This window comes from Paenibacillus sp. J14 (genome assembly GCF_000518465.1).
GTDB lineage: Bacteria > Bacillota > Bacilli > Paenibacillales > Paenibacillaceae > Fontibacillus > Fontibacillus barengoltzii.
This window is the reverse complement of the sequence record NZ_JADQ01000031.1, coordinates 1-54,119: the sequence shown is the minus strand read 5'-3', so window position 1 is coordinate 54,119 and position 54,119 is coordinate 1. Positions and strand designations below refer to the sequence as shown.

Annotated in this window: 57 protein-coding genes and 2 riboswitches; of the genes, 48 read left to right on the top strand and 9 right to left on the bottom strand. The window is 53.1% G+C overall.

The annotated features are described in order from the left end of the window. The 16 genes from M891_RS0113245 to M891_RS23900 all read left to right on the top strand — a co-directional run. A partial coding sequence (locus M891_RS0113245; RefSeq protein ID WP_036699385.1) for a group II intron maturase-specific domain-containing protein occupies positions 1-221 on the top strand: 221 nt, incomplete at its 5' end. 171 nt (positions 222-392) lie between these two features. Further along, complete coding sequence (tenA, locus tag M891_RS0113240; protein WP_028539180.1) at positions 393-1,079, top strand: thiaminase II; 687 nt, start codon at positions 393-395, stop codon at positions 1,077-1,079. A gap of 63 nt (positions 1,080-1,142) precedes the next feature. Next, positions 1,143-1,991, top strand: a complete 849-nt coding sequence (gene thiM, locus M891_RS0113235; protein ID WP_028539179.1) for a hydroxyethylthiazole kinase — start codon at positions 1,143-1,145, stop codon at positions 1,989-1,991. After that, the gene (gene thiD, locus M891_RS0113230) at positions 1,988-2,806 is read left to right on the top strand and encodes a bifunctional hydroxymethylpyrimidine kinase/phosphomethylpyrimidine kinase (protein WP_028539178.1); all 819 of its coding nucleotides are present in this window, start codon (positions 1,988-1,990) and stop codon (positions 2,804-2,806) included. Before thiM ends, thiD begins: the two co-directional genes overlap by 4 nt. Beyond that, positions 2,803-3,489 carry a thiamine phosphate synthase gene (gene thiE / locus M891_RS0113225; protein WP_028539177.1) on the top strand — a complete coding sequence of 229 codons (687 nt, stop codon included), beginning with the start codon at positions 2,803-2,805 and terminating at the stop codon, positions 3,487-3,489. The genes thiD and thiE overlap by 4 nt, the downstream gene beginning before the upstream one ends. A gap of 327 nt (positions 3,490-3,816) precedes the next feature. Continuing rightward, positions 3,817-4,410 (top strand): RNA polymerase sigma factor, encoded by a 594-nt coding sequence (locus M891_RS0113220; RefSeq protein WP_028539176.1) that lies wholly within the window; start codon positions 3,817-3,819, stop codon positions 4,408-4,410. Next, the gene (locus M891_RS0113215; RefSeq protein ID WP_028539175.1) at positions 4,407-5,009 is read left to right on the top strand and encodes an anti-sigma factor family protein; all 603 of its coding nucleotides are present in this window, start codon (positions 4,407-4,409) and stop codon (positions 5,007-5,009) included. The genes M891_RS0113220 and M891_RS0113215 overlap by 4 nt, the downstream gene beginning before the upstream one ends. Positions 5,010-5,079: 70 nt before the next feature. Next, a complete protein-coding gene (locus M891_RS0113210) occupies positions 5,080-5,679 on the top strand; it encodes a histidine phosphatase family protein (RefSeq protein WP_016311821.1) in 600 nt (199 codons plus the stop codon). A gap of 114 nt (positions 5,680-5,793) precedes the next feature. Then, complete coding sequence (locus M891_RS0113205; RefSeq protein WP_016311822.1) at positions 5,794-6,882, top strand: hypothetical protein; 1,089 nt, start codon at positions 5,794-5,796, stop codon at positions 6,880-6,882. A gap of 186 nt (positions 6,883-7,068) precedes the next feature. Next, the gene (locus M891_RS0113200) at positions 7,069-7,254 is read left to right on the top strand and encodes an IDEAL domain-containing protein (RefSeq protein ID WP_009226994.1); all 186 of its coding nucleotides are present in this window, start codon (positions 7,069-7,071) and stop codon (positions 7,252-7,254) included. Between the two features lie 132 nt (positions 7,255-7,386). After that, positions 7,387-7,809: a DUF2487 family protein gene (locus tag M891_RS0113195; protein ID WP_016311823.1), complete on the top strand. Its 423-nt coding sequence runs from the start codon at positions 7,387-7,389 to the stop codon at positions 7,807-7,809. A gap of 186 nt (positions 7,810-7,995) precedes the next feature. Continuing rightward, positions 7,996-8,538, top strand: a complete 543-nt coding sequence (locus M891_RS0113190) for a ubiquinol-cytochrome c reductase iron-sulfur subunit (protein WP_016311824.1) — start codon at positions 7,996-7,998, stop codon at positions 8,536-8,538. Between the two features lie 16 nt (positions 8,539-8,554). Continuing rightward, entirely contained in the window at positions 8,555-9,226 is a 672-nt protein-coding gene (qcrB, locus tag M891_RS0113185; RefSeq protein WP_016311825.1) for a menaquinol-cytochrome c reductase cytochrome b subunit, read from the top strand. 80 nt (positions 9,227-9,306) lie between these two features. Beyond that, positions 9,307-10,182 (top strand): menaquinol-cytochrome c reductase cytochrome b/c subunit, encoded by an 876-nt coding sequence (locus tag M891_RS0113180; RefSeq protein WP_028539174.1) that lies wholly within the window; start codon positions 9,307-9,309, stop codon positions 10,180-10,182. Positions 10,183-10,271: 89 nt separating this feature from the next. Continuing rightward, entirely contained in the window at positions 10,272-10,898 is a 627-nt protein-coding gene (locus M891_RS0113175) for a DUF1405 domain-containing protein (protein WP_028539173.1), read from the top strand. Positions 10,899-10,956: 58 nt separating this feature from the next. Beyond that, positions 10,957-11,880, top strand: coding sequence for a sporulation protein YpjB (locus M891_RS23900; RefSeq protein WP_051416985.1), 924 nt, complete (start codon positions 10,957-10,959; stop codon positions 11,878-11,880). Positions 11,881-11,958: 78 nt separating this feature from the next. On the opposite strand, the gene M891_RS0113165 is transcribed toward M891_RS23900, so the two are convergent. Next, positions 11,959-12,828, bottom strand: coding sequence for a YitT family protein (locus M891_RS0113165; protein ID WP_016311829.1), 870 nt, complete (start codon positions 12,826-12,828; stop codon positions 11,959-11,961). A gap of 209 nt (positions 12,829-13,037) precedes the next feature. On the opposite strand from M891_RS0113165, the gene M891_RS0113160 reads away from it, so the two are divergent. The 22 genes from M891_RS0113160 to M891_RS0113055 all read left to right on the top strand — a co-directional run bounded on the left by M891_RS0113160 (position 13,038) and on the right by M891_RS0113055 (position 35,377). Then, on the top strand, positions 13,038-13,346 hold the full coding sequence (locus M891_RS0113160) for a nucleotide pyrophosphohydrolase (protein ID WP_036700413.1): 309 nt from the start codon (positions 13,038-13,040) through the stop codon (positions 13,344-13,346). Between the two features lie 56 nt (positions 13,347-13,402). Continuing rightward, the gene (locus M891_RS0113155) at positions 13,403-13,933 is read left to right on the top strand and encodes a tetratricopeptide repeat protein (RefSeq protein ID WP_028539171.1); all 531 of its coding nucleotides are present in this window, start codon (positions 13,403-13,405) and stop codon (positions 13,931-13,933) included. A gap of 21 nt (positions 13,934-13,954) precedes the next feature. Next, the gene (gene dapB / locus M891_RS0113150; protein WP_028539170.1) at positions 13,955-14,761 is read left to right on the top strand and encodes a 4-hydroxy-tetrahydrodipicolinate reductase; all 807 of its coding nucleotides are present in this window, start codon (positions 13,955-13,957) and stop codon (positions 14,759-14,761) included. A 14-nt stretch (positions 14,762-14,775) separates the two neighbouring features. Then, positions 14,776-15,198, top strand: a complete 423-nt coding sequence (gene mgsA, locus M891_RS0113145) for a methylglyoxal synthase (RefSeq protein ID WP_028539169.1) — start codon at positions 14,776-14,778, stop codon at positions 15,196-15,198. After that, on the top strand, positions 15,195-15,908 hold the full coding sequence (gene bshB1, locus M891_RS0113140) for a bacillithiol biosynthesis deacetylase BshB1 (protein WP_028539168.1): 714 nt from the start codon (positions 15,195-15,197) through the stop codon (positions 15,906-15,908). Before mgsA ends, bshB1 begins: the two co-directional genes overlap by 4 nt. A gap of 39 nt (positions 15,909-15,947) precedes the next feature. Next, positions 15,948-17,108, top strand: coding sequence for an N-acetyl-alpha-D-glucosaminyl L-malate synthase BshA (gene bshA / locus M891_RS0113135; protein WP_028539167.1), 1,161 nt, complete (start codon positions 15,948-15,950; stop codon positions 17,106-17,108). Between the two features lie 88 nt (positions 17,109-17,196). Then, entirely contained in the window at positions 17,197-18,615 is a 1,419-nt protein-coding gene (locus tag M891_RS0113130) for a CCA tRNA nucleotidyltransferase (RefSeq protein ID WP_051416983.1), read from the top strand. Next, positions 18,590-19,573, top strand: coding sequence for a biotin--[acetyl-CoA-carboxylase] ligase (locus tag M891_RS0113125; RefSeq protein ID WP_028539165.1), 984 nt, complete (start codon positions 18,590-18,592; stop codon positions 19,571-19,573). The genes M891_RS0113130 and M891_RS0113125 overlap by 26 nt, the downstream gene beginning before the upstream one ends. Positions 19,574-19,882: 309 nt before the next feature. Then, positions 19,883-20,761: a 3-methyl-2-oxobutanoate hydroxymethyltransferase gene (gene panB, locus M891_RS0113120; RefSeq protein ID WP_028539164.1), complete on the top strand. Its 879-nt coding sequence runs from the start codon at positions 19,883-19,885 to the stop codon at positions 20,759-20,761. Continuing rightward, the gene (gene panC / locus M891_RS0113115) at positions 20,758-21,660 is read left to right on the top strand and encodes a pantoate--beta-alanine ligase (protein WP_028539163.1); all 903 of its coding nucleotides are present in this window, start codon (positions 20,758-20,760) and stop codon (positions 21,658-21,660) included. Before panB ends, panC begins: the two co-directional genes overlap by 4 nt. Then, on the top strand, positions 21,660-22,043 hold the full coding sequence (panD, locus tag M891_RS0113110) for an aspartate 1-decarboxylase (RefSeq protein WP_028539162.1): 384 nt from the start codon (positions 21,660-21,662) through the stop codon (positions 22,041-22,043). Before panC ends, panD begins: the two co-directional genes overlap by 1 nt. Positions 22,044-22,596: 553 nt before the next feature. Further along, the gene (locus M891_RS0113105; protein WP_307719247.1) at positions 22,597-23,229 is read left to right on the top strand and encodes a tetratricopeptide repeat protein; all 633 of its coding nucleotides are present in this window, start codon (positions 22,597-22,599) and stop codon (positions 23,227-23,229) included. Positions 23,230-23,425: 196 nt separating this feature from the next. Beyond that, entirely contained in the window at positions 23,426-26,281 is a 2,856-nt protein-coding gene (gene dinG / locus M891_RS0113100; protein ID WP_028539160.1) for an ATP-dependent DNA helicase DinG, read from the top strand. 41 nt (positions 26,282-26,322) lie between these two features. Continuing rightward, positions 26,323-26,967, top strand: coding sequence for a redox-sensing transcriptional repressor Rex (locus M891_RS0113095; protein ID WP_028539159.1), 645 nt, complete (start codon positions 26,323-26,325; stop codon positions 26,965-26,967). Continuing rightward, positions 26,964-28,262 (top strand): amidohydrolase, encoded by a 1,299-nt coding sequence (locus M891_RS0113090; protein ID WP_028539158.1) that lies wholly within the window; start codon positions 26,964-26,966, stop codon positions 28,260-28,262. The genes M891_RS0113095 and M891_RS0113090 overlap by 4 nt, the downstream gene beginning before the upstream one ends. Before the next feature lie 60 nt (positions 28,263-28,322). After that, positions 28,323-28,808: a cell wall elongation regulator TseB-like domain-containing protein gene (locus M891_RS0113085; protein ID WP_028539157.1), complete on the top strand. Its 486-nt coding sequence runs from the start codon at positions 28,323-28,325 to the stop codon at positions 28,806-28,808. Positions 28,809-29,062: 254 nt separating this feature from the next. Beyond that, positions 29,063-29,596 (top strand): hypothetical protein, encoded by a 534-nt coding sequence (locus M891_RS0113080; protein WP_028539156.1) that lies wholly within the window; start codon positions 29,063-29,065, stop codon positions 29,594-29,596. Next, a complete protein-coding gene (locus M891_RS0113075) occupies positions 29,589-31,091 on the top strand; it encodes an AAA family ATPase (RefSeq protein ID WP_028539155.1) in 1,503 nt (500 codons plus the stop codon). The genes M891_RS0113080 and M891_RS0113075 overlap by 8 nt, the downstream gene beginning before the upstream one ends. Positions 31,092-31,228: 137 nt before the next feature. Next, positions 31,229-32,101, top strand: coding sequence for a 3-hydroxyacyl-CoA dehydrogenase family protein (locus tag M891_RS0113070; protein WP_016311848.1), 873 nt, complete (start codon positions 31,229-31,231; stop codon positions 32,099-32,101). Beyond that, complete coding sequence (locus M891_RS0113065; RefSeq protein ID WP_028539154.1) at positions 32,098-33,303, top strand: acetate/propionate family kinase; 1,206 nt, start codon at positions 32,098-32,100, stop codon at positions 33,301-33,303. The genes M891_RS0113070 and M891_RS0113065 overlap by 4 nt, the downstream gene beginning before the upstream one ends. Before the next feature lie 63 nt (positions 33,304-33,366). Beyond that, the gene (gene asnS, locus M891_RS0113060) at positions 33,367-34,662 is read left to right on the top strand and encodes an asparagine--tRNA ligase (RefSeq protein ID WP_016311850.1); all 1,296 of its coding nucleotides are present in this window, start codon (positions 33,367-33,369) and stop codon (positions 34,660-34,662) included. 25 nt (positions 34,663-34,687) lie between these two features. After that, on the top strand, positions 34,688-35,377 hold the full coding sequence (locus tag M891_RS0113055) for a DnaD domain-containing protein (RefSeq protein WP_016311851.1): 690 nt from the start codon (positions 34,688-34,690) through the stop codon (positions 35,375-35,377). Positions 35,378-35,440: 63 nt separating this feature from the next. Here M891_RS0113055 and M891_RS0113050 read toward each other — a convergent pair whose 3' ends face one another. Next, positions 35,441-35,809 (bottom strand): DUF423 domain-containing protein, encoded by a 369-nt coding sequence (locus tag M891_RS0113050; protein ID WP_028539153.1) that lies wholly within the window; start codon positions 35,807-35,809, stop codon positions 35,441-35,443. Positions 35,810-35,940: 131 nt separating this feature from the next. Beyond that, positions 35,941-37,101 (bottom strand): asparaginase, encoded by a 1,161-nt coding sequence (locus tag M891_RS0113045; RefSeq protein WP_028539152.1) that lies wholly within the window; start codon positions 37,099-37,101, stop codon positions 35,941-35,943. Between the two features lie 429 nt (positions 37,102-37,530). Here M891_RS0113045 and M891_RS23895 point away from each other — a divergent pair, with 429 nt between their 5' ends. The 9 genes from M891_RS23895 to M891_RS0113000 all read left to right on the top strand — a co-directional run bounded on the left by M891_RS23895 (position 37,531) and on the right by M891_RS0113000 (position 45,725). Beyond that, positions 37,531-37,995 (top strand): RNA polymerase sigma factor, encoded by a 465-nt coding sequence (locus M891_RS23895; protein ID WP_232228340.1) that lies wholly within the window; start codon positions 37,531-37,533, stop codon positions 37,993-37,995. After that, positions 37,992-38,432, top strand: coding sequence for a hypothetical protein (locus M891_RS24670; protein ID WP_028539151.1), 441 nt, complete (start codon positions 37,992-37,994; stop codon positions 38,430-38,432). Before M891_RS23895 ends, M891_RS24670 begins: the two co-directional genes overlap by 4 nt. Before the next feature lie 58 nt (positions 38,433-38,490). Then, complete coding sequence (locus M891_RS0113030; protein ID WP_028539150.1) at positions 38,491-39,582, top strand: hypothetical protein; 1,092 nt, start codon at positions 38,491-38,493, stop codon at positions 39,580-39,582. A 116-nt stretch (positions 39,583-39,698) separates the two neighbouring features. Beyond that, positions 39,699-40,394, top strand: a complete 696-nt coding sequence (locus M891_RS0113025; protein WP_028539149.1) for a response regulator transcription factor — start codon at positions 39,699-39,701, stop codon at positions 40,392-40,394. 4 nt (positions 40,395-40,398) lie between these two features. After that, a complete protein-coding gene (locus M891_RS0113020) occupies positions 40,399-41,382 on the top strand; it encodes a sensor histidine kinase (RefSeq protein ID WP_028539148.1) in 984 nt (327 codons plus the stop codon). 108 nt (positions 41,383-41,490) lie between these two features. Continuing rightward, positions 41,491-42,261: an ABC transporter ATP-binding protein gene (locus tag M891_RS0113015; protein WP_028539147.1), complete on the top strand. Its 771-nt coding sequence runs from the start codon at positions 41,491-41,493 to the stop codon at positions 42,259-42,261. Further along, positions 42,236-44,209 (top strand): ABC transporter permease, encoded by a 1,974-nt coding sequence (locus M891_RS0113010; protein WP_028539146.1) that lies wholly within the window; start codon positions 42,236-42,238, stop codon positions 44,207-44,209. Before M891_RS0113015 ends, M891_RS0113010 begins: the two co-directional genes overlap by 26 nt. 16 nt (positions 44,210-44,225) lie before the next feature. After that, on the top strand, positions 44,226-44,861 hold the full coding sequence (locus M891_RS0113005; protein ID WP_028539145.1) for a DedA family protein: 636 nt from the start codon (positions 44,226-44,228) through the stop codon (positions 44,859-44,861). Positions 44,862-44,876: 15 nt separating this feature from the next. Next, positions 44,877-45,725: an undecaprenyl-diphosphate phosphatase gene (locus tag M891_RS0113000; RefSeq protein ID WP_028539144.1), complete on the top strand. Its 849-nt coding sequence runs from the start codon at positions 44,877-44,879 to the stop codon at positions 45,723-45,725. Between the two features lie 64 nt (positions 45,726-45,789). On the opposite strand, the gene gcvPB is transcribed toward M891_RS0113000, so the two are convergent. From gcvPB to gcvT, 3 genes are read right to left on the bottom strand one after another with little or no spacing between them, the layout of a single operon-like run. Continuing rightward, a complete protein-coding gene (gene gcvPB / locus M891_RS0112995; RefSeq protein ID WP_028539143.1) occupies positions 45,790-47,307 on the bottom strand; it encodes an aminomethyl-transferring glycine dehydrogenase subunit GcvPB in 1,518 nt (505 codons plus the stop codon). After that, on the bottom strand, positions 47,295-48,659 hold the full coding sequence (gene gcvPA, locus M891_RS0112990; protein ID WP_028539142.1) for an aminomethyl-transferring glycine dehydrogenase subunit GcvPA: 1,365 nt from the start codon (positions 48,657-48,659) through the stop codon (positions 47,295-47,297). Before gcvPA ends, gcvPB begins: the two co-directional genes overlap by 13 nt. A 19-nt stretch (positions 48,660-48,678) precedes the next feature. After that, on the bottom strand, positions 48,679-49,809 hold the full coding sequence (gcvT, locus tag M891_RS0112985) for a glycine cleavage system aminomethyltransferase GcvT (RefSeq protein ID WP_028539141.1): 1,131 nt from the start codon (positions 49,807-49,809) through the stop codon (positions 48,679-48,681). Between the two features lie 106 nt (positions 49,810-49,915). Next, positions 49,916-50,024, bottom strand: a riboswitch (glycine riboswitch). Between the two features lie 3 nt (positions 50,025-50,027). Then, a riboswitch (glycine riboswitch) is annotated at positions 50,028-50,126 on the bottom strand. 245 nt (positions 50,127-50,371) lie between these two features. Here gcvT and gcvH point away from each other — a divergent pair. Beyond that, complete coding sequence (gene gcvH, locus M891_RS0112980) at positions 50,372-50,767, top strand: glycine cleavage system protein GcvH (RefSeq protein ID WP_009225909.1); 396 nt, start codon at positions 50,372-50,374, stop codon at positions 50,765-50,767. Positions 50,768-50,870: 103 nt separating this feature from the next. Here the strand turns inward: gcvH and mtnB are convergent, their stop codons facing one another. The 3 genes from mtnB to M891_RS0112965 form a co-directional block, all read right to left on the bottom strand. Continuing rightward, positions 50,871-51,545: a methylthioribulose 1-phosphate dehydratase gene (mtnB, locus tag M891_RS0112975; protein WP_028539140.1), complete on the bottom strand. Its 675-nt coding sequence runs from the start codon at positions 51,543-51,545 to the stop codon at positions 50,871-50,873. 71 nt (positions 51,546-51,616) lie between these two features. Continuing rightward, positions 51,617-52,477, bottom strand: coding sequence for a pyrroline-5-carboxylate reductase (proC, locus tag M891_RS0112970; protein ID WP_028539139.1), 861 nt, complete (start codon positions 52,475-52,477; stop codon positions 51,617-51,619). Positions 52,478-52,529: 52 nt separating this feature from the next. Then, positions 52,530-53,777, bottom strand: a complete 1,248-nt coding sequence (locus M891_RS0112965) for a glutamate-5-semialdehyde dehydrogenase (protein ID WP_028539138.1) — start codon at positions 53,775-53,777, stop codon at positions 52,530-52,532. Positions 53,778-54,119 lie beyond the last annotated feature (342 nt).

The window sequence follows — 54,119 nt, the reverse complement described above, 5'->3', positions numbered from 1 at the left end:
GTTTCGAAGAGCACGTGGAGTACCTGAATCCAAAGATTCAAGGCTGGCGCAATTACTACTACACAGCTTACAGCCAGAGGAAGATGGCGAAGTTGGATTGGTATATCCGGCAGCGGTTTGCGAAGTGGTATGCTAAGAAACACAAACGCAGACGATGGTTGAGTTCGCTGCGCGAAGTGAAGTCTTTGTCTATTCAATATGGACTTAAAACGCTCTTGTAATCTGCATGCTCATGATGACGAACATCGGAAAGCCGTATGAGGGAAAACCTCACGTACGGTTTGATGAGGAGGGGCTGGGCCCCGCCCAGCCTTTCACTCTAGCTCTGGCAGCTCGGTTTGCTGTTGTCCTCTCAGAGGATTTCCTAGCCAAAATATGTGGAGGTGGAGAATTTGGGATTTTCTCAAGAGTTGCGTAGGCAGGCGGACGGAATTTATCAAGCGATATTTGATCATCCCTTTGTCAGAGGTATTGCGGAAGGCCGGTTACAGAAAGAACAACTCATTCATTACGTCAAGCAAGATTTTGAGTATCTGAATGCGTATATGCGAATTTACGGGATTGCGATTTCCAAGTGCCAGACCCGCGAGGAGATCGCGGTGTTTAACCAACAGATCGATTTTATTCTCAACAGCGAGATTCATCCGCATCACAATTTTTGCCGGGTGGCCGGGGTGAAATTTGAAGATTTGCAAGGCTTTCCGCTGGCCCCATCGGCGCATCATTATATCCGTCATATGCTGACAGTAGCTCATGAAGGAACTTTGGGGGAAATTTACGCCGTGCTTCTGCCTTGTCCGTGGACGTATCTGGAGATTGGTCAGAAGCTGCTTGAGGAAGTGCAGCCGACGCCGGAGCATCCGTACTATGAGTGGATCACCTTCTACGGTCAACGTGCAGGAGGTGTCACAGAGAAGTTCAAACAGGCGTTGGATCAATGGGCGGAAACCGCCAATCCGGCGGAGCGCCAACGCATGGTCGACCACTTTATGCAGAGCTGCCAGCTGGAATATCTCTTCTGGGACATGGCTTATCGGTTGGAAGATTGGCCGGTGGCGATGCCGGTGCTTCAGCCATAACTTCGCGCCAAGCTACTGATCCATCGATACAAGCCAAATGATCGAAAGAGAGGTTAAACCTACATGAGTGTACTGGAAAAAGAACTAGCCCAAGTGCTGCAAAAGGTGCAAAATACAAAACCGCTCGTTCATAACATCACAAACGTGGTCGTTACGAATTTTACGGCGAACGGCTTGTACGCGCTTGGCGCGTCGCCGGTCATGGCGTATGCGCCGGAGGAGGTGGCCGACATGGCCAAGATCGCCGGCGCGCTTGTCCTCAACATCGGCACGTTGTCGACGCCGCAGGTGGAGGCAATGATCCTTGCCGGCCAGTCGGCGAACGACCACGGCGTGCCGGTGCTGCTTGATCCGGTGGGCGCGGGAGCGACCGCCTTCCGGACGGAGGCGGCGCTGCGCATCCTGCGCGAGGTGAAGGTGGCGCTCGTGCGCGGCAACGCGGCGGAGATCGCCCATCTCGTTGGCGAAGCCCGCGAGATCAAGGGCGTCGACGCCGGCGACTCCGCGAGCGCCGAGGCGGCCGAGCTTGCCGTGCGGGCCGCGCGGGCGCTGAACACGGTCGTGGCGATCACCGGCCGTGAAGACGTCATCACCGACGGGCTGAAGTGCCGGATCGTGAGCGGCGGGGACGCGCTGCTCACACAAGTGACCGGCACGGGATGCCTGCTGACGTCGGTGCTGGGGGCTTTCGCCGCGGTGGAGCGCGATCTGCTGCTGGCCGGCACGGCCGGGCTGGCATTTTACGGCGCTGCCGCGTCCCGCGCTGCCGAGCGGACGGCTTCGGCCGGCCCGGGCAGCTTCCAGATCGCGTTCCTTGACGAGCTGGCAAAGCTGCACCCGCATTCGCTCAAAGGGCACGCGGCGGTGCGTGAATTTCAGGCGACCGGAGCCGGCGGGTGGTGGGTCGGATGAGCCAGATCGCCAGGGCCTTAACGATTGCCGGATCGGACAGCGGCGGCGGGGCTGGCATCCAGGCCGATCTGAAAACGTTCCAGGAGCTGGGCGTTTTCGGAATGTCGGCGATTACCGCTGTGACGGTTCAGAATACGCTCGGCGTCTCCAACGTCTACCCGTTGCCGCCGGAAGCCGCGGCAGAGCAAATCGAAGCGGTGGGCTCTGACCTTGGTGTAGATGCGCTAAAGACCGGTATGCTGTTCAGCGCCGAAATCATCGGAGCAGTGGCCGCGCAAATCCGCGCGTTCAGCTGGAACCGGGTCGTTGTTGACCCGGTGATGATCGCTAAAGGCGGCGCATCCTTGCTCCAGACGGAAGCGGTGCAGGCGTTACGCTCACAGCTGCTGCCGCTGGCGTACATCGTGACGCCGAACCTTCCCGAAGCGGAGGTGCTGTCCGGACTGTCTATCCGCAGCATGGAGGACCGCCGTAAGGCCGCAAAACGGATTTGTGCCTACGGCGTGCAACAGGTTGTCATTAAGGGCGGGCATGATGCCGATACCGGTGAGCAGGTTGTGGATTTATATTATGATGGCACCACCTTCACCGAAATGGTGGAGCGGCGAATCCCCACTGTGCATACGCACGGCACGGGCTGCACATTCTCGGCGGCATTAACGGCGGAGCTTGCCAAGGGAACGCCGACTTTAGACGCGGTGCGAATTGCGCGTGCTTTCATTCAAGCGGCGATTGAACATGAGCTTGGATTGGGGCAAGGGCACGGCCCGACCAACCATTTTGCCTATCGCCGGCTGCAAGGAGCGTCCCGATGAGCGGCGGAGTTGGAAGCGGGCGGATTGCGGCAGACCGGATGCGCCAGCTGCTGCGCACGTATCTGGTCCTCGGCAGCCCGAACTGCCGCGACCATCCGCTTCGCGTACTGGAGGCGGCGCTGGACGGCGGCGTGACGCTGGTGCAGTTCCGCGAGAAGGGACCGGGAGCGCTCACCGGGGAGCCGCTGCGGGCGCTAGCCGCCCAGCTGCTGGCCGCATGCCGCCGGAGGGGCGTGCCGTTCCTCGTCAACGATGACGTGGAACTGGCCCTTGCGATTCATGCCGACGGCGTGCATGTCGGTCAGGAGGACGAGGCGGCCGCGCGGGTTCGCGCCCGGATCGGCGACCGCATCCTCGGCGTCTCCGCGCACACGTTCGCCGAGGCGGAGGCCGCCGTGCGGCATGGCGCCGATTACCTCGGAATCGGGCCGATCTACCCCACGGCCTCGAAGGCGGATGCCAAGGCGCCGCAGGGGCCGGCGATTCTCCGCGAGCTGCGCGATCGCGGGATCACCTTGCCGCTGGTGGGCATCGGCGGCATCACGGTTGAAACGGCCCGCGACGTCATCCGCGCCGGGGCTGATGGTGTTGCCGTGATTTCCGCCATCACCCTAGCGGATGACGTTCGCCAAGCGGCGGCGCAGTTATATGCGCAAACAGATGCCGACACAAACACGATTTGAGCGTTTCAATCCCATACACAATACACAGACCACCCCCTTGCCTTCAGGCAAGGGGGTGGGAATTTGTGGACTATATGGTAAGTGGAATTCGAATTTCTTTGGCTTTTGTCATGGATAATACGTGAACGCATATTTTTTTAATTCCTACTCCTATGGTATAATATCCTCAATGTTTGGCTATGCTGTTAATTTGCTGTTTTGTTGATTTTATTTTTTTAGTATATGTTACATAGATCACCGCAACTTTTTCGCCCCTGTTCGGTAATTATTTAGGAAAGAATCGAACGGGAAGATGGCCTATGGAAGCGCGAGGAGGATCGCACCCAAATGACGGATTCCCAAATGATTCGCGAAATTAAGGAAGGTAACACGGAACTGTATTCGGAGCTGATGCGAAGGTATCAGCGGAAGATCCTAGCTTTCGTGTACCACATGTTAAAGAGCGCTCATTTAGAGCTGCTTGCTGAAGATTTATGCTCGGAAACGTTCTATAAAGCATTTCGCAGCTTGCATTCCTTTAGAGAGCTGGATGCTTCATTCTCAACCTGGTTGTACACGATTGCCCGTAACACCGTGCTCAGTGAGCTCCGCAAGCAACGAAACGGCAACGTCCCCCTGGAGGAAAGCGGGATTATCCCCGTAGCCCCCAGCGAGGTCGCTCCGGAGCAAGCAGTATTACGGAGCGAGAAAGTGGGCATGGTGAGAGAAGCGATCAACAATTTGCCGGAGAAGCAACGGTCAGCTTTGATCTTGCGTGAATACGATCAATTGGATTATCAGGAGATCGCTAACATACTGGGACAAAGCGTCAGTGCCGTGAAGTCGCTATTGTTCAGAGCGCGCAGCAGTGTAAAGAGTCAGCTTGAACCCTACTTTTATGAACCCATCTACGAGCATTACGAAGGGATGAAAAGCAGATGAATTGTAAAGAGGCCCAAGAATTGTTCGGATTGTTACGGGACCTGCCCGAACAACACCCACAGCGGATAATGCTGGAACAGCATCTTTTGGGCTGCGAGTCTTGCGCGGGCGAATACCAACAATGGGAAGAATGCCTGGACATGCTGCAGTACATACCGATCGAAGTGACAGAGGAGCAAGCGGAAGCGGTCAATCGGCGAGTGATGGATCGGATTTATGCCGAATCGCCTTGGTTGGCTCCTGATGTGAAGCGCGGCGTGACCCGTCGTATTCGGCGGCGGGTGGTTTTTTGGGCCGCCAGCTTCCTTGCGATTTTCGTGATTAGCTTCGGGTTCCTGCTGATGGATCATTTTACGACGGATCAGGAAAGCGCGGAACCGATGACCGGGATCCTCCCAACTGCTGTGGTGGTAGCGGGATCGGAGTCGGATACGTATGAGGAGTTCTCCATTGCCTTAACCAGCGTATCCCGGGGGATAGTCGAGCCTTTTGCGGTACCAATGAGTCCGGCCTATCCGCAATACTGGATGTATCTGTCCATGGGCGGTATGCTGCTGGCGCTCTTTTCCTGGAAAGGATTGCGCCGAACCAAAAGATAAACTTGGGTACTAACGCTTCTCCCGCTTTCGGAGCGGGCGGGGCGTTTTTACTATCTAAAGGGGGATGATTATGCTCGTTGGGTTAATTCGCCACGGACTCACTGATTGGAACGCTATCGGAAGAATTCAAGGTCAAAGCGATATTCCGTTAAACGATGAGGGACGGCGTCAAGCCAAGTTGCTCGGCAGAAGATTGAAGGAGGAGAACGAATACCGCTGGGATTTCGTCCTGACGAGCACGTTGTCTCGGGCGCGAGAGACCGGTTCAATCATTGCTGAAACGCTGGGGATTCCGCTTTACGATCCGGACCCGCGGTTGATGGAACGGTCGTTTGGTAAGGTCGAGGGGCTGACGTTAACGGAGAGGGAAGCCTTGTGGGGAAAAGAGTGGGATCGCCATGAACTCGGACAAGAGAAGGATGAGGAGATTCGTCAGCGGGCTTTGTCGTTTATGTCCGATTTGGCAGAGCGTTACCCGTCGAATAACATCCTGGTTGTGACCCACGGCGGCTTGTTGGCTCAGTTATACATTGCCTTGTATCAGGAGAGATGCCAGGAGCGCATCGGCAACTTATCACTCACCATCCTGGAGAAAAATGAGAAAGCCTGGGACCTGCGTCTATATAATTGCACGCGTCATTTGCAGGAAAGCGTCCAGGAACGAAAGTAAACCGGCCTAGGCCGGTTTCTTTTTTTGCTTAATTCATGGAATAATTTTGCTTTCAGGGAATAAACGCCGGAAAACCTTCCCATAATGGGATTAAAACGGCGAGGCGGTCAAACTATGAATCTTGCGGATATGCTCACTTATGCCGATATCGGACAACTTAGCAGAATAGCAGATCATTACCGCTGTGAATGCAGCGGGCACTCGAAGCATGAACTGATTCAATCCATCCTGCAGACGGTAGGGCGCCGGGATTTTATTGAGCGGTATATCGGCAGCATGAGTATGGAGGATTTGCGCTTCCTGAACACCCTGCTGTTTGATGGTCGTCGTCAGTTCAGTCTGGAGGAATTGGTTGCCTGTGCACAGGGCTCGCGCTTTACGGAAGATGCCAAGGAGCGGGAGAGTCCGCGGGAGATGATCACCCGTTTTCGCCAAAAGGGTTGGTTGTTTAACGGGACCACCCAGCAAACTCGCTATCTATTTGTGGTTCCGGAGGACTTGAAGCAGCGGTTCCGCGAAGCTCTGGAGCGCCGGTTTCTTGCCGAGGTGAAGGCGGCCGCCGCCGAACCGCCGATGTACCGGGAGGAGCCGGAGATGTTATCCGCCGACCTGTTGCTCTTCCTGCAATACGTGTCCAAGCATGACATTCCGCTAAATAGCGAAGGTGTTATGTATCGGAGAAATCAGTCGCAGATTATGGAATCGCTGCACGTCTCCGAGGGGCTGGTAGGCAGAGGGTGGCGTTTCGGGTATGGCCGCCGTTTTAAGGATTATCCCAATCGGTTTGCGCTGCTCTACGACTATGCCTATCATTCCCGTCTCATTCAAGAGAACAACCATCGATTGGAACTGACGGATACGGGAGTGGCCTACCTGACGGAGGAACGAAAGGAACCGATGATCCAGTTCGTTCGCTTTTGGTTAAGATTATATAAAGGACCAATTCCCAATTTGCTGTCCCTCGTCTACTGGATTGTCTGTTGTTCGAAAGAATGGGTGACGGTTTCCTCGCTCTTCGAACGAGTGGAGCCGCTGATCAAGCCGTTCTTCTACGACTCCCCAGCTTCGATCTTTGAAGAGCGGATCCTGCAGATGATGCTTCATCTCGGAATGGTGCGCTTCGGAGAAGACGAGCAGCGCGAACGATATGTGCAGGCTTCCCCGTTCGGAAAGCAAGCGGTTCAGCAAATCCATAAGGGTTAGACCTAGTTCCGCGAATGCCGCTAGGCACAGACATATTCATGAGAATGGGGGCAAACGTCCCATATCGGCGAAGATATCAGTGAATATCTTTAAGTATGAGCAGGTTGTTGAAGTGACAGAATCTACGAGATGTGTGACGGTATGGAGAACAATATTCAATGTAACGATGGTTTGGAGGTGCATCCTATGGATCAGATGAAGGTTACTTATGAAGCAATGCTTGGATTGGCGGCGGAAATGATATGGGACGAAGCGCTCCGGAAGCATCGCTCGGAACAGATCTACAACGAGATTGACACCGCCTTGGCGAATGGCGACGAGGTTGCCTTCCGGCTCCTGACGGATGAACTGAAAACACTGGAAGAACGCTAAAAGCAAACCGCCCTATCTGTTCACAGCAATACGAACGGATGGGACGGTTTTTTTGTGAAGGAGATGAAGGATGGATTTGTCAATGATCCCTGTTTATAATGGGAAGACATTGATCGAAGAAGGGGATGCAACATGAAATTTAGTGAAATTGAAGCTTCCGCTTGGGAAGAGCTTAGCCCATACCTGGATACCTGCTTGATTCCGGTCACAGGATTATCTGGACAAGAACGTCCGTATGAAGTCACCGAAAAGTTGGAAAGACTGAGAGATATCCTTGATTGGGTGGAAATCCCTTTCAAGGGAAGGGTCGTGACATACCCGTCGTATCAATACGAGACGCCGGATATGGCGCAGAACTTAAACGATTTGTGCCGAAATGTCAAGAGCAGCGGATTTAAGTACGCTGTGGTCATCTCAGCTGATTTTGAATGGGGAGATGCGGGGCTTCCAGAGGCGGATTTAATCGTGACGCCAGGCCGTTTTGCGGCGGATTCGAAGGAAGGAGCTGCGGCACGAGTGAAGGCGGCAGTCCAAGAAATGTGGCAAGCTCAATAGCGGTGGTGATTGTGACAAAATATCGACAATTTCAAGTGGGACAAGCTTTTTGCGGGTCAAAAAAATGTGTCAAATTCTTGACGCTCTTAAAACGCTAATATATTATTAATATGTCTTACGCGATGTTGTGATAATTATCATTGAAACGCACGGAAACAATTGCTTGACAAGGGGGGTTGAAGACATATGAGCAATCAGCATGACCAGCAGGAATCCTCGCACAAACCGCCTATTCGCAAAGAGATGTCCCGTCGGCAATTTCTTACATATACGCTAGGGGGCGCCACAGCATTCATGGTGGGTGGGGTGACGCTTCCTATGGTTCGTTTTGCGGTTGATCCGATTTTGCATAAGAAAGGCGAAGGGACCTTCGTTAAAGTTGTGGAAGTGAGCAAAATTACCAACGAACCACAGGAATTTTCGTTCGAGCTCAAGCAGCAAGACGGTTGGTACTTAAGCACAGCTTCCCTGACGGCTTGGATTCGCAAAGACGAAAGCGGCAAAATTTATGCGCTTTCACCGATTTGTAAACATTTGGGATGTACGGTTGGTTGGAATAACGACAAGAACTTCCCAGATGAATATCACTGCCCATGCCACGGTGCACATTACACCAAAGAAGGTAAGCAGCTGGCGGTCGCGTCGAAGCCGCTTGACGAGTACAAGGTTATGATCAAGGATGACTGGGTTTATCTGGGGGATATCATCCCGAACACCATCGTGAAATAAGGAGGCGTAGATACGGATGTTTAAGAATGTATACAACTGGATTGACGAACGTCTTGATATCACGCCGATTTGGCGCGATGTAGCCGATCACGAGGTTCCGGAGCACGTGAACCCTGCGCATCACTTCTCCGCGTTTGTGTATTGCTTCGGCGGCTTGACGTTCTTTATTACGGTAATCCAGATCTTATCGGGGATGTTCTTGACCATGTATTACGTTCCCGATATTATTAACGCTTATGCCAGTGTAGAATACTTGCAGACTCAGGTCGCCTTTGGCCAGATTGTCCGCGGGATGCACCACTGGGGAGCCAGCTTGGTTATCGTGATGATGTTTCTACATACGCTTCGCGTTTTCTTCACCGGTTCCTACAAGGCACCACGCGAAATGAACTGGGTAGTCGGTATGCTGATCTTCTTCGTCATGATCGGTCTTGGTTTGACGGGATATCTGCTGCCATGGGATAACAAAGCTTATTTCGCAACGAAGGTAACGTTGGAAATTGCCAACTCTGTACCGGTGTTGGGTCCGGTTATTAAGGAATTGCTGCAAGGCGGAACGATTGTAGGGGCGGAAACGTTAACTCGGTTCTTTGCCATTCACGTATTCTTCCTGCCTGCGGTATTGCTGATCCTCCTGGTAGGTCACTTTATCATGATCCGCAGACAAGGGATTTCCGGTCCGCTATAAGAAGCGTGGGACAAAGCTGATTTAAATGAATTGAAAGTAGTTTCGAATGACCTCTATAAGAGAAGGGGGGCAAAAAGGACATGGCTCATCATGACAATTCGAAGGAAAAGGTCGTATACGTCGGCGACTCCCGCGTTCGTAAGGGCAAGGGCTTTATTGCGCCTCCGGACTATACGGCGTATCCTGGTAAGTCGGAAGCGTTCATTCCTAACTTTTTGCTGAAGGAATGGATGGTTGGCGTTGTTGTACTCGTTGGATTCCTGGCGCTGACTATATCAGAACCGGCTCCGCTGGGCTTCCCGGCCAATCCGACGGCTTCGGTTATTCCGATGCCGGACTGGTACTTCCTGTTCCTGTATCAATATCTGAAATATCCATATGCCTCCGGCGATTACGTCGTTCTCGGTACAATGGGGATTCCGGCTGTGATGTTCGGCGGCTTGCTGCTCGCTCCATTTTTGGATCGCGGTAAGGAACGCCGCTTCTACAAGCGTCCGATCGCCTCGACGCTGATGTTTCTTTCGATTGCCGCGGTTGTTTACTTGACGAACTTCGCTTGGACGCATTATCAGAAAGAACTGCAAGCAACAGGTCAAGTACCGGAACATATTCAACGGGAAGAACAAGCCCGTGAGAATCGGGAGAAGGGCTTGCCTACGTCGAATGCGAACCGTCAGGAAGAAGTGGCGATCGTGGATAAGGACGATCCGGCCATGGATGCATACAAGAAAGCGACCTGCGTATCATGCCATGGGGCTGACCTGAAAGGCGGGGCTGGACCTTCGCTTCGCGGCGTTGGTGACAAGCATGATAAGGACGCAATCCTTTCGATTATTAAAGAAGGATACAATGGCAAGATGCCTGCAATGTACGATACTGCGATCAGCGCGGGCTTGACGGATCAAGACATCGACCACTTGGCTGAATGGCTTGCGAAACAAAAAGCAGAACAGTAAAATAAGTAATAATGAAAAACCTGATCGTCTTACGATCAGGTTTTTTTAAGCTATCGTACTATTATTGTAGAAAAAGAGGGAGATCGCGCTTGAAGATATCGGATCTATGGGGTACAAAGTTTCTATCCTCCCGCTTCATACTTTGGGCTTTGTTCGTATGTAATCTCTTGGGAACGATTTACGGCTATATATGGTACGATGCGCAGTTGCTGGACACCTGGCGGAATCATCCACATTGGCAAATCGTGTTCGTCCCCGACAGCCCAACCGCCAGCTTATTCTTCACGTTAAGCCTGTTGTTCCTGCTGTTCCCGTCGAAGTTAGCGAAATACTTCCGCCTCCGTACCTTGATCGAGGGGCTAGCGGTCGTGACGAGTGTGAAATACGGGGTATGGGCCGTAACGATGATTTTCGCCGGGGCCTATCAGGGGGGCGAGCTGGTGTGGCAGGACTGGATGCTGGTCGCCTCCCATTTGGCGATGGCCGTAGAGGCGTTGTTGTTCGTCCGATTGTACAAGTTTGGGACGTTTATGTTGCTTGGGGCCGGTGCTTGGACGCTGCTCAATGATACGGTGGATTATACCTACGAAGTTTATCCCTGGTTACCGGAGACGTTGTGGGATGACGTTCCTGCAGTGGCGGTCTTTACCGTAATCTTGACGGTAGCGAGCGTTGCTGCCGGCTGGCTTGCGCTGAAACAAGCCAAACGCGCTTGAGGCCGGGGTTCTAACGTAGGACAGCCTGCCATACCATGATGGTAGGGAGGGGATGTCCGTGAGAAGAACTTGGTTGAGAGGAGCAACAGCCGTACTGACTTTGCTTGCCGCGACGCTGCTATGGACTTCGGTGGTATTTGCAGAGCCTGTGAAGAACGGAACCGAGAGCAAGCCATCTACGTCCAAGGCAGGGACGCCGGCGATGTCCGAACAGGAACGCAGCGAGCGTCTCAAGCAGCTGGAATTGGCATCGGAACGGCTATATGAGCATATGCAGCAAGGGAGTGGCCAAGAAGCGCTGGCCGACATGGAGGCGTTAATCCAAGCGCTGGAGGGCGTATCCTTTAAGGGGTTAACCTCGGTAGAGGGTATCCATGCCTTGGCGGAAACGATTATGGACACCAAAGAGACGTTAGTTAGGGCGGATGCTCAGCCTGAAGCCTGGGCGCTATCCTCAGCCCGGCTGCGGCTGGCGGTCAATAGTTTGCTACATCCCGATAAGGCCTTATGGCAGCAATATTATAAAGTGATGTCCGATGATTTGCAGCAGATGAAACAGGCGCGTGCAGGCGGCAAACCTGCGGGGCTGCGCAAGGCGTTCCAGGCGCTGCAGGATCATTACGATGTCGTGCGTCCGGCTGCAGTGATTCGTCGTCCGGCCTCCGAGATCAACCGTTTTGAGTCGTGGCTATCGTATACTGAAGGACTAAGCGGTGCACAATCCTGGGATGAAAAGGCTCTGAAAGGAGCGATCGAGCAAGGAGAAGGCGAACTCAAAGCGCTGTTTGGCCGCCGGGGAGACGAGCCTGTATTCCTGCCGGTTACCGGCGTGGACAGTCCGTGGTATTGGAGTGCGTTGATTGGGCTGTGGATCGTGCTTGCCTTGACCTACACGGGAATTCGGAAGTATCGCGCGGATCAAGCGGTAACTGCAGTTCGAGCGCAGCGCCCGGCGGAAGAGATGAATCGGTACCGGCTTTAGGCAGGGATTTACGAAAAAAGCTTAAGAGGAAGGGAGAACCCTAAACCTCTTAAGCTTTTTTTTGATGGTAAGTGCGGTTTAATCTTCTTTAAATCCTTCGCCATGCACATCGTGGACGTCATTGATGATGATAAACGCCCGTGGATCTACCGATTTGGCGATGGATTGCAACCTCCGACTCTCCTGCCTGGAAACGACGCAGTAGGCCACATGCTTCGCTTGCTTCGAGTAGGCGCCAATGGCTGGAATCAACGTAACGCCGCGGTCCATCTCCTTCGTAATGATATCGGCGATCGCGGGTGCATGGTCGCTGATGATCGTAAACGCCTTGGCTGAATATGCGCCCTCTTGAATAAAATCGATCACTTTCGAGGAGATATAGACGGCTACAAGCGTGTACAAAATATTTTCCTTCCTAATATAGAAGAGCGATAACCCGATAATGATGATGTCCAGCGTCAGGATGACCTGTCCCATGCTGAACCCGTACTTGCGGCCCAGAATCCGGGCTACAATATCCGATCCTCCGGTGGTGCCGCCGAAGCGGAAGACGATGCCAAGCCCTGCCCCTAGCGTCACCCCTGCATATAACGAGACGAGGATATAGTCTGTCTGTGTCTCAAACGGTAATATCCAGCCATGATCGATCATCTGTTCAAACAGCCACAGGAAGAGCGTTAACGAGCCGATACCAACTCCAGTCCATAGAATGGAGCGTCCGCCGAGGATTTTCCAGCCGATCAGAAACAACGGGATATTCAGCAGGAGGTTGGAAAGCGAAGGCGAAATGCCAAACGCATAGTTCAGCAGCAGCGTCACACCGGTAACCCCGCCTTCCATCAGTTGGTTCGGTAGGATAAAATAAAGAAGGCCAAACGCATAAATCGCCGTACCCAGCATGATGGGTAGCAGTGTTTTTAGAAATCCGGTCAATTTGCTCAATGCCATGAAAAAACCTCACCTGTCTCTAGCGTTATTTATGTTATGTACTGTGCTGCGGGCAATTGGATAGATCTGCCTCTCCTAGTATACCTTTTTCTTCGCCGATTAAAAAAGGATTTGTTTTCGTCACCTACTTACGATAACATAGGGAAAAACGGGACATAAAGCGGAGGGATCGGCACTTGGATCGGAACAATGAGAAATCTCTCGCGGAAATGCAGCGCGAAGTAGACCGTTATATCTCGCAGTTTAAAGAAGGCTATTTCAGCCCGCTGACGATGCTCGCTCGCATGACGGAGGAAGTAGGCGAGCTGGCCCGCGAGGTGAACCATACCTTTGGCGAAAAGCCAAAGAAGAAAGATGAACCGGAAAATTCGATTGAGCTCGAATTGGGCGATATCCTGTTTATTACCATATGCTTTGCCAATTCCCTTGGGATTAATCTTACCGAGGCCCATGATAAGGTAATGCATAAATTTGCGACCCGCGATGCGGATCGTTGGACGAAAAAGGACACCGAATAGGGTCAATCTTCATATGCTGTTAGCATGATCATCCCTACAGTAAAGGGGGATAGCATATGAAGGCGGAGGATTATTTACAACGAGCTTACCGAAGCATCTACGAAAACGACTTTGCACAGGCAATGCACTGGTTCGAACGAGCGCTGGACGTCCAGCCGGATCACGCGGACATCCATTATCGCTACTCGATCACTTGTGCCCGGAGCGGGCAGCTGGATAAGGCGCTTCAACACGCGCGTCTGGCTGCAGCGCTGGAGCCTGAGCAGGACGAATATAAACCGCATTACGATCGTTTGCAGTCCATGGAACTGACGCAGATGGCCAGACGGCAGCTGGAGGCTGCCGGTGCCAAGCGGAAAGCGGCAGCTGAGCCAGCAGCCCGCATGTTAAAGCGTGCGGTCGAGCTGGACCCGTTGTCGTTGGATGCGCAGGTTTGGCTGGCAATCGCCTACGGCGAATTAGAGTGCTACGACCTTGCGCTGCAGGCGGTTCGGGACGCATCGGCCCTTCCTTTGGACGCTGGTGCAGCTGGTCAGCTTAAAGAGTTGGAGCAGCGGTTGAAGCAGCAAATGAAGCAATCATCATAGTAAAGAATGTGAGGAGATCGAATGTCGGAACCGATTAAAGTCGCCGTGGCGGGCGCCGCAGGCAGAATGGGCAGAGAAGTCGTCAAAATGGTGCTCCAGGACCCGGAGCTTCAACTGGTTGCTGCTGTGAATTTATCCAATGAAGGCATCGATGCCGGAACGCTGGTTGGCCTTCCGGCTTGCGGCGTGCCGATCACCACGAATTTAGAAGAAGCGCTGCGGGAGACGAGCCCGCGGGTGCTGGTTGATTTTACGACACCGCAGTACGCATATACGAACACCGAACTTGCGATTCGGTACGGCGTTTCGCCGGTTGTAGGGACGACCGGGTTTACGCCGGAACAGATCGAAGAACTGGACAAGCTGTGCCATGAGCAGGGAATCGGCGGATTGATTGCTCCAAACTTCTCCATCGGGGCGATCCTGATGATGCGTTTTGCAGCGCAGGCGGCGAAGTATTTTCCACATCTGGAGATCATCGAATACCATGGTGACCAGAAGCTGGATGCCCCTTCAGGGACAGCGGTGAAGACGGCGGAGCTGATCGCGCAGAACCGGAAGGAGCTTCGTCAGGGCAACCCGAACGAGGAAGAGACGATTGAAGGTGCACGCGGCGGTTATTATAACGGATTCCGGATACATAGCGTCCGGTTACCTGGTGTATTTGCACAGCAGGAAGTGGTGTTCGGCGGCTTTGGCCAGACGCTGAAGATTCGTCACGATTCGTATGAGCGTGCCGGTTATATGCCGGGCGTGAATTTGGCCATTAAGAAAGTTATTGACTGCAAGGGCATGATTTACGGGTTCGACCACTTCATGGATGAATAAAGGGGATAAGGCATATGTTAAACATCGCATTTATAGCTCATGACCGTAAAAAAGAAGATATCGTGAATTTCGTCATCGCCTACGAACATGTATTCAAAGGGAAAAAGCTTTATTCCACGGGAACAACTGGACAACGAATCATGGAAAATACTTCGCTTCAAATCCATCGGTTCCTATCGGGACCGCTTGGCGGCGATCAGCAAATCGGGGCGTTAATTGCTCAAAACGAGATGGATCTGGTCATCTTCCTGCGCGACCCATTGTTGGCACAGCCCCATGAGCCGGACATCACTGCACTTCTGCGCTTGTGCGACGTGCATGGAATACCCGTTGCAACGAATATGGCTACGGCAGAGATCTTGGTACGTGCCTTGGATCGCGGCGACTTCGGTTGGCGCGAACTGGTAGAACAAAATAAACCGGGGTTGACAAAATGAACGGTTTACTGGATATCTTAATCTTTGGGGCACATGCGGACGATGCCGAAATCGGCATGGCCGGAACCATTGCCAAGCATACTGCTGCAGGGTACCGCGTGGGCATCTGCGATTTGACCGAAGCGGAGCTGTCCTCTAACGGCAATCCCGTGCTGCGCAAGCAGGAAGCCGAGGCGGCGGCCGATGTGCTCGGATTAGCCGCACGCATCAATTTGGGACTGCCTGACCGCGGGTTAACCGGGTCGGCGGAGCAGCTCGCCGCGGTTACTGAGGTGATTCGGCAGTATGCGCCGCGAATGGTTTTTGCTCCATATTGGGATGATCGTCACCCCGATCATATCGATTGCAGCAAGCTGGTGGAGGCGGCGGTGTTCAACGCCAAGCTGCGTCGGTATATGCCGGACAAGCCGGCGGTGGCTGCGCCTGAGCTTTATTTTTATTTCATTAATGACTGGGTATCGCCGGATCTGATCGTCGATGTGAGCGCAAATTATGAGCAGAAGGAGCGGGCGCTCCGGTGTTACCGTTCTCAATTTGAAGCCGGTTCACCGGGGGAAGACGTTGCCTTAACTCCGCTGAATCAGGGATATGTGGAACGGGTCAAAGCCCGCGATTCCCTGATTGGTCAGCGTGCTCTAATTCCGTTCGCTGAAGGTTTTATGACGAAAACCGCATATCAAGTTAATCTATTTGGCTCCCATCGTTCATAAGCTGGAAGAGGGAACAAACATAAAGGAGGCCCCCACCATATGGAACCATTTTTGAAAATAGGCATCACTTGTTATCCATCCTTGGGCGGTTCGGGGGTTGTGGCCACCGAGCTTGGGAAGTTGCTGGCGGATAAGGGCCACGAAGTCCATTTTATTTCGCATAGCGTTCCTTTTCGCTTAGGGAGTTACCATAAAAATATTTTTTATCATGAAGTTGAAGTCAGCGATTACTACGTGTTCCGGTATCCGCCTTACGATTTGTCGTTAGCGACCAAAATGGCTACGGTAGCCAAAGAGCAAGGACTGGATGTTCTGCATGTTCACTACGCAGTGCCCCACGCGGTATGCGCGTTTCTCGCCAAACAAATGGTAGGTGACTCGCTTAAAGTCGTGACAACGCTGCATGGGACCGATATCACCGTCCTGGCACAGGATGAATCGCTGAAGGACTTGATTCGTCTGGCGATTAATGAAAGTGATGCAGTGACGTCGGTGTCCCGAGATTTGATGCGGGAAACTCGTGAGGTCCTCGATATTACGCGAGATATCGATTTGACGTATAACTTTGTGGATGAGCGGGTGTACTATCCGCGCGACGCCAAGAGCTGCCGGACGAATTTTGCTGCTCCCGACGAGAAAGTGCTGATGCATATCTCCAACTTTCGGCCGGTGAAGCGGGTGAGTGATGTGGTGGATATTTTCTATCAAGTTAGTCAGGAAGTACCGGCGAAGCTGTTGTTTGTGGGGGAAGGACCGGATCTGCCGAAGATCCAATGCAAAATCAAGGAGTTAGGCTTAGCCGACCGGGTGCATTTCCTCGGAAAACAGGACGATATCGCCCATGTCATCTCCATGGCGGACGTCTTGCTGCTGCCTTCGGAGAAAGAGAGCTTTGGGTTAGTCGCCCTTGAGGCAATGGCTTGCGGAGTGCCAACGATCGGTTCAATCGCCGGCGGGATTCCGGAGCTGGTGAAGCACGGGGAGACCGGCTACTTGGCGCCGATTGGCGATACGAAACAGATGGCGGCGCATTGCATTTCTCTGTTTAAGAATCCGGAGCTGGCCGTGCGGATGCGTGAAGCTTGTTTATCCCGGGCCAAACACGAGTTCAGCAGTGATAAAATGATGGCTGCGTACGAAGAAATTTATTACCGTGTGCTCAATGTTCCAATGCCAACGTTAAATCCGGCTTGCGGTTGAGGCGACCGTAAGTTTGATAAATGAGTTCATAGCATCGTAACGGCGCAGGGCTGGAGAGTCCTGCGCTTGCTGTGCCGTTTTTTTGTCTATGCTTGTAGTGATTGGAAAGGAGGTGTCCGCAATCGAAAAACAACACTGGAGTCAAGTGGACCCCCTCATGCTGGCTCAGGGGGAACGTGTGCTGCGTATTTTGCGAGATGGCGGGCACCAGGCTTTTTTTGTCGGGGGCTGTGTCCGTGACGAACTGATGGGACGCCCGGTCCACGACATGGATATTGCTACCTCAGCCAAGCCGGATGAGGTGGTTCGATTGTTTGAACGCACGATCCCGACGGGGATTCAACACGGCACGGTTACGGTGATGATGGAGGATCATGCGTTTGAGGTGACGACGTTCCGCAAGGAATCGGATTACGCTGATTACCGCCGTCCCACGTCCGTGGAGTTCGTTGATGCGGTGACGGAGGATTTGCGGCGGCGGGACTTCACGATGAATGCCATCGCCCGGGGGCTGGAAGGGGAGATGATTGATCCGTTTGGCGGACAGATGGATATTGAGCGGAGGCTGATCCGCTGCGTGGGTGATGCCGAAGAACGGTTTACGGAGGATGCGCTGCGCATGATGCGGGCGGTCCGGTTCGCTTCGACCTTCGGGTTCCGCCCGGTCTTGAGCTTGTGGAAGGCGCTCCTGGCAGGCCGGGACAAGCTCGGCTATATCGCGACGGAGCGCGTGCGTATGGAGCTTGAAAAAATCGTGCTGGGCCCAGACCCGTTGCGCGGGCTGGCCCTGCTGGAACGCAGCGGGCTGCTGCGGTACGCGAAGGCGGTGGCTGGCGCCGCTGAGGCAGCGAGCGGCGCTGCAGCCACGCCCGGCGCCGTCGCCGCGCTGGCGCGCCGCCTGCTGCACCGCGAGCCGCCGCGCCGGGCGCTGCTGGCGGCGTTGCCGCTGCTGGCGCCTGCGCCGCCGGCGCTGCGCTGGTCGCTGCTGCTTCAGGCGCTGGGCGCCCCGGGCGAGGCGGCTTCCCCGCTGCTCAAAAGCTGGACGTTCCCGAACCAGACCGCCCAAGAGGCGGCTGGGATCGTCCGCTTTGATGAAGCGTGGGAAGCCATCCTGGCCGAGGCGCCAGGCGAGCGCGAGCAGCGGCGCGGCTGGATCGGCCTGCAGGTCGCGTTTGGCCGCGAGACCGCCGCGTGGTGGCTGCACCGCCAGCAGGCGGTGGTGCAAGCGGCCATGGGCGACGATGCGAAGCGGCAGGCCGACCAGGCGATATTGGCACGGGCGGCGGCATGGCACCGCGAGGTGCAAGTACATACGCTGAAGGAGCTCGCCATCAGCGGCGGCGACGTGCTGCAAGCGGCCGGCCGCAAAGGCGGCCCTTGGCTTAGCGAACGGCTAAAGCAACTGTTGATCGCGGTTGCCGCAGGTGAGCTGCCCAACGACCGGGCAACGCTCCTGAAACATGTGGAAACGGTGGTGAAGAATGATGGAAGCAAACCGATTGCTTGACATGCTGTTGGAGCATCCGGGGCAATATATATCTGGCGAGGAGCTGAGCCGCCGGCTGTCGATCAGCCGGACGGCAGTATGGAAGCAAATCGCCAAGCTGCGTGAAGAAGGTTACGAATTTGAATCCGCTCCTCGCAGGGGGTACCGGTTGACTCGGCAGCCTGACAAGCTAAGCCATGCCGGCTTGCTGCATGCCCTCCAGGGTGCGCAGATGTTTGGCAAACGGCTGAAGCTGCTGGACAGCACGCCCTCCACGCAGGAAGAAGTCCGCAGGTTGGCGGAGGAAGGCGCGCCTCATGGTACGCTTGTGCTTGCCGAAGAGCAGACGGCAGGGCGCGGGCGCCAAGGGCGCCGCTGGTATTCACCGCCGGGCAAAGGCGTATGGATGAGCCTGCTGCTGCGTCCCGATCGCCAACCGCTGTCGATTGCACCGCAGTTGACTTTGCTGACCGCTGTAGCGGTTTGCCGCGCGATACGGAAAGTCACGGGTGTGGATGTCGGCATCAAATGGCCAAACGATATTTTAGCCCGCGGCCGGAAGCTGTGCGGCATTATCGTGGAGTCTGCGGCAGAGGATGAGCTGATCCGGTACGCCGTCGCCGGGATTGGCATTGATGTCAATCTGGCAGCCTCCGACATTCCGCCGGAGCTGGAAGCCATCGCGACCTCGTTATTGATCGAAAGCGGGCAGCGGATTGATCGGACAAGCTTGATCGGCGCAGTAGTCAAGGAGCTGGAGCAGCTTTATGCGCTATATATCCAGGAAGGGTTTGCGCCCATCGGCCACTTGTGGGAGGCGCTGTCTGTCACGTTGGGGCGGGAGATCATCGTGCATACGCCAAACGGGGTACTCCAAGGCATGGCAACCGGATTGGATTCGAGCGGCGCATTGCTCTTAATGGATCAGAATGGCCAACATTTCACGATTTTCTCTGGAGAAGTACAACTTGGCGGATGAAAAAATTAACGTAATTTGTTATACTGAGCACAGGAGGCGGTATCGGCATCGTCCTGAACTGCACTCCGGGTGCTTGTCGGAGGTATGAATGTGGTGAAAGTTCAAACCGTCGGCCGACGTTTTGAATGACCACAAATCAAGTTGCGTTGGATTCTGCTCTGAGCCGAAAGAGGACCGAGACAGAAGAACGAGGATGATAACTCACTCTTCTTTGGACTTCGGACCTTTTTAGTGCCAAACTAAAAGGTTTTTTTGTTGTGCGCGTTTTTGGAGGACTCGCACAAAGCCAAACCGAAGGAGATGGATCACATGGCAGGGAAACAAGCTTTAAACATTGTCAAAATGAAAAAAATGAAGCAAGACGGCATTCCGCTCGCGATGATTACCGCCTACGACTATCCGTCGGCTCAACTGGCTGAGGAAGCGGGGGCGGATTTGCTGCTGGTCGGTGACTCGCTGGGCAACGTTGTTCTGGGGTACGATTCGACGATCCCGGTCACATTGGACGATATGGTATATCATAGTCGTTCCGTTGCGCGCGGGGCGCAGCACACCTTCATCGTGGTGGATATGCCGTTTATGACATATCACGGAAGTATTGACGAAACGTTGCGCAACGTTCGCCGTTTAATGCAAGAGGGGCATGCCCACGCCGTCAAAATGGAAGGCGGCGCGGAGATCGCTCCTGCTGTTCAAGCCATCGTGCAAGCCGGGGTACCGGTGCTGGGACACATCGGATTGACGCCTCAATCCGTGAACCAGATTGGCGGTTACCGGGTGCAGGGCAAAGACGCGGCCGATGCCAAGCGGCTCATGGAGGATGCCAAGGCGTTGGAACGCGCCGGTGCCTTCGGGGTTGTGCTGGAGTTGGTCACGGAGGAAGTGGCAACGGCCATCTCCCGCGAATTGAGTATTCCGACCATCGGCATTGGCGCGGGACGCGGTTGTGACGGCCAAGTGCTCGTGTATCATGATGTGTTGAAATATACGGCAGATTACCGGGATAAACGGTTTGTCAAAACCTACGCCGATATCGGCGCACAGATCCGCCAGGGGATTTTAGAATATGTAACGGATGTCAAAAATCGCTCGTTCCCGGCAGAAGAGCATGTTTTCCGCGCGGACCAAGGCGTGCAGGAATCGCTGGGAACTTTGTATGGTAAAGGAAAGGTGGAAGTCCGGTCATGAAGACCTTTGAGAAGATTGTCCCGCTCCGTGAACAGTTGAAGGATGCGCGGTTCACAGCAGCGAAAGAAGGAAAGCAAATCAAAGTTGCGCTCGTGCCAACGATGGGATATTTGCACGAGGGGCATGCCAGCTTGCTGCGCAAAGCACGGGCGGAGAACGATCTGGTGGTGCTGAGCATCTTCGTGAACCCGATCCAGTTCGGGCCGAACGAGGATTTTGAGCGCTACCCCCGCGATCCGGAGAAAGACCTGGCCTTAGCCGAGCGTGAAGGTGTGGATTTCGTCTTTTTGCCCACTGTAGAAGAAATGTATCCTGAGCCAACCCGTACTCACATTAAGGTCGACGGTTTGACTGACGTGCTGTGCGGTGCTTCCCGGCCGGGCCATTTCGACGGGGTCACTACCGTTGTAGGCAAGTTGTTTCATATCGTGCAGCCGGACCGTGCTTATTTCGGGCAAAAAGATGCCCAACAGGTGGCGGTCATTACGCGGATGGTAGAGGATTTGAACTTTGATATCGAAGTGATTCCTTGTCCAATCGTGCGGGAAGCCGATGGTTTGGCACTTAGCTCCCGAAATGTATACTTGAGTCCGGAAGAACGGCAGGCAGCGCTTGTTTTATCCCGCAGTCTTGAGGATGCAAGGGCTAAGGCAGAGGGGCAAACTCCTGTTACCGCAGGGGAGCTGCGGGAGGAAATCCGCGAGAAGATCAGCGCTGAACCGCTGGCGAATATCGATTATGTGGAAGTTTCGGATTTTCCGGAATTGTTGCCTTTGGCAGAGGATGAACGTGTTGATGCAGCCGGCCGCCAAAAAGGGGTGTTTATCGCCGTTGCCGTCAAATTTGGAACAACGCGGTTGATCGACAACGTAATTTTAACGAAAAGGGTGAACCCGTAATGTATAGAACGATGATGAAATCGAAAATTCACCGCGCCACCGTGACGGAAGCGAACCTGAACTACGTGGGCAGCATTACTATAGATGAGGATCTGATGGAGGCTGCCGATCTGTTGGAGAACGAGCAGGTTCAAATCGTCAACAACAATAACGGCGCCCGACTGGAAACGTACGTGATTCCTGGACCTCGCGGCAGCGGCGTGATTTGCTTGAATGGTGCAGCAGCGCGACTGGTGCAACCTGGTGATAATGTCATCATTATTTCTTATGCTCTAATGTCACCGGAAGAAGTCCGCAGCCACAAGCCAACCGTCGTGTTCGTTGACGAAAACAACAAGCCGGTGGAAAAGGCGCATCAAGAACTCCACGCCATGATCCGCTAAATCGGTTGTTTAATAAGGCACCTTCGGCGTAACGAAGGAGCCATAGAAGGAGGGCTCGGCATTTTTGCCGGGCCCTTGGTGTGTTTAAATATGGTGTGTCCGCGTTACACTATACTGATGTCACCGAAATGTATATGATATTTCGAGTACGTTGGGCTGTGAGCAACAACAACCACCGCAATGTACTTGATTTTTCGCACATAATCTGACTGTAGTTCGCAATCCCTCGCCAATATACATGATTTTTCATATAGAATTAGGCGAAATGCCCGGGAAACGCCTAAATGTACATGAAATTTCGAGTACATTCCGCCCCAAAAGGGCAAAAACACTGCATTGTACATGAAATTTCGAGTACATTGGGGTGTAAGCCGCAACAACCGCTGAAATGTACTTGATTTTTCACATACAATTCCACATACAATTCCACATGACCCCCAGAGATCCATCCATCAAAAAGTGTAATTCCTCCCTGCCGGAATGAAATCGTCCCGCGAAACAAAAAATGTACGTAAGGCTCGGACTGATTTCATTTTCGTTAGGGGGGATGCGAATGATGTTTCAGCATGTGTTTGCGGAAATGAATGAGATGTTGGACGAAATCACGAGGAAATACCCCTTGGCTGGCCAAGCCCAGAAGCAGGAACTTGCGAAAAAGTGGAACCTGCTTCAGCATATGAGTGACGGCATTATCGAGGAATGGTTGAGCTTTGAGGAGAAAATGGGATATTTACGCCATGCGTTCCGAAGTCTGGAGTCCAGAGAAATTCCCGATCTTCCTGAATTGGATGACCCCGCCTTTGTGAAAGGTCAAGGATATTACAAGCTGCTGATGTTTCCCCAGGCTTCTGCCCAATTCGAGCAGGTGGTGAAGCAATTTACGGACAGCATGTTAGCCCGGACCTATCTGGGGATGTGCCATCTGCACCTCGAGCAATATGACAAAGCCGCCAAGCATTTCTGGATCGTGCTGGAAAAGGCTGCAAATAAGCGGCTGCGTTCTATTATCTACAACGCGCTGGGGTGTATTGAGGCGCACAAGGGCGTATTTGACAAGGCAAAAGAGTACTTCAAGTTGGCTCACCACCATGATCCGTCCTTACCCGAGCCGTTGGCCAATTTGGAGGCCTGTGCGAACAGTACAGGGAAACTCCATTACGGTCCCGAGTTGACGTCGTTATTGTAGATTTATCGCTCATTGACTTGGAAATTCACGCACTTATTACGGCATGTTTTGGAAGCGATGCGAACCCCCGCTTACGGCGGCGCATCGCTTGTTTTATTTTGTGATTTTTATTACAGATATGGTTTGTATTAATTTTCAAATTGGCTATCTTCTGTTATGCTGTAAAGAGACTGGAATGAAGGGACATCTAATTGCAATGAAATATGCTGTGCTTGATTTTGAAACGACGGGTAACCAGTCCTCTGATGAAATCATTCAAGTGGGACTTGCCATTATAGAGCCGGATCGATCAATTTCTCAGGTGTATCGTTCCTTCGTTAAGCCGGGCGTACCGATTCCTCCGTTTATTACGGGGTTAACGGGCATTACCGAAGAGGATGTGAAGGATGCGCCAGAGCTGGACGAAGTGATGGTGGAGATGGTTCCACTACTTAACGACGTCGTGTTGGTTGGGCACAATGTAGCGTTTGATTTTAACTACCTGCAGAGCGCCTTGGACAAGACGGGGTATTTGCCGTTTACAGGACGGATTCTGGATACGATGGATTTCCTGAAAATTCTGTTCCCTTCACTGACTTCCTACCAGCTAGGGATGGTGGCGGCGGAGTTTGAGGTGGAGCATGAGCGTCCGCACCAGGCGGACAGTGACGCATTGGCGACAGCGCTGATTTTCCTCAAATGCTTGGAGGAATGTGACCGATTGCCGCTATTGACTTTACAGCGTTTGGCAGATCTGTTTGCCGGTGAGGACAGCGATCTCGGGTGGTTTTTTGATGCCATGGTGCAGGAAAAAGAGCGGGAAGCTTTGCCAAGCGAAGACGGCTATGTCTACTACCGCCAATTCGCCTTGCAGGTGGAAGATTGGCTCGACATCGAAGCGCCAAGGGACAGCACGGAACGTAATCCGCTGGAGAACGTGACCTTCGAGCAGTTTATGGAGCAGGTCCGAGAACGGCTGCGGGAACGATTGCCGCAGTACGAGGAACGGGAAGCTCAGAACATGATGCTACACGAGGTCATGCGAGCTTTTGAGGAAGATAAGCACCTGCTCGTTGAGGCTGGAACTGGGACGGGCAAATCCTTGGGATATCTGCTGCCGGCCATTTACCACAGCGTCAAGAATGAAGAGAAGGTCATGGTGAGCACGCACACGATCAACCTGCAGGAACAGCTTAGAGAGCGCGATGTGCCGTTGTTGACGGAGGTCGTGCCTTTTCCGTTTCGTGCAGCCGTTTTTAAAGGTAGGCAGCATTATTTGTGCTTGCGCAAATTTGAACATAAAATAAATAGAAAAGACTTCTCTACACCTAAAGAAGATGTGATGACGGCCGCGCAAATGGTCGTATGGCTGACCCAAACAGAAAGCGGCGATGACGAAGAGCTGAATCTCGGCAATCGCGGCGGTGATTTTTGGGAGACAGTGGCCAGTGAGTCGGAATCCTGCTTGGGCCGCTCCTGTCCTTGGTTCCGCAAATGCTTCTATCATCGCGCAAAACACGAAGCCGGTGTCGCGGACGTGGTGATTACGAACCACTCCAAGCTGTTTACAGACATCCAGGCGGGGCATCAGCTGCTGCCGGGCTACGAGCGATTAGTAATCGATGAAGCGCATCATTTAGAGGATGTGGCCGGCAAGCATTTGGGGATTCATATGAAGTATTTTACGGTTGTGCATACGCTGACCCGGCTGTATAAAGACAGCAAGACGGGGCAATTGGCCAACCTCCGCAGCACGCTCGAAGCGTCAGCCGCAGAGAAATCCTCGGATTGGTGTTCGGTCATCGACGGAATCTTCCCTACGCTGGTGGATGTGAAGGAGAGCTGGGACAAGCTCAGCGAGTTGCTGTTCAGCTTAATGCCTGACCGCAGTGACGCCGCCCCTGGTGATCCTGGACAGTTCGTGTACCGGTTGCTGCCGAATCGCAAGCCCAAGGATTGGGAGACGTTGACCGCGCTAGAGAATCAAATTTATGTAGGTCTCGGCGACGTGCTTCGGAAAGGGGAGCGCCTTCTGTCCGAAATCCGAGAAGAGCAGGACGATTATGCAGCGGAGAGCTTGATCACCGATATTAGCGGGTTGTTTAAAGATTTAGCCGGAGAACGGGAAGCGCTTCGTTTCTTCATGAAGCTGGAGAGCGAGGACACCGTTTATTGGATGGAAGCGAACGGGAACTTCCGCAGCCGGTCGCTGCAAATGTATGCGGTGCCGATTGATGTCAGCGCTCAGTTGAAGCAATTTTTCTTCGATCGGAAGAAGAGCGTCGTCATGACGTCTGCGACTTTATCTGTTGATAAATCGTTCCAATATATGATTGAGCAGCTTGGTTTGACGGAGGCAGCGGAAGAGGATCGGTTGATCACCGCGATGCTGCCATCGCCGTTTAATTACCGTGATCAGGCGCTGCTGGTGATTCCGCGCGATTTTCCAAGTGTGAAAGGCAGCGTGGGGGATGATCATTTCATTAACACGCTGGTTCAATCGCTGGCGGATGCCGCGGTGGCGACACAGGGGCGCATGCTAGTGCTGTTTACATCGTACAAGATGCTCAGGCAGGTGTATGACCCGCTAAAAGGACGGCTTGCAGCGGAAGGCATCACGGTGATCGGGCAAGGGATGGACAGCGGCAGCCGCACCAAGCTGACCCGGCGCTTCCAAGGGAACAGCGCATCGGTGCTGCTCGGGACAAGCAGCTTCTGGGAAGGGGTGGATATCCCTGGCGAGGCGCTGACCAGTTTAGCAATTGTACGCTTGCCGTTCCAGCCGCCAAACCATCCGCTGGTGGAAGCGAAGAGCGAACGTCTGCAGCGGGAGAAGAAGAATCCATTCATGAAGCTGTCTGTCCCGCAGGCGGTCATTCGCTTTAAGCAAGGGTTCGGACGACTTGTCCGTTCGTCGCAGGATCGCGGCATCGTGATCGTTTATGATACCCGGATCCTGGAATCATATTATGGAAAATATTTCTTATACTCATTGCCAGGACCGAAGATGGAGCATATGCCATTAACTCAAATGGTGCCGCGTATCTCGGAATGGTTAAATCCCGAAGCCTAAGCCGCTTCATAGATCGTAATGGAGAATAGGGGGAACAATGCATGAAGTCAGAGAAAATTTCGGACGCTGTCGTCCGCAGACTGCCGGTTTACCTGCGTTTCTTAAATGAACTCAGCCGCCGTGAGGTGCCAACGGTGTCCTCCCAGGAGCTTGGACAGAAGCTGGACCTGAATCCGGCCCAAATCCGTAAGGATTTGGCTTATTTCGGCGATTTTGGCCGGAAGGGGATCGGTTACGATGTCGCTTATTTGATTGAGAAAATTCAACAAATTTTAAATCTGGATCAGCAGATTAACGTCGCGCTGGTAGGCGCCGGGAATCTGGGCCAGGCCCTTTCGAATTATAATGCGTATTTGAAGGATAATATGAAGATTGTTGCGGTGTTCGACGCTTCGCCGGCGAAAATTGGTAAGCAGATCAACAACATTACGATTCAGCCGATCGAAGAGCTGGCGGAAACTGTTCGGGCGAAAAATATCCGCATTGGCATCATCACCGTACCGGATACAGAAGCCCAACGGGTGGCGGACGAGCTGGTGGCCGCCGGAATCGGTGCGATTCTGAACTTCGCGCCAACGATTCTGAAGGTTCCGCCGGAAGTTCGGATTCATGCCGCTGATTTCACCACAGATTTGCTGAGCTTGGCTTACTACTTAGAAAACGGAAAGGAAACAAGCAACGTATGAGTTGGAAATGGTTAATTAAGAACGGGACGTTTGCCGTTTTAGATGCGGAACGTCCTGTGGTTCGCGGATATATGCTCGTTGAGGGCGATACGATCAGCTATATTGGGGAAGAGCGCCCGGAAGGCGTGGAAGGCGCCGAGACTTTGGACGGCAAAGGGTTGTTATTCTTGCCGGGCCTGATCAATACCCATGGCCATGCGGCGATGTCGCTGCTGCGCGGTTACGGAGATGACATGGTGCTGCAAACCTGGCTGCAGGAGAAAATGTGGCCAATGGAAGCCAAATTTACGGCAGCGGATGTGTATGCCGGTACGGCATTGTCCGTGTTGGAAATGCTCAAGGGCGGCACGACGACGTTCCTGGATATGTACGATCATATGGACGAAGTGGCCAAAGTCGTGGAGGAATCAGGCATTCGCGCCGTGCTGATGCGCGGGGCCATCGGTTTGTGCTCCCCGGAAGAGCAAGATCAGAAGCTCAAGGAAGCGATCGCGTTTGCGCAGAACTGGCACGGCAAGGCAGAAGGACGCATCACCACGATGATGTCACCGCATGCACCGTACACCTGCCCGCCGGCCTTCATCGAGAAATTTGTGCAAGCTGCCCATGATCTCGATTTGCCAATGCATACGCATATGTCGGAGACGCGCGCCGAGGTAGAGCAGAACGTGAACGATTACGGCGTCCGTCCGGTAGAGCATTTGTTGAAGCTGGGGATGTTCTCCCGCCCAACCCTGCTTGCCCATGCGGTGCATTTGACCGACGAGGAAATCGATATCTTGGCAGCCCACGGGGTTACAATTTCGCATAACCCGGGCAGTAACTTGAAGCTGGCTAGCGGTGTCGCCCGCGTACCTGAACTCTTGAAGAAAGGCGTAGTGGTATCGCTGGGGACCGACGGTCCGGCGAGCAACAATAACCTGGATATGCTGGAGGAGATTCGTTTGGCTGCGCTGATCCATAAAGGCGTATCCGGCGATCCAACGGCGGTTCCGGCACTGGAAGCCTTGAAGATGGGAACGGAATACGGTGCAAAATCGGTCTTCTTGCAAAATACAGGCAAGCTGGCTGCAGGCATGAAGGCAGATATTATCGCCTTGAACACGGAGCAAGCCCATTTCCTGCCGAGAACAGATTATATCTCCCATACCGTTTACTCCGCTGGGGCCAAGGACGTGGAGCATGTCTGGGTGAACGGCAAGCAGGTTGTCAAACACGGGGCTTGCTTGACGCTGGATGAGGAACGTATCCGCTACGAGGCGCAGGCGGCGTTTGAGGGACTGCTGGCACGATAATGAGCGGCGCGCGGTTTCCAGAAGGAGGCTGCTTGCATAGGAAGGGAAAGGAAGAGAAGCTTGAGGAAGCGAACGAAATGGATCCTGCTGTCCCTTGTGATCCTGTTGATCGTGCTCCTGGGTCTCCACCGGTTTTATCTATACATTCATGAGGATACGTGGGAAGCCGAAAGAGCCGCCATTCAGCAGGCAAAGCAAGAGACAGATCTCGTCCGGGGCGACAAAGTTTGGAAGTCGGTATGGGATGAAGTCATCTGGGTCGTACAAGGTGAAGATGCCTCCGGTCGTCAGATGATGGTCTGGCTGCGGGAAGGACATGATCCGGAGATACGCCTACTGGCTGATGGCAAGTCCGAGAGCCAAATGCGTGAGATTATCAAACAATCGTTGCCGGGGATCCGAGTGGTTCGGCTGCTGCCAGGCATTTACAATAATCAACTGGTGTGGCAGCTGTTCTATAAAGAGAAGGACCACCATTACTACCGGTTTTTCAGTTTCACGACCGGCGAAGCTTTGCCGGAAGTGTTCACCCTGCCGAATCGTTGACGGGGAGTCTACGAATGAATCATATCTAACGGTTTCGTTGTTTAGGCGAAGAGCCTGAATGGCGGAACCGTTTTTTATGTTTGGCTTGAGAAATTGTAGCATTTCGGGTTAGAACTACTAGACTTTATTTTTAAATATATTCACACATTCCTTCGAATTTATATATACGATGTGATATACTGTTACTTGTAGTTTTGATATACGTGAATATATACAATATAGTAGATTATTTATATAGATAAGGGGGACATCACGTGAAACTGCGTATTGGACCAATTGCTGCAAGCATTGCTATTTCCGCCCTTGTTTTATTTGGTGGATGGTTCTTATATCGGCAGTGGGCGATTGAGCGTCCGCTGGAGAATATTGTGAAGAGTGTAGATGGGGTTAATCATGTCGATATGAATGTGAAGGCGGATGAGCTGGAACTGAAGCTGAATTTGAAGCCCAGGACGGATTTGGGTGAATTGGTTCGGCACATCGAAAAGAACGGGGAGAAGCAAATCGGCAGCCGTACATTGAAGCTGAATATCGAGGATCATTCCTCGCCGGAGCTTGACCAGTTGTGGGAAAATGCGATGTTTACTGTCGCTCAGGCCATGGAAAATAAGCAATATACCCAAATTACGGCTGCGCTGAAACAGATGGAGCAGGAGAACAGCAAGCTGCAGGCTACGGCGGAAATGGATGAGAAAAACGTGTACATCACCTTAACAGACGGACAATACAGCAAATTTATTATTTTGCCGCGTACGCCGGAACGGATGGGGGTGTGGCCAAATGCGTAAATGGATCATTGAAGCTGCGCTTGGCTTTATACTTGTACTCATTGTCTTTTTGGCGGTCATTGGCGTGAACATCATTCCACTCGTTACAGCTATCGTGTTATTCGGTGCGGTATTTGCCATGCTCAAAATGCGCGGCGGCATTACGATTGGAGCCGCCCAAGAACGGAAACGCAAGAAGCGCGGACCCGCGAAGCTGACCTTTGAGCAGATTGGCGGTCAGGAGAGCGCCAAGCAGGAGCTTTGCGAAGCGCTGGATTTCATGGTGCGCCATGAGGAAATCAGCAAGTTTGGCATCCGGCCGATTAAAGGGATATTGCTGACCGGTCCTCCTGGAACCGGCAAAACTTTGCTTGCCAAAGCAGCGGCGCATTATACAAACGCGGTGTTTGTGGCCGCTTCCGGCAGTGAGTTTGTAGAAATGTATGTTGGCGTGGGGGCTAGCCGGATTCGTGATCTGTTTAAAGAAGCGAGAACCCGCGCGGCCAAGGAAAACAAGGAAAACGCGATTATTTTCATTGATGAAATCGAGGTCATCGGCGGTAAACGTGAAGGCGGACAGCAGCGGGAATACGATCAAACGCTCAACCAGTTGCTTACGGAAATGGACGGCATTTATACGTCCGACACGCCGCGGATTTTGCTGATTGCTGCAACCAACCGCAAGGAGATGCTGGACAGTGCGCTGCTGCGGCCGGGCCGTTTTGACCGACATATACAAGTGGATTTGCCGGACAAGAAGGGACGCCGCCATATCCTCGAACTGCATGCCGCGAATAAACCGCTGCGGGAGGACGTCGACTTGGACAAGATCGCCGAGGAATCGTTCGGCTTCTCCGGCGCTCAGCTGGAAAGCGTAATGAATGAAGCGGCAATCTATGCGATGCGGGATGGCGTGGATCAAATCACCCAGGAACATCTGTCAGTCGCGATCGATAAAGTGCTGATGGGTGAGCAGACCGATCGTCAGGCAGCAGAGGAAGAGAAACGTCGCGTTGCTATCCACGAATTGGGCCATGCGATTGCTGCAGAGGTTGTTGCTCCGGGCAGCGTCAGTCAGGTTGCTCTAAGTCCGCGCGGAAGAGCGCTGGGTTATGTCCGGCACAATCCGCAGGACGAGAAGTACTTGTATACGAAATCGTACCTGGAAGGTCAAATCATGATCGCCTTGGCAGGGGCTGCCGCAGAAGAAATTTATTATGGCGGTCGCAGCACCGGATCAAGTAACGATTTCGAGCAGGCGTTAAAAATCGTGCATACGATGATGACGTCGGGGTTAACTGAGCTGGGGATCGTGAATATGGATATGGTGACAACTGAGGTGCTGATGAACGAAAATACTCGAATTTTGGAGGGTCTTGCGGCCAGAACGAAGCAGTTATTGGAACAGCATTCGGCAGTATTTGACAAATCCCTAGAAATTTTGTTAAAAGAAGAACGCCTTTCCGGCGAGCAATTTCGTTGTCAATTTCGTGACAGCGTCCATTTACCGGCATAAATCATGGTGCCGGTTATTTTTTTTTACTTTTTCTTCGTGCTAAGATATTATTATATGTTGGGTGTTAAAAGATGTATGTTTCGACATCTGGAAAACCATATTATGTACAGATGATGAAAGGATGGAGCGAGAGGACCATGAATTACAAACGAATTGGTGTCATCGGCGGCGGCACAATGGGTCAAGGCATCAGTGAAATGCTGGCTGCTAAAGGACTGGACGTGTTGCTCGTGGAGGAGACAGCCGATAAATTGGATCATGCCTATAACATGATCGAGACGAGTCTGGATAAACAACTCGAGAAATGGGCGATTACGAAAGCGGAGAAGAAACTGATCTTATCCCGTATTCATAAAGTTACACACTTTGCCGAACTCGGTACCTGTGATATGGTGATCGAAACCATTTCGGAAGATTTGGATGCAAAAAAAGAGGTGTTCAAGCAACTGGACCAAGTTTGTCCAAGTAACATTATTCTAGCAAGTAATACCTCCACGCTGAGTTTGACCGAGATTGCCGGCGGAACGAAATATCCGGAGCGCGTCATCGGCATGCACTTTATTTATCCTGTTGCCAAAATCAACCTGGTAGAAATCATTCGCGGTCTGAAAACTTCGGATACGACGTTTGAAGAAACGAAGCGGTTCGTTGAAGAAGTCGTTGAGAAACGCGGCATCATGGTATATGAATCTCCGGGCTTTGTCACATCCCGGATTATTTGCGTTATGATCAATGAAGCGTTGCATGTTTTGGGCGAAGGCGTTGCTTCTGCGGAAGAAATCGATGAAGCGATGCGTATGGGTTACCAATTCCAATATGGACCGCTGGAGATGGCCGACCGCTTTGGTCTGGATTCGGTGCTGGCCGCTTTGGAACGGATGTTCCGCGAATTTGGCGAGCTGAAATACCGTCCTTCCTTCGTGCTCAAGAAAATGGTTCGCGCCGGCAATTTGGGTGTAAAAACGGGCGAAGGCTTCTTTAAATACGATAAGGACGGTGACCGGCTGTGAAAGTGTTAGTTATTAATGCAGGAAGCTCCTCTTTGAAATATCAGCTGTACGATATGACCGATGAAACCGTATTGGCTAAAGGTCTGGTTGAACGGATTGGCATGGATTCCTCGATCCTGACTCACAAACCGACGGGCAAAGAAGAAGTGACGGAAGTCAGCGAAATTCTGGAGCATACGACGGCGATCCGTAAAGTGCTTGAGAAATTGACCGACAAAGAGCATGGCGTTCTGTCCTCGGTTGACGAGATTCAAGCGGTAGGTCACCGCGTCGTGCATGGCGGCGAAACATTTAAAGGCTCCGCCCTCGTTACGCCGGAAGTGAAAGCTGAAATCCGCCGCTTGTTTGATCTGGCGCCGCTTCACAACCCGCCGGCAATCATGGGGATTAATGCGGCTGAAGCGAACATGCCAGGCGTTCCTAACGTAGTGGCTTTTGATACAGCCTTCCATCAAACAATGGAAGAGAAAGTGTATTTGTACCCGATTCCGAAGGTGCTGTATAAGAAGCATCGCATCCGCCGTTATGGCGCACACGGTACCTCGCACCAATATGTCAGCCGTGTAGCTGCGGAATTTTTGAACCGTCCGATTGAAGAGCTGAAGATCATCACTTGCCACATCGGGAATGGGGCCAGCTTGACCGCGGTGAAAGGTGGAGTATCGGTGGATACCTCCATGGGTCTGACGCCTTTGGAAGGCTTGATGATGGGTACGCGCAGCGGTGACTTGGATCCAACGGTCGTTACCTTTGTCATGAATAAGGAAGAGCTGTCCATCAGCGAAGTGAACTCGATGCTGAACAAGCACAGCGGTCTGCTAGCGATTTCCGGAAGCAGCAGCGACATGCGGGATATTACCGATGGTTGGGAAGCTGGCAAACCGAATGAAACGCTCGCTTTTGAAATGTATGAATATCGCCTGCGTAAATACATCGGTGCATATGCTGCGGCCATGAACGGGGTTGACGTCATCGTCTTTACGGCTGGCGTGGGCGAGAACTCGGCGATCGTCCGTGAGAAAACCTGTGAAAACCTCAGCTACTTGGGCGTCGAGCTGGACAAGGAACTGAACAAAGTTCGTTCTGGGGAACCGCGCCGGATCTCGACTCCGAACTCGAAGGTCGAAGTTTTGGTGATCCCGACCAACGAAGAGCTGATGATTGCTCGCGATACGTTGCAGATCGTGCAGGAATCGAAGTAAAATACGGCGAATTTAAACCTGTGGGTTTTTAAATATCGTTTTCGTTAGAGGAGAGATATAAGCATGGCGGTCAAAACTGTGATTCGTCAAGTGAATGAGCATGTCGGGGAACAGGTCGTCATCGGCAGTTGGCTCAATAACAAACGTTCCAGCGGTAAAATTCAATTTTTACAGCTTCGGGACGGGACCGGCTACATCCAAGCAGTTGTAGTGAAGAACGAGGTATCTGAGGAAACTTGGAACAAAGCCAAAAGCTTGACCCAAGAATCCTCGATGTACGTGACGGGCGTTATTCGCGAGGAGCCGCGAAGCAAGTCCGGTTATGAAATGACGGTTACCGACATCGAAATCATCCAATTGACCGAAAACTATCCGATTACGCCCAAAGAACACGGGGTTGATTTCTTGATGGACCATCGTCACCTGTGGCTTCGTTCCTCGAAGCAGCGGGCGATTATGGTCATTCGGGCTGAAATTATTCGCGCCGTGCAAGAGTTTTTCGATCAAAACGGGTTTACACTGGTGGATCCGCCAATCCTGACGCCAACCTCGGCGGAAGGAACGACGAACCTGTTCCATACGAAATATTTTGAGGAAGACGCTTATCTGACACAAAGCGGCCAGCTTTATATGGAAGCTGCTGCGATGGCGTTGGGGAAAGTGTACTCCTTCGGACCAACGTTCCGTGCTGAGAAATCCAAGACGCGCCGCCATTTGATCGAGTTCTGGATGATCGAGCCGGAAATGGCTTTCACCGATCATGAGGAAAGCTTGAAGGTGCAAGAGAATTTCATCACGCATGTGGTGCAATCGGTATTGAAAAATTGCCGGGCCGAGCTGGAAGCTGTAGGCCGCGACGTGTCCAAGCTGGAAGGCATCCAAGCGCCGTTCCCGCGGATCACGTATGATGAAGCGATTGAATACCTGCATACGCAAGGTTTTGATATTCCTTGGGGCGAAGACTTCGGAGCGCCGCACGAAACGGCGATTGCCGAACGTTACGACAAGCCGGTGTTTATCACCCATTATCCAGCGGGAATCAAGGCGTTCTATATGAAGCCGGATCCGAATCGTCCAGAGGTCGTACTCTGCGCCGATATGATTGCTCCGGAAGGCTACGGGGAAATTATCGGCGGTTCGCAACGGATTGACGATCCGGAACTGATGGAGGAACGCTTCAAGGAGCATAACCTGTCGCCGGAAACGTACCAATGGTACCTGGATCTGCGAAAATACGGCTCGGTTCCTCACTCCGGCTTCGGCCTCGGATTGGAACGGACTGTTGCTTGGATTTGCGGTCTGGATCACGTACGCGAGACGATTCCGTTCCCGCGGATGCTGTACCGGTTGTATCCATAAGGCTACTGAAAGGTGAGCTTAATCTATGGCCATGAATGAAGGCAACAACGCTTGGGCGAAGGGCATGGCTCTCGGAATGGAGGCGGGGATGGTGAACATCCCATACCCGCTGCTTGCCCATTACCGGAAGCTCCGTTTAAGCGATACAGAAGCGATGTTGCTGATCCAGTTACTGGCTTTCCAGCAAATTGAGCGTAACGATTTCCCGTCGATTGAGCAGCTGGAATCACGGATGGACATGGCACCCGGAACGCTTGCCCCGGTCATTCGCGGTTTATTGAAGGAAGGCTGGATCAGCATCGACGAGACGGTTGATGAAGCAACCGGCATCCATTCGGAGCATTATAATTTGCATGGTATGTACAAGCGGCTGGGCGAGTGGCTGGCTGCGCAGCCATCGGCCGCCTCCGGCCGCAAACCGGTAGATTCTGCTCCTGATGTTCGTGAGGAGCCGGAACGGAACTTATTTGTTATCTTCGAAAAAGAATTTGCCCGTCCGCTTTCGCCGATGGAATGCGAGACGATCTCCAGCTGGGTGGACCAAGACCGTTATCCAGAAGAGCTGATCCGATTGGCGCTGAAGGAAGCGGTATTTGCCGGAAAGGTCCATTTCCGGTACATTGACCGGATCTTGCTGGAATGGAGCCGCAACCGCGTGCGTACAGCGGAGGACGTCAAAGCTTATACGCAACGCTTCCGCAGCGGGATGCGATAAGTCAATAAAATAAAAAGAGTGCCTCTCAATGGAAGAGGCACTCTTTTTTGTGTAAGATCGTACTTAGCCTTGGATCACCGCAATCACAAAGATCACCCAACCCGCGAGGAAACTGACGCCGCCTAACGGCGTAATGGCGCCTAGCTTGCGGATGCCGGTCAAGCTCAAGGCATACAGGCTGCCGGAGAATAGAATGATACCGGCAAGCAGGAACCAGCCGGCGAGGACGATGAGCGATTCGCTCTCGAGTTGTGCTGAGGTAAGACCCAGCAGAAGGAGTCCGATTCCGTGGGCAATATGGTATTGGATGCCCGTTTGATACGTTTTTTGCCGATCTTCGGTTAAGCGGTCTTTGAGGGCGTGCGCGCCGAAGGCGCCGAGCCCAACCGCAAGAAACATCAGAATTCCACCCAGAGTAAGCAGTAAGGTCATGGTAGATAACACCTCCCTCCAAATCTTACCGATTCCCCTTAGGCTCGTCAATCCAAGTAAAAAAAGCAGCGCGTTCGTTAAGAACCGCGCTGCCAAATATTTGAATGGGGAGGTAGAGTTATTCAATTTCCTTACTTTGCCGGGAGCTCAATTTGGCCATACCCGACGGTCGTAAACCAGTTCTTCACGGTATCGAAGTCCTTCGAGAAGGACAAGCAGAGCAGCAAGAGAATGCGAGCATGGGCGGCGTTCAGGTTGTCACCGGCGATAATCCCTTCACCGCTGGAATAGTTGCTGCCTGATCCGGTCCGGGTCGTAGTGACGAACACAACGCCTTTCTCGATAGCGGCTTTACGCTCTTCGGTCATTGCCTTGGAGATCCCACCTGCTCCGGTGCCAGCCGTAACGATGCCTTTGGCTCCGTTGGCGACAAATCCGCTGATCGCACCAGCACCGGCATCTTGATAGGAGTAGGCGATTTCGACCTTCGCCAAGTCCTTTTTACTGATTTTGCTCAGATCAAACGGTGTTGCCCAATCTGCAGCCGATTTTAGAGCACGGAACGGTGCGCGGTAAACGCGGATCGTTTTTTCGTCGATATAACCAAGTGCTCCAATTTCCGGCGTTACGAACGTATCGGTCCGATAGGAGTTCGTTTTCGTAACCTCACGGGCGGCATGGAACTCGTCGTTCAGCATGACGACGGTGCCGAAATATTTCGTCTTTCCGCTCGCCGCCAACTTAATAGCGTTATAAAGGTTAGCTGGCGCATCCGTCCCGATGACCGTCCAAGGTCGCATGGAACCTGTAACAACGACCGGTTTGGGGCTGCGCACGGTCAAATCCAGGAAGTAGGCGATTTCTTCCATCGTATCCGTACCGGTTGTTACCACAACCCCGTCTTGGGTTTTGAGGGCTTCGTCAACTTTCAAGGAAAGATCGTATAATTGCTCAATCGTATAGGCGCTGGAGCCAGAGTTGCCGAATTGATATGTAGAGACATCGGCGATTTGGTCTTTATTGGGGAGGGAGGCTACGAGATCGGCAATTGGCAGCGAGCCGGCTCGATAGGTTTGGAAGCTCGTTTCATCCGTGGATTGCCCGGCAAGTGTGCCGCCGGTGGCGATGACCTGCACTTTCGGCAGTTTCTTGACAACTTCGGTCGCGGTAACGGTACCTGTCACCGTTTCGGCTGCAGAAGCTGGCGCGAGATATAAATTGGGGAGCAGTGCAGTCACGGCGAGGCCGGTAACTAATAAGGTCTTTAAACTTCGGGATGTCCACTTCTTCATTCCATCAACCTCCAAGATGTTATTAAGTTAACGTTATGTAATAAAAACTGCCACAACGGTTGTTAACTTGAGAGAAATTATAGTTTGATGTCATGTATATTGACAAACAGGTTAAATGGCGAATAAAGCGCTTAAACCTTTAGTTATCAAGCTCTAACGATTTGTAGAACGATTTTTAAGTCAGTTTTAAAATATTTAAATAGTTGAATTTAATGTAAACATTTATGACATAAACAATTTTTTGGGTAGTTTTGTAGCACTTTTGCGGGTTCAAACGTTTTTTCAATTAGTATGCAGGGGCAGGGCGGACAACCGTCGTCAATATGATGGGAGGAGGGGAGAGTTATTGATGAAAGATCGTTTGTTCTAAGATTTCAGAAGGGAGATCACAGCGTCTTTCCTTGGTTGATCCAGGAATATGGGACCTATGTGTATCGAGTAGCCTACTCGGTGCTGCATGATGCCAAGGAAGCGGAGGATGCTGCCCAGGAAACCTTCCTGCAAATCTATAAATCTCTCCCGGAGTATCGCTCTCAAGGTCTTAAAACCTGGTTGACCCGGATCGCCGTTAACAAGTCGATTGACATCAAGCGGAAGCGGGACCGGCGCAAGGAAGAGCATTGGGACCCGGCGGATCTGGACCTGCACGCAACGGATTCGGATGAAGGTAATCTGTTTGGTTTACTCCATGCTGAGCGGACTGTGGAGGTCCGTCGAAGAATTGCCGCGCTTCCGGCGGGGCATCGTCAGATCGTTACGAAATTTTATCTGGAAGGCAAAAGTCATGATCAAATCGCCGCAGAGTTAGGTGTAGCGGTGAAAACAATAGAATCGAAGCTATACCGGGCGAGGGCCTATATTCGTGAGCACTGGTCAAGGGAGGAATGGGGATGAGCCAACATAAGCCAGAGGATTTAGCGCTATGGCGCAGTTATATTAGCGGCGAACTGGATGCGAACACGGAGTCACGCTTGGAAGCCTTACTGCAAGGGGATGAGGCGGTCTTTGCTGGTTATGCGGCTGTACTATCCTCCGTGGAACGCGAGCTTCCGGGACCGATAGATGAGGCAGCCTATCGGCAATCGATCATAGAAAAGCTTCCGTGTGCAAGGGAGAGGAAGGCGCGCACCGGCAGCCGCAGAGCCTGGAGTCGTCATCCGTTGCTGCACTATGTGATTGCGGCAACTTTGACCGCATTGCTGCTGGGAAGCGGTGTTTTTGATCATATCGCGTTAAAAAGCAATCAACTGATCCAACGTCCGAACTCATCCTCTCTGAGCGAGCGGATGATGAAGGCAACAACCAGCTGGCTTGACAGCTGGCAACGATAACAAATTCATTTTCTATAGGAATGGTATGAAGCGATGATAGAGGAAAGGAAGAAAGCATATGCCGTATGAGCGAAATCGACTGTTAGCTTTACTGTTAAATTTTATCCCTGGTCTGGGACATCTCTATTGGGGCAAAAAAGGAAGAGGGATCACCTATCCGATCCTGTTTTTTGGCGGAATTTTGTTTGGATTGGTTGTAGCAATGGCTGCGGACAGCGGGGAGATGGCCATGTTCACCTTGGTCGCGTCCATTATTCTCTGGTTGATCTCGATGTTTGACCTGTTGATCACGATGCTTCGCGAATCGCCGGAGGAACGGGCTTACCGGGAGCATGTTCGTCAGATGACCGGCGAAGGAAGAGAGTCGGAGAAATTCTTTACCATCTTGCTGTCGTTTGTACCCGGTCTGGGTCATTTTCAACTTGGACTTATGCAGCGCGGGCTTTCGTTTTTGATCGCCTTTTTTGGCTTGATCACGATGATGTTTTTTGTATCTGGCCTTACACATGATTCCGTGTTTCTGCTGTTCCTTGGTCTGCTGCCGATCATTTGGCTGTACAGCATGTTCGATGCGGTGCAGCTCGTGCACCGGAAATTAGCGGGCGAGCCGTTGGTTGACCGAACCCCCTTTGACGACTGGGAAGCCGGAAGAATAGAAGGTCGGCGCAGCAAAGTGCTGGCGACATTGTTATCCGCATTTCCCGGGGCAGGTCAAATGTACCTCGGGTTGCAGAAACGCGGCCTGCAAATGATGGTCCTGTTCCTGGGCAGCTTCTATATCATTGATGTGTTTCGGTTATCGGTGTTTTTGTTCATCCTCCCGATCATCTGGTTTTATTGTTTCTTCGACGGCCTGCAGCAGACGAGCCGCTACGGAATTTTACCTATGGAGGATCAACCGCTGCTGGAAACCCGCGGTGAATACCAGCATTGGCTGGGCATTGCGTTGATTCTGCTAGGAATTTATTTCGTGGGGATGGAACTGATCATTCCAGTACTAGATGCTAATTTCCCCGAGCTTCATATCTACTATCGAATTGAAAAATACCTCCGTCCGACGATCGTCGCCGTCTTGCTGATCGGCGGGGGAATCAAGCTGCTTGCCCGGCCGAAACGGCGGGATGTGTTCTGGAGCGACGAGGAAATCTAACACATTGATGCGGTTAAGAGAGGTGACAGCTTCACGGCTAAGCCTCTCTATTTTATTTCTGGGGGGATTATTTGCTACAATGCAGGGAGTGGGATTGCTAGAAAAGGAGAAACACGATGTTCAAAATCTTTATTGTGGAAGATGACAAGCCGCTTGTGGAGCTGCTGGAGCAATATTTACAACGGTTTGGCTACGAAACGTTGGCGGCCTCGGACTTCAGCGAAGTGAAAACCGAGTTTGAGCGCTACGCTCCGCATCTTGTGCTGCTGGACGTCAACCTGCCGAAATACGACGGCTACTATTGGTGTCGCCAGATCCGCAACTTATCGACCTGTCCAATCGTGTTCTTGTCGGCGCGTGAAGGAAAGATGGATCAGGTGATGGCCTTGGAAAATGGAGCTGACGATTATATCACCAAACCGTTTGATTACGATATCGTGATTGCCAAAATCAAAAGCCAGCTGCGCCGCGCCTATGGAACTTATGCCGGGAGTGGAGATGACCGTACGGTAACGGTCGCCGGGCTGCGGTTGGACCGGGACCGCCTGTCCCTCAGCTTGCGGGATCAACGAATTGAGCTGAGCTTAACCGAGGTTAAAATTTTGGACGAGTTGATGAGTAAAATCGAGCAGGTGGTCAGCCGGGACCGACTGCTGGAGAAGATTTGGGATGACCAGGCGTTTGTCGACGACAATACGCTTAACGTTTACGTGACTCGGGTGCGAAAGAAGCTGTCCGCTCTCGGGATTGATAATGCGCTGCAAACTGTTCGAGGTCAAGGTTATCGGCTCGTGCCTCTTTGGGGGGAGTGAGCCCATGCGTTTATTTTGGCGGGATCAACGTCCGTATATTATCGTGTATTTGCTGCAACTCGCTGTATTGACTTTGGTGTACTGGCTTGACGGTTACCGCCATGCGGCGATCAGTGTATACGGGGCGCTCCTGAGCACGTGCATCTTGGCTATCTTTCTCATCGTCCGTTATTGGACCAACCGCTCGTTCTACCGCTTGCTGGAGCAGATGCCCGATTCGCTGCGCTCCTTTGCCGAAATGAAGCCGGGCTCGCCGCTGGCCGACTCCCTGCAGCGCTTCTTGAAGGCGCAATATCGTCTGTACTTGCAGGAAATCGGCGAGCAGCAGAGCAAGATCGAGGGGCATCGCCATTTTATCAATCAATGGGTGCATCAAATGAAAACGCCGTTGTCCGTCATCCATCTGATGGTGCAGCATGAAGATGACACTCAGTCTGTGGCAATTGCCGATGAGCTGGATCGGTTGCGCAAAGGATTGGAAATGGTGCTTTATACAGCTCGGTTGGATACGTTTGAGCATGATTTTGTGGCCGAAACACTCGATTTGGCGGTCTTGGTACGTTCCGTGACGTCAGCCCAGAAAAGATTGTTCATCCGGCGTAAGGTTTATCCCATGATCGAAATTCCTGAGGGACTTCAGGTTACTACGGATGAGAAATGGCTGTCATTCGTGGTGACGCAGCTGATCACTAATGCTGTAAAATATACCGTGAAGGAACGGGCGAATCTGTATTTCCACGGCTTTGTACGCGGACGTGAGACGGTGCTGGAGATTGAGGATGAAGGCATAGGGATTCCAGCCAGTGATCTGCCGCGGGTATTCGACGCTTATTTTACGGGAGACAACGGTCGGAGCTTTCCGGAATCCACCGGGATGGGGTTGTACTTAGCGAAGGAAATCTGTACGAAGCTAGGGCATCGTCTGGAGCTGGAATCGCAGTACGGTGCAGGGACGACCGTGCGGATTATCTTTCAACCGAACCCGTAAAGCTTACAAGGGAGTAAGGTAACTGTAAGGTTAAGCGATGGAGCGCAGGCTGACAGCTTTCCTATAATCGAGATAGATGGACTGAATAAGAAGGAGCGCTAGATCAGCATGGCGGTATTGGAAGTATCGGCGTTAACGAAAATCTATGAAGGGAAAATTGCGACCAAAGCCTTGGATGGTGTAAGTTTCCGAATCCAGGAAGGAGAGTTCGTTGGCATCATGGGGCCGTCCGGCAGCGGCAAAACAACGCTGCTTAACGTTATCGCCACCATCGACGAACCCACTTCGGGGACGGTTACTTTGCAGGGGCAGGACCCGCAACGGATGAATCGGGAGCAGACGGCGTTGTTCCGGAGGCGGGAGCTGGGGTTTATTTTTCAGCATTTCAACCTGCTGGACACGCTGACGGTGGAGGAGAACATCGTATTGCCCTTAACGTTGGATGGGGTTTCTGTCCCGGTCATGAAAGCCAAGGCGCTAGAGATGGCGCGGCGACTTGGGATCGAGGGAATCCTGTCCAAATATGCTTATGAACTGTCGGGCGGGCAAATGCAGCGGACAGCGATTGCCCGCGCGATGATCCATCAGCCTTCGCTGATCTTGGCCGATGAGCCGACAGGCAACCTGGACTCGAATGCTTCCCGAGATGTGATGGAGGCGTTCGCTGCCATGAATGAATCGCATCGGGCGACGATTCTGATGGTCACACATGATGCGCTGGCGGCGAGTTATTGCCATCGGGTCATTTTCATCAAAGATGGGAAGCTGTACAACGAAATGTATCGCGGGGACAATCGGCAGGCCTTCTTCCAGAAAATCATCGACATGATGTCGCTGCTGGGAGGGGACAGTCATGACCTTTCGTCAATTCGCCTATAACAATGTCCTGCGGAACAAACGAACGTACGCTGCTTATTTTCTGAGTAGCGCGTTTTCGGTAATGATCTTTTTCGTCTGCGCTTTGTTTCTGTTTCATCCCGGCCTTCAGCAAGAAGTGATGTATCGTTCAGCTGTGTTAGTGCTCTGGTCCGCCGAAGTGATCATGTACGTGTTTGTATTCTTCTTCGTGATTTACTCCGTGGGGTCTTTTCTACGCTCGCGCAAGCGCGAGTTTGGGATCTTGCTGCTGCACGGCATGACCGAGAAGCAATTGCGCAACCTCGTCTTCCTGGAGCATCTGTTGATTGGTGCAGGGGCGCTGGTGTGTGGAATTGGCGGGGGACTTCTGCTGGCCAAGCTGTTTCTGATGGCAGGCTCCAATCTGCTCGGTGTTCCACAGCTATCCTTTCATGTGCCTTGGCAAGGTTTGTTGCTGACATTAGGGGCGTTCTCGCTGTTGTTTCTGATCATTTCGCTTTGTACGACCATGCTGCTGGGTTCGCACCGGTTGATTGAGTTGTTCCAGGCCGAGATGAAGCCCGCCTCTCCGCCGCAGGCTTCCCTGATTTTATCGTTGCTGGGGGCAGGGTTGCTTGGTATCAGCTATGGGCTGGCGGCTACAGCTACGGCGTCCAACGTGCTGACCCGTATGCTGCCGGTGACAGCGATGACGATAGCGGGTACGTATTTCTTCTACACGCAGCTAAGTGTGTTTCTGATTCAACGGATCAAACGGCAACTCGATTATTATTGGAATAAAACAAACTTGATTACCGTATCCAGTCTCGCTTACCGAATGAAAGAGAATGCCCGGATGTTCTTTCTTGTGACGATCATTTCGACAGTCACGTTCTGCGCGGTAGGCGCCTTCGCCTCGGTCAATCGGCTCGCGGATCAATTTGAACAGGATTATCCGGTGGACATCGCCTATGTGGCCAAAGGAGATAGCGAAGCAGAGGATGAGCATCTGGAGGCGATTCGAAGTGAGCTTGGGTCACGCGGAATTGCGTACCGTACACTAAGCCTGCCTATCATTCTCGCGGAAGTGGTATCTTCAAGCTCTTCCAACACGCTGGATCGGCTGCCGCTGATCTCGTTCACGGATTATAAACGGTTGCTGGAGGCGGCGGGGATCGCAGTGTCCGAGAGTTCGCCGAAAGACGGAGAGGCGCTACTGCTGCTTGGTTCGGAGCGGGAGAGACCGCAACTCCTGCAGCGCAAGCCGGTCTCCTACACCTTTGCGGGTGCACCGGAGCTTACGGTCCACGAGATCGGCATTAGTCAGCATGTCGCCCTGCCCGAGAATCTAACACCTACGACTGGCGATGATCGGGAGGGTTCGTTTTCCGGGCTGGTGGTCAGCGATCCCTTGCTGGAGCGGCTTAAGGCGGCTTCGGCAGAGGAGGGCGAAGGGTTGGGGATGGACCGGTTTACCGGGTTTTACGTGGATGCTCTGGAATCTACCCGCGGCCTGGCGGCGGAGCTGACCGACAACGGGAGAGTCAGCTACGAGTCGGACCGGCCTTACGCCATGACCGTCAGCGGCACCTTGGCGGAAGTGCAGCGCACAACGTACCGAGCCTTGCTGTTTTTCGCTTTACTGGTGGGCACTGTCTTTTTTATCGCAGCGGGGAGCTTTCTGTATTTTCGGTTGTACAGTGATTTGGCATATGATCGGCGGCAGTATGGGGCGTTGTCGAAGCTGGGCCTCACGGATAAAGAACTTGCGCGAATCATTACTCGCCAGGTTGGGGTGTTGTTCTTCGTGCCGATCGCGCTGGCCATCGTCCATAGCCTGTTTGCGTTTAAGGCCATGCAAAGCTTGTTTAACTTTTCGGTCGCTTGGCAAACCGTGTTGATCTTGGCTAGCTTTTTGCTGGTGCAAGTCGTTTACTTCTTCTTTATTCAGGCCCGTTACTTACGCAACGTCAAAAAAGCGATTCGCTAAATACGGGAGGTACAACGTGGAGAACTGGATTACAGACTTTATGGAGAGGTTTGGCTATTTTGGCGTCTTCCTGCTGATTGCCTTGGAAAACGTATTTCCCCCGATTCCGTCGGAAGTAATCTTAACCTTTGGTGGCTTTATGACCACCTATACGAGCTTAACACCGTCAGGGGTGATCGTCTTCTCGACGCTTGGTTCGGTGTTTGGCGCCGTGATCTTGTATGGGATCGGGTATTTGGTGAACGTTGACCGATTGGAAGGGTGGATCGATCGTTACGGTCGGTTCCTGCGCCTGAAAAAAGAAGATGTCCGCCGCGCGGATGCCTGGTTTGATCGATATGGCTATTGGACGGTACTGTTCTGCCGGATGGTTCCGCTGATTCGCAGCTTGATCTCGATTCCGGCCGGCATGTCGAAAATGAAATTTGGCCTGTTCCTGCTGTTTACCACGATCGGGACGCTGATTTGGAACGTGGCGCTCGTCTTGCTTGGAGCGGCGGTAGGAGGTTCCTGGGCAGAGATCGTCGCCTTTATGGACGTGTATTCTAACATCGCCTATGCTATGATCGCTTTAGGAGTATTGTTGGTGGGCTTCCTCTGGCTGCGTCGGAGAAAGAAGGAGCTTCGCGACAACATCAAAACAGAGAGATAAGGAGAAACCTACGAAATGAACTTGTTGGAACTCATGAAAGCTATTATTCTTGGCCTGGTGGAGGGACTTACGGAGTTTGCGCCGGTGTCCTCCACGGGACATATGATCATTGTGGATGATATGTGGCTGAAAACCGAGGAGCTGCTCGGTTCAAAGTATGTGGCGAACACGTTTAAAGTCGTGATCCAACTCGGCTCGATTTTGGCGGTCTTGGTCGTGTTCCGCAACCGATTTATCGATTTGCTGGGGCTGTCGCGCTGGATGCCGAAGGCCAAAGGGGAAGCGGCCAGACAGAGCGGACCGCGGTTGAAGCTGATGCAGGTGATCGTAGGGTTGATTCCTGCCGGGATTCTTGGTGTGTTATTTGAGGATTTTATTGATGAGCATCTATTCTCCACCGCAACCGTGTTAATTGGCCTGGTGATCGGAGCGCTGCTGATGATCGCTGCCGACCGGTTTGCGCCCAAGCGCGCAAGTGTGGATACTGTTGACCAAATTACGTACAAGCAGGCGCTCGGCATTGGGTTGTTCCAATGTCTGTCGATCTGGCCGGGCTTCTCCCGTTCGGGTTCGACGATTTCCGGCGGGGTGCTGCTAGGTTTGAGCCACCGGGCCGCGGCTGACTTCACCTTTATCATGGCCGTTCCGATCATGGCTGGGGCCAGCTTGATCTCCCTGATGAAGAACCTGGAATATTTCACGATCGATGCACTGCCGTTCTTTATTGTTGGATTTATCAGTGCTTTCGTGTTTGCATTGTTGGCGATCCGATTCTTCTTGAAGCTAATCGACCGCATCAAGCTGGTGCCGTTTGCGGTATATCGCATTTTGCTGGCGCTTGTGATCTGGGTGGTTTATTTCTAATTTATTGATGGAACAAAGAAGAGATGCTGCTATTTAAGCAGCATCTCTTTTTGCTTGCATGATCTTAGCCGCAAGCGCAGTTCAATACTGGCTTCCGGGCGGCGCCAGTTTCGTCCAGACGCGTCACCGGAGTGGTGTACGGAGCGTTCCGTAACATTTCCGGATTCGTTTCGGCTTCCTTGGCGATGGCGATCATCACGTCAATAAAGCCGTCCAGCGTTTCCTTACTTTCGGTTTCCGTCGGTTCAATCATGATACATTCCTCTACGTTCAGCGGGAAGTAGATGGTTGGCGGATGATAACCGAAATCGAGCAGCCGCTTGGCGACGTCCAGCGTGCGGATGCCGTACTTCGCCAGCCCGCTGCCGGACATGACGAATTCGTGCTTGCATGGTTGATCCGGGTACGGCAACTCGTAATAAGGCGCCAAGCGTTTCATCATATAGTTGGCGTTTAACACGGCATTTTCCGAGACTTGGCGGAGTCCATCAGGGCCTAAGCTGCGGATATAAGCATATGCGCGAACCAGGATGCCAAAGTTACCGTAAAAAGCTTTCACTCGGCCGATCGAGCTGGCCGATCCACTCTCAGCGCCGCCAGCGGCCTCTTCGGAGCGAGCACCGCGGATGGCGTACCGCCCGGATTCGTCCTTTACGATTCGGGGTTCAGGCAGAAACGGTATGAGCCGCTCCTTGACGCCAACTGGACCGGCGCCCGGACCACCGCCGCCATGCGGGGTGCTCATCGTTTTGTGCAGGTTGAGATGCACGACGTCAAAGCCCATATCGCCAGGGCGGGCGATCCCCATGATGGCGTTGGAGTTCGCGCCGTCATAATACAGCAATCCGCCGGCTCCGTGCACGATGTCGGCGATCTCCAGGATCTGTTCCTCGAACAAGCCCAGCGTGTTCGGGTTGGTGAGCATCAGCGCCGCCGTGTCCTCGCCAACGGCGGCGCGCAGCGCGTCCAGGTCCACCATGCCGCGCTTGGTGGACGGAATGGTCACCGTCTCGAAGCCGGCGACCGAGGCGCTGGCTGGGTTCGTGCCGTGCGAAGAGTCCGGCACGATCACCTTGGTGCGTTTCTCGCCGCGGCTTTCGTGGTAAGCGCGGATCATCATCAGGCCGGTCCATTCCCCGTGGGCTCCGGCCGCCGGTTGCAGTGTCACGGCATCCATGCCGGTGAGTCCGGCTAAATCCTGCTGCAGGCGGTACATCAGTTCAAGTGCCCCTTGAACACTTTCCTCCGGTTGATAAGGATGGATTTTCGACAGACCTGGGTAACGTGCAACATCTTCATTGACCTTCGGGTTGTACTTCATCGTACAGGAGCCCAGCGGATAGAAGCCGTTGTCTACCCCGAAATTCCGGCGGGACAACGCGGTATAATGCCGAATCACGTCCACTTCATAAACTTCGGGAAAAGCGAGGCCTTCGCTCCGCAGCATGCTCTGGGGGATGAGCTCTTCCTTCGGGGTGGTTGGAACGTCGCATTCCGGCAGAGAATAGCCAATCCGCCCAGGGCGGCTGCGCTCAAATATCAACAATTCATCAGATCTCGTCGTCTCTTTTATTTCGAGCATATTGATTCCTCCAGTATGCGGGCGAATTGGTCAATTTCCGTTTTGCTGCGCTTCTCCGTCACGGCGACCAGCAGATGGCCGGCGAGTTCAGGATAGCTGCGTCCTAGATCGTACCCGCCGATAAATCCGGCGGCAAGCAGATCCCGCTGCAGTTTGGTCAGATCAGTCCCCTCCGGCAACTGAAGCACAAACTCGTTGAAGAACGGTGACTCAAAAGCGGCGCTTACGCCAGGGATAGCAGTGAACACCTGTTTGGCATAATGGCTTTTCTGCAAATTCAGCTCTGCCACTTCAGCCATGCCTTGCTTACCCATCACGGATAAGTAAACGGAGGCAGCCAAAGCAAGCAACGCTTGGTTGGAGCAGATGTTGGAGGTCGCTTTCTCGCGGCGAATATGCTGCTCACGAGCTTGCAGGGTCAGGACGAACCCGCGCTTGCCGTTGCGATCGGTGGTCTGCCCAACGATCCGGCCAGGGATCCTGCGCATATACGTTTCCGATACAGCGAAGAAGCCGCAGGTTGGACCGCCAAAGGAGGGAGCCAGCCCCAGAGGCTGGGCGTCACCAACGACGATATCGGCACCAAGCTTCCCTGGCGCTTCCAGCAGGCCCAGAGCGAGCGGATTACTGCTGACGATCAGCAAGCTCCCTTGGGCATGAGCTAGTTCGCCAATGGCTCGAAGATCTTCCAGGGAGCCAAAGAAATTCGGGTTTTGGATCAAGACAGCTGCGGTGTCCTTAGTGATGGCCGCAGTAAGTGCCTCGCGATCGGTCACACCTTGTTCCCAACCCACCTCAACGATCTCCAGATTCAAGCCGTGGGCGTAAGTGGCGAGCACCTCGCGTGCTTCCGGATGGACGGTGCGGGAGACGACCAGCTGTTTGCGTCTGGTAGCCGCTGCGGCTAGGTTGCCAGCTTCCGCTAAAGCGGTGGCTCCGTCGTACATGCTCGCATTAGCGACCTTAAGGCCAGTCAGTTCGCAGATGTACGATTGGAATTCAAATATCGCCTGCAGTTCGCCTTGACTGATTTCCGGTTGATACGGTGTGTACGCGGTATAAAATTCCGATCGGGATACGACGTGCTGAATGACGGAAGGGATGTGATGATCATAAATTCCGGCACCTAGAAAGCTGGTATACCGATCGGTGTCGGCGTTGCGCCCGGCCAGTTCGGATAAGTGCCGGGTCAGCGCGTATTCGTCAAGGCGGGGAGATACCGGGAGTTCCCCTTGATAGCGAAGGTTCTCCGGGATGTCCTTGAACAGTTCCTGGACGGAGCTTACGCCGATCGTTTGCAGCATCTCCGCTTGATCTTGTTCGGTTAATGGTAAATAGCGATGTTTAAGCATCTGATTTCCTGTTCTCCTTTCACTGCTTGGCGGCAGGGTTTCGGCGATAGAACGGCAACGGGACGACCTTGGCCTGCAGCCGCTTGCCACGGATGTCGACCTCTACGATCGTGTCCGGGGCGGCATAACGGGTGGCAAGGATCGCCATTCCGAGATTTCTTTTCAGCGTAGGCGATTGCGTACCTGTCGTCACTTCTCCGATCGGTTCCTCTGAGCCTTCGGCAAATACCGGGTAATGGGTGCGCGGAATCCCGCGGTCGATCATCTCCAGGCCAACGAGCCGGCGAGGAAGGCCTTGATCCCGCTGCTTGATCAACGCATCGCGGCCGATGAAGTCGTCATTTTCCAGCTTCACGAATCGGTTTAAGCCGGCTTCGAGCGGGGTAATCTCAGGGCCCAGCTCCTGACCATACAGCGGCAGGCAAGCTTCAAAGCGCAACGTATCTCTGGCGCCCAGCCCGGCCGGGAGAAGGCCCTGGCTCTCCCCGGCTTTCATCACAACGTCCCAAAGCGCTTGGGCCTGCTTGGCCGCGACATACAACTCGAACCCATCCTCACCGGTATACCCGGTTCTGGACAGCAAGACGGGGATCCCGGCAATCCGAGCTTCCCGAATAAACGTGAACGGACGCAACGCTCGAGGATCCTCCCCTTCGCAAAGCGGGGAGAGGAGGGAGGCGGCGAGCGGCCCTTGAACGGCAAGCAACGCAGTCTCGTCAGAGGCATTCCGCATGGTTACCCCTTCAGCGGGAAGGTGCTGCTGCAGCCAGTCCCAGTCTTTGTCAATATTCGAGGCGTTGACCACCAGCATGTACTTGCCTTCTTCCAGATGATAGATCAACAGATCGTCCACCACACCGCCATTGGGATAGCAGAGCAAGGTGTATTGGGCTTTCCCTGGTTGAAGCAGGGTTACATCGTTTGTGGTCATGTGTTGCAGGAAGCGTTCTGCCTCAGGACCCTCCACGTAAAATTCACCCATATGCGATACGTCAAACAGACCGGCGCGCTCGCGCACGGCTTCATGCTCTTTCTGGATGCCGCTGAACTGCACCGGCAGCTCCCAACCGCCGAAATCGATACAGCGGACTCCTTCATAACGCGCATATCCGGGATAGAGCGGCGTACGCCGCAAAGCGGATTCGGACATTACCATCACCTCGTAAGGGCCGGATCGGCCAATTTTGAGAACAGCAAAAAAGGACAGGCCAAAGAAAACCCGCTAACCTGCATAGAGGTCTAACGGTTCTTCCAGGCTCTGTCCTTTGTACCTGAGAGTTACCCTGTGCGGAGGCTCGAAGCTCGCGCAGGTTTCCCCTTGGGTGATTCACGTAAAAGATACCTCCACGTGAATGCTCTCCAGAGTTGCGTCCGGCAGAGGTCCTTTTGCCTGAGAGATTCACCGCTTCGCGGCTTGCTCCTTCGGCGTTACAATCCCGTAATTGTAATCTCTCCCCCTGCCATCAACCGCAGCTTACACATCTCATTAATACTCAAAATCTGTCTAGATGTCAATAAAGTTATCATAATAATTTTAATTAATTTCGTTTACTGGAAAAGGCTACGCTTACATTTTACTAGACTCTATCAAATGTGTTAATAATATTGACATGAGAGCTAGGTTTGGAATAATCTGAACGAGGGAAATACGCAGATGAATCTTCCACAAAGTTTAAGGTACGCTAGATCATCCGAAAGAGGAGGAGCAAGCTTTGGCTAGTGAGATCAGGGAAAACGTGTTGTACAGCGATGAGCATGAATGGGTGCTTGATTTGGGGGATGGGACGGTGAAGATCGGCATCTCCGATGTCGCCCAACATCGGCTGGGCGACATTGTATTCGTGGAGCTGCCCGAGCCAGGGCAGGAATTCGAAGCGCAGGAAGGCATCGGAACGATCGAATCCGTGAAGACGGTGGCCGATTTGTTTACGCCGGTCAGCGGGACAGTGCTGGCAGTGAACCGGGAGCTGGATACCGCGCCGGAGCTCGTCAATGAAGAGCCGTATGATGGGGGCTGGATGGTCCATATTCGATTGAAGGAGGACGCTAACGTCGCGTTGGCGAACTTGATGGACGCGAAGGCGTATGCGGAATTTATCGAGAGATAAAGCAAGATCTTAGGCAAATGTAAAAAACTCGCGGTTAGCGTAATTGCGGGAGCTGCTGATGGTAGTTTAATCACTCCGCTTATCGCTTGTCGCGAGTTGTTTTTTAGGCATGATACTCTTTGGGAGGCAACAGCAGGGAACGGTACAGCGCTTCAAACATAAACTCCAGCGCTTCCAGATGGCGCTTCGCCTCAGCGATGTTGGTTCCCCAGACATAGACCCCGTGATTTTGCAGCAGCAACGCCGGCACACGGGTATCTAGACTGCCTGGGATTTGCTTGAGGATGGCTGGGAGCTCAGCGGCGTTCGGCAGAATTGGCACTCGAACCTCCGCCTGCGTCTCCCAGATCTCTAAGCTTTTGAGCAGCTCGTTCCCCTTGAGTGGAACGCCGCCATCCGCAGCAAAATAGTCACTGAGCACGTTGTTGAACGTCGTATGTACGTGTACGATCGCGCCGCAGCCGGTCATCCGGTAGATTCTCGCGTGAATCGGTGCATCGGAACAAGGTTTAAGCCGCGTTGGCTCGCAGGGGGTGCTGGCGGCATCGACGAACAGCGCGCCAACCGAAGGGGAAGGGATCGCTGACAGCTCCGACCAATACGTCTCGTCGGCCGTTATGGCAAACACAAACCGGTCCGGCTTATACCGCCCGACCCGCATCGACAAGCTTCCGCTGGAAGCGGGAAACCAACCGCGGGCGGCGAACTCCTCCCGCAGGCGTTGGATGGCGTCCAGCGCCGCTTGTTTTTCTTCCCATGGGATATCGACGTAGTTCATGCTGCCGTCCCCCTTTCCTATTGGCCTTACGCGCAGTGCCGACCATCGCTGCACCATACGGCTGCAGCTTCTTACAACAGCGCTTGTTTGACGGCTTCGCCCATTTCTTTCGAGCGTTCGGCGGCCCGGTGAACCGCAGCTTTTACGTTTGGCTGAAAGCTGCCGGCTTCCAGCACACCGATCGCCGCTTGCGTCGAACCGTTGGGCGAGGTGATGTCTGCACGCAGCTTGGTAGGCGCTTCGCCGGTTTCTGACATCATGAGGGCAGCGCCAAGTACCGTCTGTACGGTAAGATCACGAGATTGCTCAGGCGTTAATCCGCCTTCGATGCCCGCTTCAATCATCGCTTCCATCAGATAATAAACATATGCAGGTCCGCTCCCAGATACGCCCGTCAATATTTCCATTTGATCCTCTGGGATCACGCTAACCATCCCTACCGCTTCAAACATCGACAAGACTTGGGCGCGCTGTTCCTCGGTGGTCTCCGGAGAGAAGGAGATTCCCGTCGCACCTTGTCCGATGGAGCAGGAGGTGTTGGGCATCGTGCGGGCGACAGCGACCGGGCTGCCAAGCAGCGCTTGAATCGTCGAAATGGATAAACCGGCAATCAGGGAGACAATCAACTGACCCTCGCGCAGAAGTGGGCCCAATCCAGCCAGAGCTTCACCGGCATCCTTCGGCTTCATCGCCAGGACGATAATCGATGCGTCCCGCAAATAGATCTGCTTTGCGTCCGCTTCAGATGCTGTTTGGACCTGGTAGATTTGGGCTAAATAGTCGAGCCGTTCCCGGTTCGAGCGATTCAGCATCACAATTTGATCCGCGCTGGCAACTTGCTTATGGAGCAAGCCGCGTACGATCGCTTCAGCCATCGAACCTGCTCCATAGAAACAGATGGTGGAGGCGGACAGAGAAGGTATTGTTTTCATAGGATATGACCTCCGGTTATTATTTTGGTTGAAAAAAAGGGGGGACGCCCCGTTACTGCCGGATTTGTCCATTCCCCTGGATGATATATTTACTTGAGGTGAGCGCAGTCAGCCCCATCGGACCGCGGGCATGCAGCTTCTGGGTGCTGATGCCGATCTCCGCTCCGAACCCGAACTCGAATCCGTCGGTGAAGCGAGTGGAAGCGTTATGGTACACCGCCGCAGCATCAACTTCTTGCTGGAACCGTTCGGCATTCGCGCTGTCTTGGGTCACGATACACTCGGAGTGCTTCGTGCCGAAGCGGGCGATATGCGCCATCGCTTCGTCCAGATTGCGAACGATTTTCACGTTGAGAATATAGTCGTTATACTCCGTGGCATAATCCTCATCCGTCGCGGGTACTGCCCAAGAGATAAGCTGTCTTGCGGCCTCATCGCCCCGCAGTTCAACCCCGGCTTCCTTGAAACGATTCGCCAGCTCAAGCAAATGTTGTGCGGCAAACGCCTCATGCACCAGCAGCGTTTCCATCGAATTGCAGACCGAAGGACGCTGAACTTTGGCATTCATCGCGATCTCTGTCGCCATCACAGGATCGGCTGAGGCATCCAAATACGTATGACAGATCCCCGCACCCGTCTCGATGACTGGAACTGTGGCATTTTGCACGACCGTCTGGATCAGCGAGCTGCCGCCGCGCGGAATCACGACGTCCAGCAATCCGTTGAGCTTCAGCATTTCGTCAACAGAGGCGCGGTTTGGATCCTCGATCAGTTGAACAGCATCAACCGGAACTTGCGTTCCCGCAAGCGCTTCGTGGATAATCTTTACGATTTGTCGGTTGGAGGACAAGGCGGAGGAGCCGCCGCGAAGCACAACGGCATTGCCTGTCTTCAGGCATAAGCCCATGGCATCTACCGTTACGTTCGGCCGCGCTTCATAGACGATCCCAATGACGCCAAGCGGGACGCGGCGTTTGATGATATGCAGCCCGTTCGGACGGTTGATCGTTTCCAGCACATCGCCTACCGGGTCAGGCAACTCGACGATTTGCCGCAGTCCTTCAGCGATCCCTTCAATGCGCGCATGGGTTAATGCCAGGCGATCCAATAAGGAAGAAGATGTCCCGTTATCCCGTCCCCGCTGCAGATCCTCTTCATTGGCCGCGAGGATCGCATCGCTGTTGCGAACAAGCGCATCGGCGACTGCCAGCAGAGCGTCGTTTTTTTGCGCCGTTGTCAGACGATTCAGAACTGACACGGCCGTTCCGGCCAGCTTCGCTTTTTCTCTTACTTCACTCATAGGTATACCTCCTCGTATAGTATCTTTAAAAAGCTCTTTTAGGTTCATTTCCATCCCCCCGGGGGATGGAAAACAGCCTCCAAATTTCCAGCTTGTTCTTTGAAAATTCCATCAGGGACTGGACTTTCCGGTATGCCTCTGGACAATGGAACGTAGGGTCCATTCGGGGAAATCCTTCTGCCTCCAGTAGCATCGTCTACTCCTTAAGTCTGTTTCTCCGGTACGCGTCTGAGCTTCTTACCCGCTGGCTGTTCCCTTCGGCATCCCATGCCCGGTTTTAGCAGATCCGGGGCAGCTCATGGCCCGAAGTGTGTCCTCATACGCGAGGGTGATAGATCTGCG

Coding starts and splice junctions, on each gene's coding strand:
- thiM (WP_028539179.1), top strand. CDS start 1,143: ATGAGTGTACTGGAAAAAGAACTAGCCCAAGTGCTGCAAAAGGTGCAA.
- thiD (WP_028539178.1), top strand. CDS start 1,988: ATGAGCCAGATCGCCAGGGCCTTAACGATTGCCGGATCGGACAGCGGC.
- thiE (WP_028539177.1), top strand. CDS start 2,803: ATGAGCGGCGGAGTTGGAAGCGGGCGGATTGCGGCAGACCGGATGCGC.
- M891_RS0113220 (WP_028539176.1), top strand. CDS start 3,817: ATGACGGATTCCCAAATGATTCGCGAAATTAAGGAAGGTAACACGGAA.
- M891_RS0113215 (WP_028539175.1), top strand. CDS start 4,407: ATGAATTGTAAAGAGGCCCAAGAATTGTTCGGATTGTTACGGGACCTG.
- M891_RS0113210 (WP_016311821.1), top strand. CDS start 5,080: ATGCTCGTTGGGTTAATTCGCCACGGACTCACTGATTGGAACGCTATC.
- M891_RS0113205 (WP_016311822.1), top strand. CDS start 5,794: ATGAATCTTGCGGATATGCTCACTTATGCCGATATCGGACAACTTAGC.
- M891_RS0113200 (WP_009226994.1), top strand. CDS start 7,069: ATGGATCAGATGAAGGTTACTTATGAAGCAATGCTTGGATTGGCGGCG.
- M891_RS0113195 (WP_016311823.1), top strand. CDS start 7,387: ATGAAATTTAGTGAAATTGAAGCTTCCGCTTGGGAAGAGCTTAGCCCA.
- M891_RS0113190 (WP_016311824.1), top strand. CDS start 7,996: ATGAGCAATCAGCATGACCAGCAGGAATCCTCGCACAAACCGCCTATT.
- qcrB (WP_016311825.1), top strand. CDS start 8,555: ATGTTTAAGAATGTATACAACTGGATTGACGAACGTCTTGATATCACG.
- M891_RS0113180 (WP_028539174.1), top strand. CDS start 9,307: ATGGCTCATCATGACAATTCGAAGGAAAAGGTCGTATACGTCGGCGAC.
- M891_RS0113165 (WP_016311829.1), bottom strand. CDS start 12,828: ATGGCATTGAGCAAATTGACCGGATTTCTAAAAACACTGCTACCCATC.
- M891_RS0113160 (WP_036700413.1), top strand. CDS start 13,038: ATGCAGCGCGAAGTAGACCGTTATATCTCGCAGTTTAAAGAAGGCTAT.
- M891_RS0113155 (WP_028539171.1), top strand. CDS start 13,403: ATGAAGGCGGAGGATTATTTACAACGAGCTTACCGAAGCATCTACGAA.
- dapB (WP_028539170.1), top strand. CDS start 13,955: ATGTCGGAACCGATTAAAGTCGCCGTGGCGGGCGCCGCAGGCAGAATG.
- mgsA (WP_028539169.1), top strand. CDS start 14,776: ATGTTAAACATCGCATTTATAGCTCATGACCGTAAAAAAGAAGATATC.
- bshB1 (WP_028539168.1), top strand. CDS start 15,195: ATGAACGGTTTACTGGATATCTTAATCTTTGGGGCACATGCGGACGAT.
- bshA (WP_028539167.1), top strand. CDS start 15,948: ATGGAACCATTTTTGAAAATAGGCATCACTTGTTATCCATCCTTGGGC.
- M891_RS0113130 (WP_051416983.1), top strand. CDS start 17,197: ATGCTTGTAGTGATTGGAAAGGAGGTGTCCGCAATCGAAAAACAACAC.
- M891_RS0113125 (WP_028539165.1), top strand. CDS start 18,590: ATGATGGAAGCAAACCGATTGCTTGACATGCTGTTGGAGCATCCGGGG.
- panB (WP_028539164.1), top strand. CDS start 19,883: ATGGCAGGGAAACAAGCTTTAAACATTGTCAAAATGAAAAAAATGAAG.
- panC (WP_028539163.1), top strand. CDS start 20,758: ATGAAGACCTTTGAGAAGATTGTCCCGCTCCGTGAACAGTTGAAGGAT.
- panD (WP_028539162.1), top strand. CDS start 21,660: ATGTATAGAACGATGATGAAATCGAAAATTCACCGCGCCACCGTGACG.
- M891_RS0113105 (WP_307719247.1), top strand. CDS start 22,597: ATGATGTTTCAGCATGTGTTTGCGGAAATGAATGAGATGTTGGACGAA.
- dinG (WP_028539160.1), top strand. CDS start 23,426: ATGAAATATGCTGTGCTTGATTTTGAAACGACGGGTAACCAGTCCTCT.
- M891_RS0113095 (WP_028539159.1), top strand. CDS start 26,323: ATGAAGTCAGAGAAAATTTCGGACGCTGTCGTCCGCAGACTGCCGGTT.
- M891_RS0113090 (WP_028539158.1), top strand. CDS start 26,964: ATGAGTTGGAAATGGTTAATTAAGAACGGGACGTTTGCCGTTTTAGAT.
- M891_RS0113075 (WP_028539155.1), top strand. CDS start 29,589: ATGCGTAAATGGATCATTGAAGCTGCGCTTGGCTTTATACTTGTACTC.
- M891_RS0113070 (WP_016311848.1), top strand. CDS start 31,229: ATGAATTACAAACGAATTGGTGTCATCGGCGGCGGCACAATGGGTCAA.
- asnS (WP_016311850.1), top strand. CDS start 33,367: ATGGCGGTCAAAACTGTGATTCGTCAAGTGAATGAGCATGTCGGGGAA.
- M891_RS0113055 (WP_016311851.1), top strand. CDS start 34,688: ATGGCCATGAATGAAGGCAACAACGCTTGGGCGAAGGGCATGGCTCTC.
- M891_RS0113050 (WP_028539153.1), bottom strand. CDS start 35,809: ATGACCTTACTGCTTACTCTGGGTGGAATTCTGATGTTTCTTGCGGTT.
- M891_RS0113045 (WP_028539152.1), bottom strand. CDS start 37,101: ATGAAGAAGTGGACATCCCGAAGTTTAAAGACCTTATTAGTTACCGGC.
- M891_RS24670 (WP_028539151.1), top strand. CDS start 37,992: ATGAGCCAACATAAGCCAGAGGATTTAGCGCTATGGCGCAGTTATATT.
- M891_RS0113030 (WP_028539150.1), top strand. CDS start 38,491: ATGCCGTATGAGCGAAATCGACTGTTAGCTTTACTGTTAAATTTTATC.
- M891_RS0113025 (WP_028539149.1), top strand. CDS start 39,699: ATGTTCAAAATCTTTATTGTGGAAGATGACAAGCCGCTTGTGGAGCTG.
- M891_RS0113020 (WP_028539148.1), top strand. CDS start 40,399: ATGCGTTTATTTTGGCGGGATCAACGTCCGTATATTATCGTGTATTTG.
- M891_RS0113015 (WP_028539147.1), top strand. CDS start 41,491: ATGGCGGTATTGGAAGTATCGGCGTTAACGAAAATCTATGAAGGGAAA.
- M891_RS0113010 (WP_028539146.1), top strand. CDS start 42,236: ATGACCTTTCGTCAATTCGCCTATAACAATGTCCTGCGGAACAAACGA.
- M891_RS0113000 (WP_028539144.1), top strand. CDS start 44,877: ATGAACTTGTTGGAACTCATGAAAGCTATTATTCTTGGCCTGGTGGAG.
- gcvPB (WP_028539143.1), bottom strand. CDS start 47,307: ATGCTCGAAATAAAAGAGACGACGAGATCTGATGAATTGTTGATATTT.
- gcvPA (WP_028539142.1), bottom strand. CDS start 48,659: ATGCTTAAACATCGCTATTTACCATTAACCGAACAAGATCAAGCGGAG.
- gcvT (WP_028539141.1), bottom strand. CDS start 49,809: ATGTCCGAATCCGCTTTGCGGCGTACGCCGCTCTATCCCGGATATGCG.
- mtnB (WP_028539140.1), bottom strand. CDS start 51,545: ATGAACTACGTCGATATCCCATGGGAAGAAAAACAAGCGGCGCTGGAC.
- proC (WP_028539139.1), bottom strand. CDS start 52,477: ATGAAAACAATACCTTCTCTGTCCGCCTCCACCATCTGTTTCTATGGA.
- M891_RS0112965 (WP_028539138.1), bottom strand. CDS start 53,777: ATGAGTGAAGTAAGAGAAAAAGCGAAGCTGGCCGGAACGGCCGTGTCA.